The organism is Mesorhizobium kowhaii (genome assembly GCF_003253745.1).
In the GTDB taxonomy this organism is placed as follows: Bacteria; Pseudomonadota; Alphaproteobacteria; order Rhizobiales; family Rhizobiaceae; genus Mesorhizobium; species Mesorhizobium kowhaii.
On record NZ_MZXV01000050.1, the window covers coordinates 55,719 to 112,717 of the forward strand.

The 56,999-nt window shown below is 61.3% G+C and carries 51 protein-coding genes and 1 pseudogene (1 of these 52 only partly in view); 30 read left to right on the forward strand and 22 right to left on the reverse strand.

Features of this window, described 5'->3' with window-relative positions; translation table 11 throughout:
• Together B5V02_RS22125 and B5V02_RS22130 are read right to left on the reverse strand one after the other, a co-directional pair.
• Nucleotides 1-45: the beginning of a ParB/RepB/Spo0J family partition protein gene (locus tag B5V02_RS22125; protein ID WP_111546230.1), read on the reverse strand. It extends 2,040 nt beyond the left edge of the window; only the first 45 of its 2,085 coding nucleotides appear in the window; the start codon lies at nucleotides 43-45; its stop codon lies off the left edge, out of view.
• 163 nt (nucleotides 46-208) lie between these two features.
• On the reverse strand, nucleotides 209-1,405 hold the full coding sequence (locus B5V02_RS22130) for a DUF932 domain-containing protein (protein ID WP_111546231.1): 1,197 nt from the start codon (nucleotides 1,403-1,405) through the stop codon (nucleotides 209-211).
• 260 nt (nucleotides 1,406-1,665) lie between these two features.
• Between B5V02_RS22130 and B5V02_RS22135 the strand changes: the two genes are divergently transcribed.
• Nucleotides 1,666-2,259: an SOS response-associated peptidase gene (locus tag B5V02_RS22135; protein ID WP_111546232.1), complete on the forward strand. Its 594-nt coding sequence runs from the start codon at nucleotides 1,666-1,668 to the stop codon at nucleotides 2,257-2,259.
• Nucleotides 2,260-2,441: 182 nt separating this feature from the next.
• Here the strand turns inward: B5V02_RS22135 and B5V02_RS22140 are convergent, their stop codons facing one another.
• Complete coding sequence (locus B5V02_RS22140; protein WP_111546233.1) at nucleotides 2,442-3,260, reverse strand: helix-turn-helix transcriptional regulator; 819 nt, start codon at nucleotides 3,258-3,260, stop codon at nucleotides 2,442-2,444.
• A 59-nt stretch (nucleotides 3,261-3,319) separates the two neighbouring features.
• Between B5V02_RS22140 and B5V02_RS22145 the strand changes: the two genes are divergently transcribed.
• Nucleotides 3,320-3,760 carry a hypothetical protein gene (locus B5V02_RS22145; protein ID WP_111546234.1) on the forward strand — a complete coding sequence of 147 codons (441 nt, stop codon included), beginning with the start codon at nucleotides 3,320-3,322 and terminating at the stop codon, nucleotides 3,758-3,760.
• 305 nt (nucleotides 3,761-4,065) lie between these two features.
• On the opposite strand, the gene B5V02_RS22150 is transcribed toward B5V02_RS22145, so the two are convergent.
• From B5V02_RS22150 to B5V02_RS22160, 3 genes are read right to left on the reverse strand one after another with little or no spacing between them, the layout of a single operon-like run.
• Entirely contained in the window at nucleotides 4,066-7,332 is a 3,267-nt protein-coding gene (locus B5V02_RS22150; RefSeq protein WP_111546235.1) for an error-prone DNA polymerase, read from the reverse strand.
• Nucleotides 7,329-8,849 (reverse strand): Y-family DNA polymerase, encoded by a 1,521-nt coding sequence (locus B5V02_RS22155; protein ID WP_111546236.1) that lies wholly within the window; start codon nucleotides 8,847-8,849, stop codon nucleotides 7,329-7,331. Before B5V02_RS22155 ends, B5V02_RS22150 begins: the two co-directional genes overlap by 4 nt.
• On the reverse strand, nucleotides 8,764-9,525 hold the full coding sequence (locus B5V02_RS22160) for an ImuA family protein (protein ID WP_111546237.1): 762 nt from the start codon (nucleotides 9,523-9,525) through the stop codon (nucleotides 8,764-8,766). The genes B5V02_RS22155 and B5V02_RS22160 overlap by 86 nt, the downstream gene beginning before the upstream one ends.
• Before the next feature lie 267 nt (nucleotides 9,526-9,792).
• Here B5V02_RS22160 and dinB point away from each other — a divergent pair, with 267 nt between their 5' ends.
• From dinB to B5V02_RS22175, 3 genes are all read left to right on the forward strand, one after another.
• Entirely contained in the window at nucleotides 9,793-10,833 is a 1,041-nt protein-coding gene (gene dinB / locus B5V02_RS22165) for a DNA polymerase IV (RefSeq protein ID WP_111546287.1), read from the forward strand.
• Between the two features lie 92 nt (nucleotides 10,834-10,925).
• Complete coding sequence (locus tag B5V02_RS22170) at nucleotides 10,926-12,866, forward strand: ATP-dependent nuclease (RefSeq protein WP_111546288.1); 1,941 nt, start codon at nucleotides 10,926-10,928, stop codon at nucleotides 12,864-12,866.
• The gene (locus tag B5V02_RS22175; RefSeq protein WP_111546238.1) at nucleotides 12,863-14,524 is read left to right on the forward strand and encodes a UvrD-helicase domain-containing protein; all 1,662 of its coding nucleotides are present in this window, start codon (nucleotides 12,863-12,865) and stop codon (nucleotides 14,522-14,524) included. The genes B5V02_RS22170 and B5V02_RS22175 overlap by 4 nt, the downstream gene beginning before the upstream one ends.
• A gap of 45 nt (nucleotides 14,525-14,569) precedes the next feature.
• Here B5V02_RS22175 and B5V02_RS22180 read toward each other — a convergent pair whose 3' ends face one another.
• The 3 genes from B5V02_RS22180 to ligD all read right to left on the reverse strand — a co-directional run bounded on the left by B5V02_RS22180 (nucleotide 14,570) and on the right by ligD (nucleotide 22,733).
• A complete protein-coding gene (locus tag B5V02_RS22180) occupies nucleotides 14,570-17,887 on the reverse strand; it encodes a UvrD-helicase domain-containing protein (protein ID WP_111546239.1) in 3,318 nt (1,105 codons plus the stop codon).
• Nucleotides 17,884-20,550: a PD-(D/E)XK nuclease family protein gene (locus B5V02_RS22185; RefSeq protein ID WP_167458609.1), complete on the reverse strand. Its 2,667-nt coding sequence runs from the start codon at nucleotides 20,548-20,550 to the stop codon at nucleotides 17,884-17,886. Before B5V02_RS22185 ends, B5V02_RS22180 begins: the two co-directional genes overlap by 4 nt.
• A gap of 245 nt (nucleotides 20,551-20,795) precedes the next feature.
• The gene (gene ligD / locus B5V02_RS22190; protein ID WP_111546241.1) at nucleotides 20,796-22,733 is read right to left on the reverse strand and encodes a DNA ligase D; all 1,938 of its coding nucleotides are present in this window, start codon (nucleotides 22,731-22,733) and stop codon (nucleotides 20,796-20,798) included.
• Between the two features lie 131 nt (nucleotides 22,734-22,864).
• On the opposite strand from ligD, the gene B5V02_RS22195 reads away from it, so the two are divergent.
• On the forward strand, nucleotides 22,865-23,047 hold the full coding sequence (locus B5V02_RS22195) for a DUF3606 domain-containing protein (protein WP_111546289.1): 183 nt from the start codon (nucleotides 22,865-22,867) through the stop codon (nucleotides 23,045-23,047).
• Nucleotides 23,048-23,114: 67 nt separating this feature from the next.
• Here the strand turns inward: B5V02_RS22195 and B5V02_RS22200 are convergent, their stop codons facing one another.
• Entirely contained in the window at nucleotides 23,115-23,939 is an 825-nt protein-coding gene (locus tag B5V02_RS22200; protein WP_111546242.1) for an HNH endonuclease, read from the reverse strand.
• 26 nt (nucleotides 23,940-23,965) lie between these two features.
• Here B5V02_RS22200 and B5V02_RS22205 point away from each other — a divergent pair, with 26 nt between their 5' ends.
• The 7 genes from B5V02_RS22205 (at nucleotide 23,966) to B5V02_RS22235 (ending at nucleotide 33,074) form a co-directional block, all read left to right on the forward strand.
• A complete protein-coding gene (locus tag B5V02_RS22205; protein WP_146606129.1) occupies nucleotides 23,966-24,964 on the forward strand; it encodes a hypothetical protein in 999 nt (332 codons plus the stop codon).
• Nucleotides 24,965-25,266: 302 nt separating this feature from the next.
• On the forward strand, nucleotides 25,267-25,641 hold the full coding sequence (locus tag B5V02_RS22210; RefSeq protein WP_111546290.1) for a DNA mismatch endonuclease Vsr: 375 nt from the start codon (nucleotides 25,267-25,269) through the stop codon (nucleotides 25,639-25,641).
• A 68-nt stretch (nucleotides 25,642-25,709) separates the two neighbouring features.
• Nucleotides 25,710-25,913, forward strand: a complete 204-nt coding sequence (locus tag B5V02_RS22215; RefSeq protein WP_111546244.1) for a hypothetical protein — start codon at nucleotides 25,710-25,712, stop codon at nucleotides 25,911-25,913.
• Nucleotides 25,910-27,253 (forward strand): DNA cytosine methyltransferase, encoded by a 1,344-nt coding sequence (locus B5V02_RS22220; protein ID WP_111546245.1) that lies wholly within the window; start codon nucleotides 25,910-25,912, stop codon nucleotides 27,251-27,253. The genes B5V02_RS22215 and B5V02_RS22220 overlap by 4 nt, the downstream gene beginning before the upstream one ends.
• 90 nt (nucleotides 27,254-27,343) lie before the next feature.
• Nucleotides 27,344-29,158 (forward strand): DUF262 domain-containing protein, encoded by a 1,815-nt coding sequence (locus tag B5V02_RS22225; protein WP_167458610.1) that lies wholly within the window; start codon nucleotides 27,344-27,346, stop codon nucleotides 29,156-29,158.
• A 302-nt stretch (nucleotides 29,159-29,460) separates the two neighbouring features.
• Nucleotides 29,461-32,016 (forward strand): Z1 domain-containing protein, encoded by a 2,556-nt coding sequence (locus tag B5V02_RS22230; RefSeq protein ID WP_167458611.1) that lies wholly within the window; start codon nucleotides 29,461-29,463, stop codon nucleotides 32,014-32,016.
• The gene (locus B5V02_RS22235) at nucleotides 32,013-33,074 is read left to right on the forward strand and encodes a PD-(D/E)XK motif protein (RefSeq protein ID WP_111546248.1); all 1,062 of its coding nucleotides are present in this window, start codon (nucleotides 32,013-32,015) and stop codon (nucleotides 33,072-33,074) included. Before B5V02_RS22230 ends, B5V02_RS22235 begins: the two co-directional genes overlap by 4 nt.
• Before the next feature lie 67 nt (nucleotides 33,075-33,141).
• Here B5V02_RS22235 and B5V02_RS22240 read toward each other — a convergent pair whose 3' ends face one another.
• The 3 genes from B5V02_RS22240 to map all read right to left on the reverse strand — a co-directional run bounded on the left by B5V02_RS22240 (nucleotide 33,142) and on the right by map (nucleotide 36,074).
• The gene (locus tag B5V02_RS22240; RefSeq protein WP_111546249.1) at nucleotides 33,142-34,383 is read right to left on the reverse strand and encodes a site-specific integrase; all 1,242 of its coding nucleotides are present in this window, start codon (nucleotides 34,381-34,383) and stop codon (nucleotides 33,142-33,144) included.
• Nucleotides 34,384-34,530: 147 nt separating this feature from the next.
• Complete coding sequence (locus tag B5V02_RS22245) at nucleotides 34,531-35,202, reverse strand: JAB domain-containing protein (RefSeq protein ID WP_111546250.1); 672 nt, start codon at nucleotides 35,200-35,202, stop codon at nucleotides 34,531-34,533.
• Nucleotides 35,203-35,246: 44 nt separating this feature from the next.
• Nucleotides 35,247-36,074, reverse strand: a complete 828-nt coding sequence (map, locus tag B5V02_RS22250; protein WP_111546251.1) for a type I methionyl aminopeptidase — start codon at nucleotides 36,072-36,074, stop codon at nucleotides 35,247-35,249.
• Nucleotides 36,075-36,115: 41 nt separating this feature from the next.
• On the opposite strand from map, the gene B5V02_RS22255 reads away from it, so the two are divergent.
• From B5V02_RS22255 to B5V02_RS22290, 8 genes are all read left to right on the forward strand, one after another.
• Nucleotides 36,116-36,328: a hypothetical protein gene (locus B5V02_RS22255; protein ID WP_146606130.1), complete on the forward strand. Its 213-nt coding sequence runs from the start codon at nucleotides 36,116-36,118 to the stop codon at nucleotides 36,326-36,328.
• A 93-nt stretch (nucleotides 36,329-36,421) separates the two neighbouring features.
• Nucleotides 36,422-36,844, forward strand: a complete 423-nt coding sequence (locus tag B5V02_RS22260; protein WP_111546253.1) for a hypothetical protein — start codon at nucleotides 36,422-36,424, stop codon at nucleotides 36,842-36,844.
• A gap of 111 nt (nucleotides 36,845-36,955) precedes the next feature.
• Nucleotides 36,956-37,192, forward strand: coding sequence for a hypothetical protein (locus B5V02_RS22265; RefSeq protein ID WP_111546254.1), 237 nt, complete (start codon nucleotides 36,956-36,958; stop codon nucleotides 37,190-37,192).
• Between the two features lie 138 nt (nucleotides 37,193-37,330).
• A complete protein-coding gene (locus B5V02_RS22270) occupies nucleotides 37,331-37,627 on the forward strand; it encodes a DUF982 domain-containing protein (protein WP_111546255.1) in 297 nt (98 codons plus the stop codon).
• A gap of 168 nt (nucleotides 37,628-37,795) precedes the next feature.
• Nucleotides 37,796-38,110: a DUF6074 family protein gene (locus B5V02_RS22275; RefSeq protein WP_342633874.1), complete on the forward strand. Its 315-nt coding sequence runs from the start codon at nucleotides 37,796-37,798 to the stop codon at nucleotides 38,108-38,110.
• A gap of 389 nt (nucleotides 38,111-38,499) precedes the next feature.
• Complete coding sequence (locus tag B5V02_RS22280) at nucleotides 38,500-39,726, forward strand: pilus assembly protein TadG-related protein (protein WP_167458612.1); 1,227 nt, start codon at nucleotides 38,500-38,502, stop codon at nucleotides 39,724-39,726.
• A gap of 21 nt (nucleotides 39,727-39,747) precedes the next feature.
• Nucleotides 39,748-40,173: a TadE/TadG family type IV pilus assembly protein gene (locus B5V02_RS22285; RefSeq protein WP_111546292.1), complete on the forward strand. Its 426-nt coding sequence runs from the start codon at nucleotides 39,748-39,750 to the stop codon at nucleotides 40,171-40,173.
• Nucleotides 40,163-40,570 (forward strand): TadE/TadG family type IV pilus assembly protein, encoded by a 408-nt coding sequence (locus tag B5V02_RS22290; RefSeq protein WP_111546257.1) that lies wholly within the window; start codon nucleotides 40,163-40,165, stop codon nucleotides 40,568-40,570. Before B5V02_RS22285 ends, B5V02_RS22290 begins: the two co-directional genes overlap by 11 nt.
• Before the next feature lie 549 nt (nucleotides 40,571-41,119).
• Here the strand turns inward: B5V02_RS22290 and B5V02_RS22295 are convergent.
• From B5V02_RS22295 to B5V02_RS22310, 4 genes are all read right to left on the reverse strand, one after another.
• On the reverse strand, nucleotides 41,120-41,323 hold the full coding sequence (locus B5V02_RS22295) for a hypothetical protein (RefSeq protein ID WP_146606131.1): 204 nt from the start codon (nucleotides 41,321-41,323) through the stop codon (nucleotides 41,120-41,122).
• Nucleotides 41,324-41,369: 46 nt separating this feature from the next.
• Nucleotides 41,370-41,528 carry a YjiS-like domain-containing protein gene (locus B5V02_RS42300; RefSeq protein ID WP_111546259.1) on the reverse strand — a complete coding sequence of 53 codons (159 nt, stop codon included), beginning with the start codon at nucleotides 41,526-41,528 and terminating at the stop codon, nucleotides 41,370-41,372.
• A 134-nt stretch (nucleotides 41,529-41,662) separates the two neighbouring features.
• Nucleotides 41,663-41,962, reverse strand: coding sequence for a nickel-binding protein (locus B5V02_RS22305; RefSeq protein WP_111546260.1), 300 nt, complete (start codon nucleotides 41,960-41,962; stop codon nucleotides 41,663-41,665).
• Nucleotides 41,963-42,154: 192 nt separating this feature from the next.
• Nucleotides 42,155-43,954 (reverse strand): winged helix-turn-helix domain-containing protein, encoded by a 1,800-nt coding sequence (locus tag B5V02_RS22310; protein ID WP_111546261.1) that lies wholly within the window; start codon nucleotides 43,952-43,954, stop codon nucleotides 42,155-42,157.
• Nucleotides 43,955-44,178: 224 nt separating this feature from the next.
• On the opposite strand from B5V02_RS22310, the gene gloA2 reads away from it, so the two are divergent.
• From gloA2 to B5V02_RS22350, 8 genes and pseudogenes are all read left to right on the forward strand, one after another.
• Nucleotides 44,179-44,553: an SMU1112c/YaeR family gloxylase I-like metalloprotein gene (gloA2, locus tag B5V02_RS22315; protein ID WP_111546262.1), complete on the forward strand. Its 375-nt coding sequence runs from the start codon at nucleotides 44,179-44,181 to the stop codon at nucleotides 44,551-44,553.
• A 307-nt stretch (nucleotides 44,554-44,860) separates the two neighbouring features.
• Nucleotides 44,861-45,091: a hypothetical protein gene (locus B5V02_RS22320; RefSeq protein WP_111542733.1), complete on the forward strand. Its 231-nt coding sequence runs from the start codon at nucleotides 44,861-44,863 to the stop codon at nucleotides 45,089-45,091.
• 401 nt (nucleotides 45,092-45,492) lie between these two features.
• Complete coding sequence (locus B5V02_RS22325; protein ID WP_111546263.1) at nucleotides 45,493-46,380, forward strand: metal-dependent phosphohydrolase; 888 nt, start codon at nucleotides 45,493-45,495, stop codon at nucleotides 46,378-46,380.
• A gap of 214 nt (nucleotides 46,381-46,594) precedes the next feature.
• Nucleotides 46,595-46,834 (forward strand): annotated as a pseudogene (locus B5V02_RS42755) (2Fe-2S iron-sulfur cluster-binding protein); the annotation flags it as partial.
• Nucleotides 46,835-46,891: 57 nt separating this feature from the next.
• Nucleotides 46,892-47,977: an adenylate/guanylate cyclase domain-containing protein gene (locus tag B5V02_RS22330; RefSeq protein ID WP_245446105.1), complete on the forward strand. Its 1,086-nt coding sequence runs from the start codon at nucleotides 46,892-46,894 to the stop codon at nucleotides 47,975-47,977.
• 257 nt (nucleotides 47,978-48,234) lie between these two features.
• Nucleotides 48,235-49,302, forward strand: a complete 1,068-nt coding sequence (locus B5V02_RS22335) for a cyclic nucleotide-gated potassium channel (protein WP_111546265.1) — start codon at nucleotides 48,235-48,237, stop codon at nucleotides 49,300-49,302.
• A 692-nt stretch (nucleotides 49,303-49,994) separates the two neighbouring features.
• Nucleotides 49,995-50,351, forward strand: coding sequence for a hypothetical protein (locus B5V02_RS22345; protein ID WP_111546266.1), 357 nt, complete (start codon nucleotides 49,995-49,997; stop codon nucleotides 50,349-50,351).
• A gap of 512 nt (nucleotides 50,352-50,863) precedes the next feature.
• Nucleotides 50,864-51,910 carry an alpha/beta fold hydrolase gene (locus tag B5V02_RS22350; RefSeq protein WP_111546267.1) on the forward strand — a complete coding sequence of 349 codons (1,047 nt, stop codon included), beginning with the start codon at nucleotides 50,864-50,866 and terminating at the stop codon, nucleotides 51,908-51,910.
• A gap of 45 nt (nucleotides 51,911-51,955) precedes the next feature.
• Here B5V02_RS22350 and B5V02_RS22355 read toward each other — a convergent pair whose 3' ends face one another.
• The 4 genes from B5V02_RS22355 to B5V02_RS22370 form a co-directional block, all read right to left on the reverse strand.
• Complete coding sequence (locus B5V02_RS22355; protein ID WP_208647129.1) at nucleotides 51,956-52,639, reverse strand: response regulator transcription factor; 684 nt, start codon at nucleotides 52,637-52,639, stop codon at nucleotides 51,956-51,958.
• A 118-nt stretch (nucleotides 52,640-52,757) separates the two neighbouring features.
• A complete protein-coding gene (locus B5V02_RS22360) occupies nucleotides 52,758-53,243 on the reverse strand; it encodes a RidA family protein (RefSeq protein WP_111546268.1) in 486 nt (161 codons plus the stop codon).
• Entirely contained in the window at nucleotides 53,237-53,962 is a 726-nt protein-coding gene (locus tag B5V02_RS22365; RefSeq protein WP_111546294.1) for an SDR family NAD(P)-dependent oxidoreductase, read from the reverse strand. Before B5V02_RS22365 ends, B5V02_RS22360 begins: the two co-directional genes overlap by 7 nt.
• A 2-nt stretch (nucleotides 53,963-53,964) precedes the next feature.
• Nucleotides 53,965-54,534 carry a carboxymuconolactone decarboxylase family protein gene (locus B5V02_RS22370; protein ID WP_111546269.1) on the reverse strand — a complete coding sequence of 190 codons (570 nt, stop codon included), beginning with the start codon at nucleotides 54,532-54,534 and terminating at the stop codon, nucleotides 53,965-53,967.
• A 185-nt stretch (nucleotides 54,535-54,719) separates the two neighbouring features.
• On the opposite strand from B5V02_RS22370, the gene B5V02_RS22375 reads away from it, so the two are divergent.
• The gene (locus tag B5V02_RS22375; protein ID WP_111546270.1) at nucleotides 54,720-55,622 is read left to right on the forward strand and encodes a LysR family transcriptional regulator; all 903 of its coding nucleotides are present in this window, start codon (nucleotides 54,720-54,722) and stop codon (nucleotides 55,620-55,622) included.
• A gap of 113 nt (nucleotides 55,623-55,735) precedes the next feature.
• Here the strand turns inward: B5V02_RS22375 and B5V02_RS22380 are convergent, their stop codons facing one another.
• Complete coding sequence (locus B5V02_RS22380) at nucleotides 55,736-56,857, reverse strand: 1-aminocyclopropane-1-carboxylate deaminase (protein WP_111546271.1); 1,122 nt, start codon at nucleotides 56,855-56,857, stop codon at nucleotides 55,736-55,738.
• Nucleotides 56,858-56,999: the final 142 nt, after the last annotated feature.

Below are 56,999 nucleotides of genomic sequence, written 5' to 3' on the forward strand. Positions count from 1 at the left end.
CGAGGGCGACAGGGTGATGGTGGGCTTCTTCCTGGCAGTAGCCATGGGATGTACTCCGCGACGGGCGGCCGGGAACCTCTCTCGACCTCCAACCCGTCACGAAGATCGGCGCCGCCCTCTCACTCTGAGGGACGGCGCCGCAACTCCGGGTTCCCGGAAAGGCACGCAACCGGAGACACGGAAATCCGCATCGCCGGCTTTGCTGAATTCAGGCGGCCCGGTCGAGCAGCTTCTTGGCCTTGCCCTCCAGGTCGAGCCGGGCATCCTGGTGCGGCTTGTCGCGCGCGACGGCGGTGATGCCCTGCACGAAGTCGAAGACGCTCGCGGGCTTCCGACCTTCTTCCGCGAGCACGGTCTCGATGATCTTCGCTGTGTCCGCTTTGGAGAATCCGCGCTTGCGGAGAAACTCCGTGCGATCGTCGTCGCTGCGGGCGACGATCTTTTCGCGCGCCGCCCGGATGCCGTTGACGAAGGGCATGGGCGAGGAGTTGGCGAAACGGGTCAGCGTCGGCGCCGCCTGGTGCGCGAAACGCGAGGCGGCATATTTGGAGTGGCGGATGGTGATCTCCTCGAAATCCTCGACGCCCCAAAGATTGCGGTTCTGGCACACGGCGCGGAGATAGAAACTGGCGATGCCAAGCGTCTTCGCCCCGACTTCAGAGTTCCAGCAGTAGAAGCCCCGGAAATAGAGGTCGGGCGAGCCATCCGGCAGTCTGCCTGCCTCGATCGGGTTGAGGTCGTCGACCAGGAAGAGGAAGACGTCGCGATCGGAGGCGTAGAGCGTGGTGGTGTCGGACGTGATGTCGACACGGGGATTGTAGATGCCGGTGGACCAGTCGAGCACGCCGGGGATCTTCCAGCGCGTGTCGCCAGTGCCATTGCCGGCGATCTTCTGGACGGCCGCAACCAGTTCGTGATCATAGATGCGACCATAGTCCGGGCCAGTGACGGCGCGGAGTTCGACGCGACCGTTCTCAACCTCGAGCGTCTTGACCTGCTCGGCGCGATGCGCGGTCAGGCCGTATTGCAGGTTGATGCCGGCGAGCGGTGCCGGAAGCTGGCGCAGGTAGGTCGCCGGGGCGCCCACGATGCCGGCGAGTTGGCCAAAGCTCCAATGCGTCGGCGCGACCGGTCTATCCGCACCCGGAAGCACCAGGGCAAGCCGCTCGGCATCGTCGCGGCTGGCTTCGACCCGGATCGCAGCGCTCTCGACGGTGCGGGTCCGGCTGCGCTCGGACCGCCCCTGCACCGACGCCATCAACTCGGACAGGGACAGGTAGCGCTCATCGGCCGGACGGTTGAACCATTCCGAGGACACGCGGCCGATGCGTTCGCCGCGGCTCGCATCCACCTTGTAGCCACCGGGTGCGTCACGACCGGCATCGATAGTCACTGAATTGTTCATGGGAGTTCTCCATGACGGGCGCCGGAAGCCTCTCTCCCAGCCCTTCACCGTCATGGCCCTCCAAACCGCCCTTTCACTCTCGCGGTGGGCAAGACCGACACCGGAGGAGGGGGGCTAGGCGCTGTCGGCGCCGTGTCGCGTCAGGGATGGAAGCCCGAAGGGTGAAGACCCGCTGAGCGGGGCTTCAGCGCTAGCCGAGAGCCCGGCCGAAGGGACGTCCCACCTCGAATTCGTTCCCGTTTCGCGATAGAGTGCGCGGCATGTGCAACGCTTACGAACAGCATGTGAAATGGGTCGAATACGTCCAGATGATGCAAGCGCTCGAGCTTGGCATCCCGACGCAACAGACTGAACTCGATTTGCCGGAAAGCGACGATATCCGGATCAACGACATGGCGCCGGTGATGCGCGCTGCCGGCAACGGCATTGAACTGGTGCCGATGAATTTCAGCTTCCCACCATCCAATCCGAAGGGTGGCCCAGTCTTCAACTACCGCTCTGACGGCCGGCATTTCGACAAGAGCAACCGATGCCTGATCCCTGCATCGGCCTTCTTCGAATTCACGGGTAAGAAATACCCGAAAGCAAAACATCGGTTCACGCTGAACGATGCGCCATTCATGGCGATCGCCGGCATATGGCGCGAAGGCGCAGATAGCTCCATCTCGGCCTTCGCCATGCTGACCACCGAACCTGGTCCCGATATTGTTCCTTATCATGACCGCCAGGTGGTGGTTCTGCGTCCCACCGACTGGGCGCACTGGATCTACCTGACGAAGACAGAAGCCGAACTGCTACGCCCCCTACCGGAGGGCTCACTCGCGGTTGAAACCGTTCGACAGGGATCGGACTAGGGCGGCGTGGGCAGGCCAAACGGCCGGAATGGCGCTCATTCCACCGCCAGCTTTCGACCTCTTCCAAGACGTAGGAAGGCGCCGCCGTTCCGTTCGAAAGCAGACATTGCCATACACACCACTCGCACGGTCGAAACGGCATAAAATGCCATTATGAACTTGCTATGCGAGTATGGCCTTTGCTAATGCGACGAGTAAACACCCCTCATAAAGAACATCGGCTCCTGATAAGACCAATACATCTCGTTCAATAGGTCGGCGATCTGCTGACGGAGCTCGTGGGCGAGGAGCAGGCCACCTTCACGGATGGCATGTACGTGAGCCTCGTGGAGCGCATCGAAGGCTCTCTGCCAATCAGACGCTTTCTCCTGGGCTTTTTCGAGCAGCATTACGTCTTTCCCATTTTCGCCTTCGCGCAGCTTAATCCTGCCGCTGGCGATCGCGTCCAGCGTGGACCGGATAGCGCCTGCTCTGAACTCTAGGATGGTAATGAAGCCGTCGAGGTCGTAACGGTCCCGCTTGTACAATTCGTCCCGCCTGTCCTTCCCAAACGGGAAGCGTTGCATCTTCCAAAACAGCTCTCGCATCGCTGTCCGGGCTTCCTCCTCCCCGACGATATCCCCGAGTTCCTTCAGCATGTCGTGGAACAGGTAGGATAGGTCGCGGGGCTGGGCTTCGACGACGGTTTCCGAGTCCCCCACGAAAAGCTTAGCGACCGTCTCCAGCCGAACATTGTAGCAGGAGCAGACGGTGTGGGCGGTCGCAAGGGAGACGCTATGTCCAGCTTCCATCCTCTCCACTGTCGCCTTTCCAAGCTGGGACTCGGCGGCGAGATCCAGCTGGGTCCACTGCTTCTGCTTCCGCAACTCTACGATCTTCGTGGTGTCGAACCGGACCGAGACTTTCCGTTTAGGTGTATTTGTTCCCATCAGCCCGCGGTCCTGAGGCGTGATTGAGGGAGAGATGAGGGGTAGCTGAGGGGAGGCGGTGGGAACGGCCATGACAGAACGGCTGCGTGGGGAAACCCGTACGACCCGCTTCTCAAACCAAGGAGGCTACCATGATCCTCAAGTCCCTCTTCGCAAGCGCCCTCGCGGCGACGCTCGCCATCTCCGCTCCGAGCGTAGCCTACGCCGCGCCCGACACGAGCGGCATCCACGCGTTCTTCAATGACGACCGCAGCCAGTTCGTCGACTTCTGGCAGAACACGAACGGCCAAGTGACGATCAAGGTCAGCAACGGCCGGCCGTGGCGGCCAATGTGGGTTGTTCTGCACGCGAACTTCCTCTCCGGTAGCCAAGTCGTTGGCCGCAAGGATTACCATGTCTACGCACCCTCGCCGAACCCGGGCGGCGGCGGCATGGAACGCTGGTTCCATTTCGGCGACCCGGGTTTCGCGGGCGTGACGGCCATCACGGTGACCACCAATAAGGAAGCGCCCTGGGGCAGTCCACAGGATGGATGGGAGTTGGAAATCACCTACTCCGCGCCCGCGCCCTAAGCGGGCCGCTATCCCGCTTTGGAACCGCAAACATAGCAAAAAGATAGGGGGCGACCGCCGAGGCCGCCTCTTTTAGAGTATGGCGCGCAAGCGAGTAAACAAATTAAACATTTGTACGCAGATCCGCCGCTCGTTCCGTCAGCGGGTTACAGGGTTCAAAGTCAGGTGCGTAACGACAGCAGCTCGTTGCCATTGAGGGGGCTGTCTGCTCTGCTCAAGTTTTGGCTTCGAAGCTGCCGGACCGCTCTCCACCCCATCTCAGCCAGCGCTTTTGCATTTACGGCTGGGCACGGACGATGCGAGCACTATCGAAAGTCCCTTGTTTTCACCTTGATCGGCTCAACCTGCAGCGTGGGATCGACGAGGTCCCGTGGCCGGAGACCCTTCGGCATGCTTCGCGGATCGAGTCCGGGCCCACCATGATGGGCTTCGTCGCCCCGCCCATGCGGAAGCGGAAACGGCGTCTCGCGATTGCCCACACTGGCGAGTTCCCCCGAAAGGTCGGTGAGGGAATGGGCGACGAGGTGGACCACGTCGCCCTCCCGCTGAATCTTGCCCCGGACAGCAAGCATCGAAGAGGAGAGCAGGACGCGGCGGAACTTCTCGAAGACCTTGACCCAGACGACGACATTGGCGGCGCCAGTCTCGTCTTCCATTGTCAGGAACATCACGCCCTTGGCCGAGCCCGGCCGCTGGCGGACCAGGACAAGGCCCGCCGCCTCCAGCCAGTGGCCATCACGCGCCTGCATTGCGTCGCGGCAGGTGACGATGCGACGGCGGGCAAGATCAGCGCGCAGGAAGGACAGCGGGTGGTTTCGGAGGGTCAGTCCGACGTGACCGTAGTCCTCGACGACTTCCCGGCCGGCCGTCATCGGCCGCAGCACCAAGGCCGGTTCATGGATTTCCGAGATTGTCTTCTGTTCACGGGCCGAGGCCGCGGCAAAGAGGGGCAGGGGCTCGTCCCGCAGCCCCTTGAGCGCCCATAGCGCCTCGCGGCGCGCCAGGCCCAGATTGGGACGGAAGGCATCGGCCTCGGCGAGTTGGACCAGAGATGCCGCCGGCACACTCGCGCGATGCCAAAGATCGTCGATGGAAGCGCACGCCTCGTCAGCCCGGGCTGCAACGATCGCGGCAGCATCGGCATTGGCCAGCCCCTTGACCATACGCAGACCAAGCCGGACCGCGAAGCGTCCATCGTCGCCCATCGGTTCCAGCGTGCAGTCCCATCGGCTCGCATTGATGCAGACGGGTCGGATTTCGACCCCGTGGGCCTGCGCATCGCGCACGATCTGGGCCGGCAGGTAAAAGCCCATCGGCTGGGAATTGAGCAGCGCGCAGCAGAAGACATCGGGATGGTGGCATTTCATCCAGCTCGAGGCGTAGGCGATAAGGGCGAAGCTGGCGGCATGGCTCTCGGGGAAGCCGTAGCTGCCGAACCCTTCGAGCTGCTTGAAAGTGGTCGCGGCGAATTCCGGCGTGTAGCCATTGGCGATCATGCCGCCGATCAGCTTGTCGCGGAACTTGCTAACGCCGCCGGTGTGCTTGAACGTCGCCATGGCGCGGCGCAACTGGTCGGCCTCGCCGGCACTGAAGCCGGCGCAGACCATGGCTACCTGCATGGCCTGCTCCTGGAAAAGAGGGACGCCAAGGGTTTTGCCGAGTACGCGCTCGAGCTCGGGGGTCGGGAACTCGACCGGCTCCTTGCCCTCCCGGCGACGAAGATAGGGGTGGACCATGTCGCCCTGGATCGGGCCGGGGCGCACGATGGCGACCTCTACGACGAGGTCATAGAAGGTCCGCGGCTTGATGCGGGGCAGCATCGACATCTGGGCGCGGCTCTCGATCTGGAAGACCCCGATCGTGTCCGCCTTGCGGATCATGGCGTAGGTCGCCGGGTCTTCGGCAGGGATGGTGGCTAGGTCGAGGGTCATGCCCTTGTGCTCGGCCAAGAGGTCGAAGCTGCGTTTCATGCAAGTGAGCATGCCGAGCGCCAGGACGTCGACCTTCATGAATTTGAGAATGTCGATGTCGTCCTTGTCCCACTCGATGACCTGGCGGTCGACCATGCGCGCCGGCTCGATCGGCACCAGGTCGTCGAGCCGGTCATTGGTGAGAACGAAGCCGCCTGGATGCTGCGACAGGTGCCGGGGTGTGCCTTCGAGTTGCTGCGCGAGTTCGAGCGTCAGCCGCAGCCGGCGATCGGCGAGGTTGAGATTGAGATCTTGGGCGCGCTTCTCGTCGATGCCCTCGCCGTGCCCCCAGACCTGCGATGAAAGCAGCTTGGTAAGGTCCTCGGGCAGGCCGAGAGCCTTGCCGATATCGCGGACAGCGCCCTTGGTATGATAGCGCACCACCGTCGAGCACAGCGCGCTGTGGTCGCGGCCATAGGTCTCGTAAACCCACTGCATGACAATCTCGCGCCGCTCGTGCTCGAAGTCGACATCGATATCCGGGGGCTCGTTGCGCTCCTGCGATACAAAGCGCTCAAACAGCAGGTTGTTGCGCTCCGGATCGATGCTGGTGATGCCCAGGACATAGCAGACGGCCGAGTTGGCGGCCGAGCCTCGGCCTTGGCACAAGATGTCCTTGCGGCGCGCAAACTGCACGATGACGTTCACAGTCAGGAAGTACGGTGCGTATTGCAGAATCTCGATCAGGCGCAGTTCGTGCTTGATGAGCGCCACGACCTTGTCAGGCACGCCCTCGGGATAACGCCGCTCCGCACCCTCCCAGGTGAGTTGTGCGAGCGCTTGCTGCGCCGTCAGCCCCGGCAGCATCTTCTCTTCGGGATATTGGTAGGCGAGTTCGTCGAGGGAGAAGCGGCATTGCCGGGCAATCTCGACGGTACGCGCGAGGGCTTCCGGGTAGCGCGAAAACAGTCGGGCCATTTCCTCGGGCGGCTTGAGATAGCGGTCAGCATGGCGCTCGCGCCGGAATCCCAGCTCGTCGATCGTGATGTTGTGACGAATGGCGGTCACCACGTCCTGGAGGATGCGCCGGCCGGGTTCGTGAAACAGAACGTCGTTCGTCACCACCGTCGGCACGCGCATTTGGGTGGCAAGGTTGGACAGTTCGTGCAGCCGGACCTGGTCGTTGGGCCGGCGGCGCAGGGTCAACGCCAGGTAGGCGCGATCGTTGAAGGTCTCCCGCAGGCGACGCAGTTGCAGCGCACAGGTGTCATCGGCCCGATCGGGGACGAGAACGGCGATCAGGCCCTCGGCATAGTCAGCCAGATCGCTCCACTCGAGATGGCATTGCGCCTTGCCGCCGCGCTTCTTGCCCAGGGTCAGCAGCCGGCAAAGCCGGGAATAGGCGGCCCGATCGGTGGGATAGACGAGCAGGGACATGCCGTCGACCAGATCGAGGCGGCAGCCGACGATGAGCCGAACGCCCGTGTCCTTGGCAGCCTGATGGGCCCGCACGATGCCGGCCAGCGAATTGCGGTCGACGACAGCCAGGGCCTCGATGCCGAGCACGGCTGCCTGCGCGAACAGGTCGTCGCAAGAGCTGGCGCCGCGCAGAAACGAGAAGTGGCTTGTGACCTGCAATTCGGCATAGGACGGTCCGCTCATGCGAAGACCCCATGCAGGAACCACTTGTGCGAGCCGGTCTCGGGGTCTTCGCCATCGCCGGCGCGGTAGATCCAGAAGCGGTCTCCGGCCTCGTCCTCCACCTGAAAATAGTCCCGTACGGCAATCAGTTCGGCATCGCGCTGCCACCATTCGCCAAACACGCGTTCGGGACCATCGGCGCGGGCAACGCGCCGCCGGATACCGCGCCAGCTGAACCAGACAGGCGGATGGTCGGGCAGCAGGGCCATGGTCTCGATGGGTTCGGGATGCGTCAGCAGACGCGGCGGGCGAGGCCATTCGCCCGGCCAGCTTGTCCCGTCATCGGGAGCCGTCGCCGCGATGCGGCGAGCCGAGCGCTCTGGTACATCACTCTCGACTGGGGAAAAGCGATAGAGCCGCTGTTCGCCGATGCGATTGGCGAGCGTGTCGATGAGATCGGTGATGTCCGGCTCCGGCTCCTCGACCAGCGAAGAGATGATCTGCCTGCTCGCGAACGGTTCGACGAGCGTCGCGGCGAGCGTCATCACCTCGATGCCGAAGCCGGGATCGACGGTCTCGATGCGGTCGGAAAGGAGCCGGGTCAGCCGCTTGACATCGCGCACCGGCACGGCGGTGCCGGCGCGAATGGCTTCGATGCGGTTGTCAACGCGGTGAAACAGCAGGTCGAGCCGGCGAGCGCCGAGCCCCTTGGCCGCAAGCGCTTCGCAGAGCGCTGCGACGAGCTTGCCGGTGTAGCGGGCGATGGTGTCGGCGGCGCCGATTGGCTCGCCGAAGGCTCGACGCACCTCGATGAGTTCGGGAGACCGGATCGGCTCGAAGGGTTCGCTGCGCCGGCCCATGGCCTGGTCGAGACGGCGGCCGAGCTCTGCCCCGAAGCGCAGGGTGAGAGAGGCGCGCGGCGCCGCCTCGATTTCGCCCACCCGCTCGAAGCCGAGCGTGAGCAGGCCTTCGACGATATCGCGGGGAAGCCGCAGGGCGCCGATCGGAAGACCGCGCATAATCGCCGGGGCTTCCCCCACTGGCGCGACGAAGGTCGGCCGGGCGAGGAAGCGCGCGCAGGCATGAGCGGCCCCCCAGGTGTCCGCGACGGCGGCACGTGCCTCGATACCGGAGGCTGCCATGCGCGACACCAGCCCCTCGAGCATGGCCTCCTCGCCGCCATGCAGATGGTCGGCACCTGTGGTGTCGATGATGAGCCCGTCGGGCGGATCGGCCGCGACGATCGGCGCGTAGCGGAGCGACCAGAGCGCCATTCTATCGAGGGACGCGGCATCGGCGGCTGCATCCAGGTCGAAGCTCTGCAGGTTGGGCACCAGTACGTGAGCCTTGCTCGCCGGTATGCCCACGCGCAGGCCGGCCGCGCGCGCCGCTGCGTCCGCAGCGAGCACGAGTCGCCGGTTTCCCTGCCGGCCGAGCATGATGACCGGGGTTTCAGCCGATGGCGCGGACTGGCCCATTGTGCGTCGCAGGCGATCGGTCGGCCAGGTCGGAAAATAGAGCGAGACGACCCTTGTCATCGCAGGCTTCCACTCCAAAATCGGCGCTTTCTCCTGCCCGTACCCGGATCAGCTCGAGCTGCCAGCGAGCGCGGCCGATGCCGGGGACCGGCAAGGGACGGGAGGGGAGCGCGGTGACCCGCCAGCGGGTAACCGCGGCGGTTGGTTGTCCAAAATCGGTCGCTTCGGTTTGTCGTCGCCAACGGCGGATGGCGATGCCGATGGCGCCGGAAGCTTCGGCGGCGAGTTGCAGTCGGCGGGAGGCAGTCATCGAGAGGCGGGCCAGTTCGGCAACGACGGCTCCTAGACCGCCATGGCGAAGCCCTTCCTCGAAACAGGCGAGCACAGAAGCTTCGTCGCCGGCCTCGACATAGACGACGCGGCCGGGCAGCAGCCCGGCTTGGGCGAGGGCAGGGGCGAAGAGATCCTGCCGGGTGACGCACCAGAGCACCTTCCCTTTGGCGCGCGCAGCAATCCCGGCGGCAAAGAGCGCCGCCGCGGCGCCATCGATCGCTCCGTTACGGCCGCCGGCAACCTCGTGCAGCGCCCCGAGTGCCAGCCCGCCTCCCGGCAAGACCTTGTCGATCGAGGCAACGCCGAAGGGAAGCGTCGCACGGTTGCGCGCAGGCCCGCCTTCGAGGCGCGCGATTCGCTCGCGAAGCGCGGCGATAGCAGGGCTGGCGGACGGCTGACCCATGAACGAAACACTCTCAAACTGTCTTCCCAATGGATTTCGGGGCTGATATGTTCCTTATTTGTTCTATTTGGTGCCCGAGAGTCAATCGGACTCGTTGCGTCGCGGCGAGTGTTGATCCCAGGCTGCACTCCGGCGAGTTGCGGTCTAACTTGGAATGCCGACAGGCGACGCAGGGACGACGAAGTGGGCGAGCGAGTTGACAGCGGCCTAGAAGCGGATGCGCCGAGGACAGGCACGGCCATCCTTCGGAAGATCATCCATGTCGACATGGATGCCTTCTTCGCCTCGGTCGAACAGCGCGACAATCCGGACCTGCGCGGCAAGCCGGTGGCAGTCGGCGGCTCGGCGGCGCGCGGTGTGGTGGCCGCTGCGAGCTACGAGGCCAGAAAGTTCGGGGTGCGATCGGCCATGCCCTCGATCACCGCAAAACGGAAATGCCCCGAGTTGATCTTCGTGCCGCCGCGCTTTGACGCCTACCGTGCCGTCTCCCAGCAGATCCACGCGATCTTCGCCGAGCACACACCGCTGATCGAGCCGCTCTCGCTCGATGAGGCCTATCTCGACGTCACCGACAATTTGTTGGTCATACCGGTCGCCACGACGATCGCGGAGATGATCCGCGCCAAGATCAAGGCCGAGACCGGCCTGACGGCCTCTGCCGGTGTCAGCTACAACAAATTCCTCGCCAAGCTAGCCTCCGGCCAGAACAAGCCGGATGGACTGTTTGTCATCACTCCGAAGCAGGGTCCCGCCTTTGTCGAGGCCTTGCCCGTGCGGAAATTTTATGGTGTCGGCCCAGCGACTGCCGACAAAATGGCTGGGCTCGGCATCGAGACCGGCGCCGACCTGCGGGCACAGAGCCTGGCGTTCCTCGAGGAGAAGTTCGGGAAGGCGGGTCCGTACTACTACTGGATCGCTCGGGGCATCGACGAACGCCCGGTGCGGGCCGACCGCGAGCGCAAGTCCGTGGGGGCCGAGGACACCTTTGCGATCGATTTGTTTGACCTCGAAAGTGCTCGCAAGGAGTTGGCGCCATTGGTCGGTAAGGTGTGGCGCTATTGCGAGGAAAGATCGATCCAGGGTCGCACAGTGACACTGAAGGTGAAATTCGCCGATTTCCAGCAGATCACGCGCACCCGCACGGTCCTGGGCGGCATCGGGGGCGAAGCCGACCTCGCCACCGTCAGCGGCGCACTCCTCCATCAGGTATTTCCTGTCCTTAAGGGGATCCGCCTACTCGGGGTTACGCTCTCGAACTTGGGCGAAAAGCGGTCAGCGTCTGAGCGGCAAATGTCACTGACCATCTAGGGCGACGGCGCCTTTCTTCAGAAGTCCTGCGAGCCGAAGCAAAGCGTCGTATGCTTGCCTTCGTGCCGATTATGGAATCGCCAGGGGGATACATGAAGCTCGTGCGCTTGCGGCTAAGTAACTTCAGGTCGTTCTGTGCGGACTACACAGAGGTCGCACTGGACGATCTGACATTTCTGCTCGGTCCAAATGGCGCCGGCAAGACCGCGGTCCTTCAAGCGTTGGCGAGACTGTTTAGCCTCGATCCGGCGCAGCGTAAGGTTAAGAAGTCCGATTTTCACGTTCCCTATGACGAGAAGCCCGACGAAGCGCCGGCCGAACGAGAACTCTGGATAGAAGCTGATTTCGAGTTCCCCGAGTTGTTGGGCAATGGCGGCAAGGAGGCCCCCGCGGTTCCTGGGAATTTCGCCCATATGCAGTTGTTGGGGATTGAAGGGCCAGCGCAGGTACGGTTCCGGCTACATGCCAAGCTCGACCAGGATGATGACATTGAAGAGAGTTTCACCTTCGTCATGAAGGTAGATGCCGACGGAAAACCGCTGGAGGAGGGGCGGGTCGCCAAGCACGATCGGAACGCCATCCAGGTGCACTACCTGCCGGCTCGACGCGATCCGTCAGACCACATCTCCTACTCGGCCAATGCACTGCTCGGCCGCGCTTTGCGCTCAGCGGATTGGGCAGAGGAGCGCAATGAGATCTCGGAACTGACAGAGGAGATCAGCGCGACCCTCGCCGGGAACGGCGCAATCGAGGGGATGACGAAGGCGCTGTCGTCGCAGTGGGGGAACCTGCACAAGGGGGATTTTTTCACAGACCCCTCGATTTCCTTTGATCGGAGCGAACTCGAGAACCTCCTTCGCCATCTGAGCGTAGGCTTCACACCGGGCCACGGCGAGCAACTGGTCGATTTCTCTCGGCTCAGCGATGGGCAGCAGTCGATACTGTATCTGTCGATCGTGCTGTGCATGCATCAGATCGGTGCCGACGTGCTGACCGGCAAACTGGCCACAGCATTCGACATCGACAAGCTTCGGCCCGCTGTCTTTACGCTGATCGCGGTGGAGGAGCCCGAAAACAGCCTCTCGCCGCACTATCTGGGCCGTGTCGTCCGAACGCTCGAAAAATTCGCCGGAGGACAGGATGCCCAGGCACTGCTCGCTACGCACTCCCCATCGATGATGCGGCGCGTTCCCCCGGAAACCGTTCGGTATATGCGGCTCGACGAAAGGCGCACCACGCTCGTCAAGCGGATCGTGCTGCCCAAAGACGCAGAGGCACACAAATTCGTCCGCGAGGCGGTGCAGGCCTTTCCGGAACTCTATTTTTCCCGCTTTGTGGTTCTGGGCGAAGGTGACAGCGAGGAGGTGGTCCTGCCTCGGCTGTTGGCTGCGGCGGGGATCCTTGCCGACGATGCGTCAATATCGGTCGTTCCGCTGGGCGGTCGGCATGTCAACCACTTCTGGCGGCTGCTGCACGGCCTCGGCATACCACATGTCACGCTGCTGGACCTGGACCTAGCACGGTACCAGGGCGGATGGGGTCGGATAAAGTACGCGGCGAAGCAGTTGTTGTCATACGGCGACGTCGCAAAGGCGAGGTTCACCGCGCCGCAGGCGAACGCCATCCCAACGTGGGATAGCGAGCAGGGGCTAATGCTGGCCGACGGTGGCTGGTTCGAACGTCTTGAAGAGCACCGGGTGTTCTTTTCTTCGCCGCTCGATCTCGATTTCCTCTTGGTGACGGCCTATCCCGACGCATATGGCGTCGATGATGGCGAGTTCGAGGATCCGGACGAGGACGCACTCAAGGCCGTGCTCGGCAAGAAACGCGATACTGTCAAAGGTCAATACGCCGACGAGCAGCTCAAATTCTTCGACGCCTACAACACGAGATTCAAGCTCGGCAGCAAGCCCGTGTGGCACATTCAGGCGATGGCGAACCTGACAGACAAAGAGCTGACCGACGAGATGCCTGAAGTTCTAGACCGCCTGCTGGACCGCATCCGCGAAGACCTGAAGGCGTTGCCCGAATGATGCGCGTTGACCGATGGACGCCATCGGACAATCTCAAGCTCGAGCCGAATGCGCTGGTCGCGGCAACAGAGATCGATCGAAACTTGGCGCTGACCGCAGGTCCTGGAGCTGGCAAGACGGAAATGCTTGCGCAGCGGGCGGACTTCCTTCTTCGCACTGGCACGTGTCGATACCCCAAACGGATTCTAGCGATCTCGTTCAAGGTGGACGCGAGCCAGAACCTCAAGGCGAGAGTTCGGAAGCGGTGTGGTCTCGAGCTGGCAGCGCGGTTCGATAGCCATACGTTCCACGCCTTCGCCAAGCGCCTCATTGATCGCTTCCGCCTTGTGCTCACCGGCACAGATGCTCTTGATGCTGATTACAGCATCGGCCAGCGGCGCGTTCAAAGGCAGTCGATCACATTCCAGGACATGGTTCCCCTGGCGGTAACGATCGTGGAGTCCAGCGATATCGCAAGGAACGCCATCCGACAGACGTACAGCCATGTCTTTCTCGATGAGTTCCAGGATTGCACCAAAGAGCAGTACGCACTGATCACGGCCTGCTTCCTCGGCTCCGCCGCCAAGTTCGTCGCAGTGGGCGACACCAAGCAGAGGATCATGGGCTGGGCCGGCGCGCTGGAAGGCATCTTCGAGACCTACGCAGCTGATTTCGAGGCAGAAGCGCTGAACCTCTATCAGAATTTCCGGTCAGCCCCCCGGCTTCGTCGCATGCAGAATGCGATGGTGCGGGTTATGGATCCGCCCGCTGCGCTCGACGATGCGGAACTGCCCGGCGAAGATGGCGAGATCGAAGTTCTTCACTTCAAGAATGCCACCGAGGAAGCCTCGTATCTCGCAGATGCCATCGATAGCTGGATGGACAAGGAAGCCATCGAGCCGTCCGAGATCGCAGTGCTCGTCAGCAAGCAGCAGAACCTTTATTGCCAGGAACTGCGCTCCGCGCTGCAAGAGCGGAAGGTCCCGTTCCGCGAGGAGGATCAGGCGCAGGATTTCGCGTCCGAACCGGTCGTGAGGCTGGTAACGGACTTTCTCCTCGTGGTCAGCGGTAGCGCGCAGCCGGAGGCGTTTCGCCGGTTGCTGGAAGCCGTCGTTTACAGCGAAGGTCTCGATGATGAGCAGGAATACCGTGCTCGCTCCCGATGGGATCGGTTTGTTGCCGACAATCGTCAGAAGATAGCGACAGGAGAGCTCTATCCAGGCGACCGGGCGGCGCTGGCAAAGCTCGCGCAGGAGCTCATCGACGTTATCGGTCGGGACGCCGTCGTGGCATTTTCAGCAGACTACGCGCAAGGCAACAGGCTTGATCAATTGATCGAGGGCACGGTGGCTCGCATATCCGATCTAGTCGAAGATGGGACCGACCTCTCGGCGGCGCTGGCTGCCTTCTCGGCCGACCGAGCCGTCAGGATCATGTCGATCCACAAGAGCAAAGGGCTGGAGTTCCACACCGTGATAGTGATGGGCGTCGAGCAGCAGACGTTCTGGGGGAAGATCGAAGAGGAACGCGCCGCATACTTCGTCGGGATTTCCCGTGCGAAACAGCGGCTAGTTCTCACCATCTGCGATCATCGCGACAGGCCAGATGGGGCGCCGCGGTGGACTTCGCAACGCACGGCTCATGCGGAGTTCCTTGGCTATGCGGAGACCTACGCTTAATTCCCTATGGTCGACGCGCTGCCTGCTCCTTGCATACTTGGACCGCTACACGACGGAACGGTCATTGGCGCCGGATTGGCGATGCACCCATCGGACCTCGCCCGACGTCATGTAGACGACTGCCCCCTTTCCGGCGCCGATCAGTTCCAGATATTCAAGCAGTTGGCTCGCATAGGCCTCGTGATCGTCCGGCGTTGGCGCGATGTCACTCTTCCAGTCGAATGCGGCGACCGGTTCACCGGCATCGAAGGCAATCGCATCGGCGCGCGCGGAAACCAGGATCGTGTCAGACCGCGCGCCATAGATTGGTATCTCTGGGACCAGCTTGGCCAGATAGGGTTGCAGCTCCTTGTGAGCGAAGGTTCGGAGCGCCGTCCTCGCCAGCTCTGCAGGATCAGGTCTTGCCGATCCTTCCGCGATCACCTGTCGGGCGAGAGCGGACGCTCGATGCTCAAGCGCGTCCAGGTCGGATTCCAACACCCCCGTCAACAATTCCTCCATGAGTTTGTGAAGAATTATGCCGCGCAATGCGCCCGCACCTACAACAACGGGCTCGGTCTCGGTTTCTTCGTCGGTCGTGCCGACATCGAGCGTGGCGCGATCAAGCAATTCGCGATCGATATCCGTCAGACTCGGGCGACGCCACTCGATCCTCGGGTTCAGGCGTACAATGAGTTCGTGCTCTTCGGCGAAGGCCGAGGCGGATTGTTCGTTCACATCAGGCGGCGGAACTGGTTCCGGAGGCTGTGGAGACGGGTGCTCTACTTCGTCAAGCGCGGACTGACCCAGGTCGAGGAATTTAGCCCAGCCGCCCTCGGGCACCCAACTGGGAGCGGGAAGAATGAGCAGGTCGAGAGCTCGCGTGCAGGCGACGTACAGCAGTCGTTCCCGTTCGTCTGCGGCCTCGGCTCGCTCGCTGGCAACGGCCGCGTCGAGCGTGCTTGAGATAACGTCACCCAGCGTCCAGTGCACGCTATTGTCGAGCGAACGAAAGAAAAAATCATCATCGCTTTCCGGCATGGTCACGAAGTTGATTGGAATGACAATCGGCCATTCGAGACCCTTGGCCTTGTGGACGGTGACGATGTTGATGCTATTGCCCTGATAATCGGATGGGGCTTCGTCGATCGGTATCTCACCTTCCCATTCTGAACCGAGATCGACCGCAAGTTGCTTGAGCCCCCTGACGTGATAGCTGCGCGCACGTTCAAGAAGGAGACTGAGATTGCCGAGGGCGCGGGCCTGCTGGTTCGGACGCCGGCCGGCGATACTTGGAATGACCCGCAGCCGTTCCACCGCCTCGGAAAGCAGCGCGTATGGTGTCGTTCCGCGCCGTTTGCGCCAAAGCTCCTGCAGGCAGTGCATGACATCGTGTGCCACAGGATGATGGACGCCCGACAGGTCGGTGTGGAGGTCGAGGACGGCTCCCTCGTTCTGCTCGCCAAGGGCGTGAGTGACGTCCAGAAGCTCCCGTTCGGTCAGGCCTACCAGCGGCCCGCGCAGGATAGCCCCGAGGGCAAGCGTGTCGCGACTATCCGCCAACGCTCGCACCAGGGCGACGATGTCCTGGGACTCCTGGCGGCGATAGAGGTTCTTGCCCGCTTGGGATGCGACCGGCAGTCCTCGTTCCTCGAGTGCACGTTCGTACCGCCATAGCTGGGTGCGTCGGGGAGCCAACAGAGCGATGTCACCGGGTTCGGCGCGCGCGATCTTCCCGTTCGATCGGCGGACCCAGACGTTGCCGACGAGGCTGTCGCAAAGGTCCGCCACAGCCTTCGCTTCGAGATCGCGGATCGGGTTGACATAAGTTTCTGGGGGGACCTCATAGCTCAGTTTTGCGATGCTTTGGATCCGGCTAGGGTCTTCGGCGACGGTCGAGTCAAGGGCTGCATAGCCGCCTTGCTGCTTCGTCAATCGCTGGGCGAAGACCCGATCGACATGTTCAAGGATACTCTTCCCGGAACGGAAGTTCGCCGAAATCTGCAGCACATTTCCCGGGAACTGCGCCTCAATTGCCGAGCGTGCACGCAGGTAAGACTTGAGATCAGCGCGGCGGAAGCGATAGATCGCCTGCTTGGGATCGCCAACCAGAAACAGCGCTCCGGGACGGAGGCTGCGGCTTTGCCACGACCCGGCGCTTCCGGGCTCGCTTGAAATAAGGAACAGGATTTCGGACTGGAGGGGGTCTGTGTCCTGATATTCATCGACCAGGATATGGCGATAGCGCAGCGCGACAGCTTCTCGCACCTTCTCATCAGATCGCAGAAGGTCGCGGGTTCGAACGAGAATGTCGTCAAAGTCGAGCACGGCAGCATTGCGCTTGAACTTCTCGAACGCGCCGATCAGTTCGTCAGTCTCGCCGAAGAAACTGGCGAGCAACGTATCAGCGATCGCCCCGATTGAATCGGCGAAGAGCTTGGCGCAGCGCTCATGGTGCTGCTTGCCGGTGGCAGAAAACTGTGCGCCATCGACCTTTCCACCCGATCGGGACCAAAGTCCGATACGACTCTTGTATCGTGAAATCACGTGTCCGCCGCGAGGGAGCAGCGCATTGCTCGGCGGATGAACGAGCAGAAACAGGCGCGAGAAATCGAGGCCTCCTGAGCTTGCCGGTGCAAGCACATTGGCGAGTTCCTCGAAGGCCACGACGTCGGTCATGGCTTCATCGGGAGCCGCCACGCGACTGATCCAGCGCCGATACTCCGCCACTGCCTCGACTAGTTCGCGGATCGTATCTGCATAACGCGGCGGCGGGAGCGGTCGTGCCTCGGGGTGCGAGCGTCGGAACTTGGCCAGTGACTTCAGCGTCTTTACGGCCACATTCGGGTCGTGCGCCGCCATGACGACGATCGGGTCGTCGCGTAGTGCCTCGTGCCCGAGACGACGGTTGAGCCAGGTATCGAAGATTGCCTCGAAGGCGAGGTCGGTCTGATCTGCATCCATGACGGCGGCGCCTGGGTCGATGCGCGCTTCGACGGCATAGCTCTGCAGAATGGCAAGGCAGAAGCTATGAATCGTCGCTGCAGTGAGTTCGCCCAGACCAGCCCGTGAACTTGAGAGTGACTTGACTTGATCGTCGCTCAAGGGGCGCTCTCGAAACGCCGGCTCCAGATCTTTCGGTATTGTCCGGTTGATCAGAATGCTGGCGAATTTGTCGACACGCGCACGAAGTTCGGCGGCAGCGCGCTCGGTGAAGGTGATGGCGGCAATACTGGAGGGCGCATGACCGGCGGCGAGCAGCATGGCTACCCGACCGGCTAGCAGAGAAGTCTTGCCGGTGCCCGCCGATGCCTCGACCAGAAGCGTGGTGTCCAGGTCGGTGAGGGCACGCCGGCGTTGCTGGTCGTCGGGTATCGGGGTCATTTGGTCCCCCAGTAGGCTGCAAGTTCGCGGCCTGCGGCCTCGCGAATGGCGTTGCTTTTGCGTTCGAGATAATCGGGTTCCGCAGGCTGTGCGATCCTCCCGAAGCGCTCGGGCATGGTAGCAATCCCCGGATAGACAACGCCGGACTGCAGGACGCTGCGAGCCAGCTTCACCCAGGCCGAAACCAGGTCAATAAAGTGATCGGGATTCTTCAGAGGAGAAGCGACAACAGGCGGCCGAAGGTAGATCAGCCGAGCAACGAGCGGCGTCGTGTTGGGCAGCAGCTGGCGGCACGCCAGCGAGTAGAGCACGCGCTGCAGTTCCGCGCCTCTGTCGACATTCACCTGATCGGCCGCCTTCGGCCTCTTCCCGGTCTTGTAGTCTGTGACGCGTACCGCAGCGGCCAAATCGCGAAGGTCGAGCCGGTCAATATTCCCTCGAATCCGTATATCCGACCCTGGCAGGACGACGGGTAGAGCAGGATCCCACGGCGGGGGCACTGCTGTGTCGCCGTCGCGGACCTCGCCGCCGAATGGCAGTTCTGTCCAGGATCGGGTGCCAGCTTCGGTGAAGGTTTCGAATGTGAGACCAGCGAGGCTCATCTCGGCCGCCTGCCTGACCGTATTCGTCCAGAGCACCGGAGGCGGTACGTTGGTGGTCAACGGCCAGCTCTTGATCACATGGGTCGAGGCGATCGCCAGCGCCTCTTCGATTTCGTGGGGGGCAGCTACGGTGAAGCCAGGCTCCAGCTCGAGATGATCGACCGTCCGGCGCAGAAGTTCGTGAACGAGTCGGCCCAAATCGTCGGCGGGAAGAGTGAGGCCACGTTCCTTGTGAACCAAGTCCCGCCAACCCAAGCCGTAATACCAAACATAGGCCAGGGGGTCGCGCAGAAGGCGGGACAGCGACGTGGGTGACTGGGGCTTGAGAAGTAGTGCCGAGAGCAGAGGATGCTCGTTCGCGACGAGTCCATCGTGGGGTGTGAGGGCACGCAGGCTCCGGTTGTGCGAGGCTGCCATTGCGGACGAGACAATCCGATCCGAAGTCCTGTCCAGCGGCCGGGCAAGCAGACGGTCGGCTTCGGTCAGCGCATGACTGGCCGCCCTGTCGCGATGGAGGATATCGACGTCGGCGACTGTCGGCATGAGAACGCTTGGCCCGGCGCGCTTGCCTTCGCTTGTCAGTCTTCCGTGCGAGAGCACAATTTCTTCAGCCGAAGCGAGAACATTGTCGAGGCAACGCCGGTCGACATCTTCTATGGGATCGGGATCGACCAATCCGCAGGGAATGATGTACCCGGGCAGGATGGGGTCAAGCCCGCTCCTGCGTGGCCACCCGCTGGTCGTAAGGCCGACCAGCCATGCGAAGCGACGCGGAGCTGCGGCGAGTTGGTCGGCGGAGCACCACGCGATCGCTTCAGCGGGATCTCGGTCATCGGCAACGCGCACAGCCTCGAGCGAGAACATGAGCGCCGATGCGGGTGCGGCACGCAACGTTTCGTCCCAAATCCTGCGGGAGCGTCCGCGCAGCAGCAATTTACCCACCTCTTCGGCAGCCTGGGTCCCGGTTTCGATCAGCTTGAGCACGGGCAGGACGATCGAAGCGGTTTCGGGATAAGGCTGAAGGGCGCGTTCCCAGTCTGCCGCAGTGGACAGTGACGCTTCGCTGGGCACAGGTAATCCGCCTTCCGGCAAACCGTCCAGGGTCGTGCCTTGGTTTGCAAGCAGGGAGAGCAGTCGACGTACGCGGGCCTGACTCAGTCCGCCCTGCAGCGCATCGGCGAGCGCTGCGCATCGCTGGCCGTCCCGGGTAGAGAGTGCCGGGCGGCCGTGGACGAAACAAATCGGCAGGCCAGACGATGCTGCATGCGCAAGCATATAGTCGTCCCATGCGATCGGCGCCGTTGTCGCGATGGCGATGTCCGAAGCGCGAGCGCGACCGGACGAGAGGAGTTCCCGGGCCCATCGCATTGCTTCGAGGGCCTCGTGATACGGGTCGGCGCAGCTTACGCTACGCCGATTCCCATTCTGGGCGACAGCATGCCTTGGCGTACTCCGGAACCAAGTGGTGTCACAGGAGGCTGGCGCGTCCCATTCAATCTCAATGGCCGCGCGCAAATCGTTGATGAGCGGCCGCCAGAGTGGATCGATCGCGTGGGGCCCTTCGATGCGAAGCGGTCCGATCAGGCGAGGCGCCAGTTGGACCGCGGCACGCGCCAGATCGCAGAGCTCGGGGAGAAGGCATTCGCCAGGCCGCAGGTGGAAACGCACAACGTCTTCGATCCGTGCGAGGTCCTTGACACGTGGCTGCTCGGCATATGGTTCCGACCGCAGGTCGAATCCTGCGCGCCAGACGTTTCGAAGGGTGCGGAGCACGGCGCGGGTCACGCCGGGCAAATCCCTAATTGGGGCGAGGTCTTCGAGTAGGTCCGGCTGGTCCAAGGCGGCGCGAATGCCGATTTCGATACTCTCGCGGGATGCTGGGTGCAGCAGTCCACCTGCAAGGCGCGCGGCCAATAGCGGAGGCGTCATGATCTGAAGTCCGAGCTCGCGACCACGCGCCGCCGCTGCGCGACGCATCGCAAAGGCGAGCCGACCTTGAACAAGTACGCTGCGAAGAATGGTGCCACCGGTCATGCTGGCGTTGGTAGCAGAATCGAGCACGTTCGTCCGCCCTCGATGGGCCTCAAATGACCCGGGTCGAAGTTTGGGGCCGTCAGGCGACCGCCCTAGCGTGCTTCCCTCCACGCGCTCATGCTGTCCGGAGGCTGGTGGCCGCTTTGTCGGTGTGAGGAATAATTCCTGCGACATTCGGAATTTCTGCTTCCGGGCAGGGTCGGAACGCCCTGGACGGAGGTTTCTGCGCGGGTACCAGGCGTCAGATTCTCTCCACTAGGAATGCTACATCGCTATCGGACTGCTTTTCGGACGCGGTCCGTCAGCGTTTGTTCAACATCAAAATAGCCTTCCCAAGCCTCGGACTCCTGAGCCCGAGCGGCGGCAGCGAAAACGTCAAATGCGTTCGCACTTTTGAAAGTCGGCAACTCGTCCCAGGTGACGGGTACGGCGCACGACGCACCTGACCGCGCTCGGGTCGACCAGGGACATATTGCCGTGGCGCCCTGGCCGTTGCGCAGATAGTCGAGGAACATACGACCCTTGCGTCTCGCCTTGCTCATGTTCGCGACGAAGCGGGACGGGTCCGTGCGGGCGAGCAGTTCGGCGAAATCCTGGCAGAAGCTCTTGACCGCTTCCCAGTCGGCCTCGGGAACGAGTGGAACGACCACGTGGACGCCTTTGCCACCGGACAGAAGCGGCCAGGATCGAAGTCCGAGGGCCTCTAGAACGCCGCGGATGTCGATCGCGGCTTGCTTGACGTCATCAAAGCCCAGGCCCTCGTCCGGATCGATGTCGAAGATTATCCGGTGTGGAAGGTTTGGCTGCTGGCGCAAGCTTCCCCAGACGTGGAACTCAAGCACGTTCATCTGGACGCCGGCGATCAGCCCAGCCAGGTCGTCGACCCAAAGAATGCGGCTCTCCTTGCCGGACATCTTCTCCAACTGTCCGTCATGGATGGCCTTCGGCATGCCAGGCAGCTTGTGCTTCTGAAAAAAGGTCTGCTGCAAGTCGCCGTCGGTGTCCCGCACCAGCGAAAGGGGCCGATCCTGGATATGCGGCAACATCCTCTCAGCCACCGCAGCGTAGTAAGCGGCGAGAGTTGCCTTCGTCACCTCCGTGCCCGGATACATGACCTTGTCGGGATGCGTCAGGGTCACGCCAACGGCGCGGGCGATCTCCTTGCCCATATGGGGATCCAGATTGGCCGTGGCGGCGGTCGCGACGGTCCTGGGCGCTTCCATCACCACCTGGTCGGCGCGCTTGTCTTCGCGCATGCCTTCGAAGCTCGGGTGACGTAGGCTCCCGTCGGGCGTCACCTCCGAATATGTGACCTCGGCAACGAGTTCGGGCTTCACCCACTTGGCACGACGCGCGATGTCGCGCGGCACAGATGCGAAGGCGGGTTTGTCCAGAGGCCGCTTCTCCAACTGCGCGAGGATCGTTCTGCGCATGGCCTGGGTAAACCCAGTGCCAACGCGGCCTCGGTAGATCAGCTTGCCGTTCTCATAAGTGCCAAGGATCAGCGATGCCATTCCCTGGCCGCTGTCGCTCTGACGGTAGCCGCCGACCACGAACTCCTGTCGTTTCGTGCACTTGATCTTGAGCCAGTTGGCGGTGCGATCGCCGACATAGCGACTGTCCGCGCGCTTGGCGATAATGCCCTCATGGCCGCCGGCGCACATGGTATTGAAGACCTTCTTGCCATTGTCGGCGATATGGCTGGAAAACTGCAGACTGTCGTGTCGTTCGCGCTCGCCGAGAAGCTCTGCAAGCCGTTCCTTCCGCTTTAGGAGTGGCTGGTTCGAGAGATCCTCGCCGTTGAGCTCCAGAAGATCGAAGGCGTAAAACTTGAGCGGCATGCCGGCTGCAATACCAGTTTTCAGCATGGAGAAATTGGTGCGTCCCTGACTGTCGATGGCGACAATCTCGCCGTCGATCAGCGCCGAGCCCTTGGTCAATGCTTGGAGCGGCGGCAGGATGACCCTGAACTGGCGGGTCCAGTCGTGGCCATTGCGGGTGTAGACCACAACCTGCGAGCCAGAGATGGCGATTTGGGCGCGATACCCGTCGAACTTCATCTCGAAGAGCCAATTGCCGCCCACCGGTATGTCGTCGGTGAGCTTGCAGAGTTGGAAGGGGCGAAACTCGGGCAGGGGATATCTAGGGGTAGATTCTGAGTCCCGGCGCCGTGGGCGCTTTTTGCTGAGGGCGGCCTCTACGGCCGACATTGGGAACTCGAATACATGGTCCGATTCAATACCCGCGCCGGGATTCGGTTCCACATCCGTGCAGTGGATGTTGAACCGGAAGAGCCCCGCCGCGTTGTTGGGGACTGGAACGCAATTCTTGGAGGATGAAAATGGCATTTACTGGAACAACGAGTGGGCGCAACCAGGACCGCGCAAAAGTCGCTGGCGGGCAGGACCATGAAGTGAAGTACGAGGCGGGCAAGACCGGCGCCAGCAAGGCCGACGTCAAATCGGCCGTGAAGTCGGTTGGCAACAGTCGTAAGAAGGTCGAGGACAAGCTGGGCAAGAGGTGAGCCCTGGCTGCACGCGATGCCGGCGAAATTCGCGACACCAAAAAGCGAGGCGGCAGGGCAGGTGACATCACTCAGTTGCCTCCGGACGAGGAGGAAGAATGGTCCAGTTTTGATGTCCATGGACAGTTAGCCGATCCCTCATCTTGGCTGTCAGCCGTTGACCAGGGTCGAAGTCCGTGACGAAGTCAATTCCGAAAATGCGCATGCCAACAGCCAGGTAGGCGGTGTCGTCTCCCCGATACGGCGGCTCAAAGTAGTGATCCTGGCTGCCAAAGGCTCCTACAAGCACGGCGCTGAATTCACCTCGACCCTTTCGCACGAACTTCTTGACCGCGGCCATGTCCGGCGTGCTCGCAATTCCTGGACCGAGCCAGTAGACTGCGACTTCGAACGCGATCTTGTAAAGCGCCCTGACAAATTTCGGATCGTCCCCGAATCGCTGGGAGAACTTGATGGTCGCCAAGCCGCCCGCCGCCTCGAAGGACAGGTTTTCGAAATCCTTCGTCGCCTGAACAGGCTTAAGTGTCTTGCCGAATGCTTCGGCGGGCCCCGGACCACCGTTGATGTGCAGTTCCGGCCCGCCTTCAGTGTAGCGACCAACGATGGAACTCAAGCTGTCGAGCGATGGAGTTCTTCCACGCTTTCTCGGGACGTTTCCGAGAAAGGTCATCAACTCGAATTGGCGCAGCAGGGCTCGGTCTAGGTGCCCGAAGCCGTTGTTACACTTGCTGCAGATGTCGGTGGCAAGTACGAAACCGGGAGGGCACCCCAGCGCCTCCGGGAGGATGTGCTCGAGGGATGGTTCGAAAGCAGCGGCTCCGCACCAAATGCACGGTGCGGGATCGAAAGAGCGGCGCCGCGGACTAGCGGTCATTTCTTCGGCGACGTTCAACCAGACTCTCCAGGAGCACAGATTCGATGTCAGACTATACGCTGGTTGAGGCGCACAGTGGGCCGCGCTGGTGGGACAGAGACCGTGATCCCTTTGTCAGCGCTGCTCACTTCTACAAAGGCCCGCAAGCTAGTAGCCTTCGCTCGAAGCCTGATAAAGCCGCCAGGCCGAAGCCAGTTCGAAGCGGGCGACAGGAGGTGTCATTGACTGGCAAACGGTTGGTCATCGACAGCAGCAAGTTGCAGTCGGCCGAGTTGCGAGAGTTCCTCAGAGCACGCACGGGGAATCGGGCTGTGCTTCCGGATTTCGCCTGGTTCGAAGTCTACAAGCAGGAGACCGTGGATGCGGTCCTCGCTTTCCTCTCGGTCATCGGCGATTTCCCCGAGCAGATCATCGTCCTAAAGTCTGGAGGAGAGATCGCGAGACAGAACTCTAGCTTTCCCAGCGGGATCGCGGACATGGAGCAACAGGATGTCGCACACCTGATCCGCGACATGGTCGACATCATGAACGGACCTCGACGCGGCGATCCAACCGTCATGAAGCAATTGGGGGATCTGTGGAGCACTGCTGCTGTCAATCTCGTTGACATGCATGAGGGGGCGATCGACATCGTGACGTCGCTGCCGGAAATGTCTGAGCAGATGTTTTCGCGGCACGAGGTAAGGATCATCCGCACCAATGGGCGCTACACAGAGGAAATGTTCGCTAGCATTTTCGGTGCCGCTGAGCAGATTTGGGAGACGTTGGCGGAGGGGTATGGTGTGCAATGGCGATCGATGGTCCGTAACCACACCATGCGCGCCTACCTTTTCCGATACGCGCTCGGTATCGTGATCTATCTCCTTTGGTGGATAAGGACTGGCTGCCCGAAGCTAGAGCGCGTCGAGCGGATACGGAACGACCTCATCGACTTGAGTTTCGCGGTGTATGGGACATACTACGACGGGTTTCTCACCTCCGACCGTAAAGCCGAATGGATGTTTCTGAATCTGTCGCGGGCACTTGAGGCTGCAGGCAGGTGAGCCTCACATTGAATATGGCCGCGCAGGAATTACCGGCGGCAACAGCCTCTCACATGGTTGGAGAAATGAAGGCTGTCAGCCGCCGATGCTTGTTGAAGGGTTTAGGTAGATCGATCAACACCCGGAACCTGTGTTTGACGGCAGGCTGTCGAACTAGGCCGTGAAACCTGAACGCGGTTTGGCAGGTACGGGCGCAAGCCAACATGCACTCGCCTCGGGCCCTATGAGCGTAATGACAGGACTCTACATGCGATACAGGCCCAATGCCCTTTCCTGACGTCCTTGACCAGGTCCGACACCGCATGGCGAGCATCCGGAAGGTCGATACCAAACCCGAGTTGGTCGTGCGGAGGCGTGCCCACGCTCTCGGCTTTCGGTTTCGCCTTCACCGTCGCGACCTGCCAGGGACGCCGGACTTAGTTTTCCCTGGCCGTAAGAAGGCGATCTTCGTACATGGCTGCTTCTGGCATCAGCATGGATGTGGTCGCGGTCAGAAGCTTCCAAGCGTCCGAGCGGAATACTGGGGTCCCAAGCTTCGGCGTAACGTGGAGCGCGATGCCGCTGCCGAGGCAGCCTTACTCCTCCTTGGCTGGCAGCTTCTCGTAGTTTGGGAGTGCGAATGTCAAGACAGCACGGGGCTCAGCGAACGTCTGCGCCGTTTCTTAGTAAATACTTGAGCCCGCCGCGACTCCGCGCTAGACAGCACGCACCGAGTTGGTGCATTTTGGTGCAAACGGGGTGGTCAATGGCGCAATCGGTGAAGATGAGAAGGTTTACCGTCGCGATTGATGAGACCGACTATGCGGCGCTACGCGAACTCGGCGAACACCAGAAGCCGCCGGTAAATCTCCAGTACATGATGCGGTTAGCTGTTAGGGAACTGCTTGATCGTTGTGCCGACGCGCAGCTGCCGCTGAAGCTTCCTCCCTTTCCACGCTCGCCGCGATGAAGTTTATTGACCTATTTGCTGGGTTGGGGGGGTTTCACCAAGCCCTTAGCACCCTGGGCCATGAGGCAGTCTTCGCCTCTGAACTTGATCTCGAATTGGCATCTCTTTACGAAAAAAACTTCGGGTTGAAGCCGCATGGCGATATCCGAACCTCTTATGTCGACGTCCCAGCCCACGATATTCTGTGCGCGGGATTTCCCTGCCAGCCGTTCTCGAAGGCTGGGGATCAGAAGGGATTCGACTGCCCCCAGTGGGGTGACCTGTTCGACTACGTCATCAAAATCCTCGATCAGCACGAGCCCCGATTCTTGATGATCGAGAACGTGCCGAATCTTATGCGACACGACTCGGGCAAGACTTGGCTGCGCATCGAAGAGAGATTACGCCGAGCTGGGTACGCGATCGATTCGTCACGGCTCTCGCCACACCTCTTTGGGGTGCCGCAGGTGCGGGACCGAGCGATCATAGTTGGCGCGAGGGGTGGCCTCGAATCTTTCGCGTGGCCAAAGCCTACGCACACCGCCGAGCAACTCAGCATTCGCAGTGTCCTTGATGATAATCCCGCCGACGCGCGTCCGCTTACGAACAACTTCGTCAGCTATTTGACCGCGTGGCAACGATTCCTCGACGCTATCCCGGCTGATGAGGCTCTCCCGTCATTTCCGATCTGGGCAATGGAATTCGGTGCAACATATCCGTTCAAAATAGCGACGCCGACGAAGCAAGGTCTCGGGGACATCCGTTCCTTCAAAGGCGCGTTCGGGCAATCGCTGAAGGACCTATCGGATGACGCCGTGCTGCAAGCTTTGCCTGCTTATGCGCGCGATCCGGGCGACGCTTTTCCAGCGTGGAAGGTCGCTTTCATCGAGCAGAACCGAGCGTTCTACCGGCGCCACCAAGCCGTGCTTGAGCCTTGGCTGCCGAGCATCCGTAGCTTCGCTCCCAGTTTTCAAAAGCTAGAGTGGAACTGGAAGGGCGGCCCCCGCGACATTTGGAACACCATCGTTCAGTTCAGGGCGTCGGGAATTCGGGCGAAGCGACCACAAGCCTCGCCCTCACTAGTGGCGCTCACGACGAGTCAGGTCCCGGTGATCCCCTGGGAACGACGGTATATGACGACGCGCGAGTGCGCGCGGCTGCAAAGCATGGGCAAGCTAGAGCATCTGCCGACGACACAGACCGGAGCGTTCAAAGCACTTGGCAACGCTGTCAATGTGGACGTCATTATCGCCGTCGCGAGCGCGCTTCTGGGGGCATCGAATGGGGTCGAGCGGCGACCAGCCATGCTTCACAGCCGACCTAGATATGAGAAGGTCGCGGCCTTGGCAGGTGTGAGCTAAGCGATATGGGCCGGCATGGCGGGAGGGACGGCGCGAGCGTTTTGCGCGTCGTGACTCTTGCCGGGCATCGGTCGAGAACAGGAGGCGGGGGTGGAGAGCATCGTGATCGATCTAGACTACGACCAGGTGAGTTCCCTACTGAGCGAGCTGTCGCAACCAAGCCCGCTGCCGAAACTCGACGGGTCGCCCAAGGCTCCCCGTGCGTTCGACAGCGCAGACGTCTCTTTCGACTCTAGCGATTGGCTTGCCCGCGTACTCCAGGTCGGAATCTGGCTTAACCTGGACGGGAGCTTCGATGCGGAGGACGCGCCAGAGACGGTCGCTCTTCGACTCTTCGATGAATTGGCCCCAGGCAAGGCCGGCGACAGCTTCGCCGTCAACGACGGTCTTGTGCAACTGACCGAGCTGGGCGCGCAGCATCTGGAGGAGAGGCTCAGTCGCGCGGCCGGCAATCGCAGCCTCTTTCTGCAGTTGATTGAGGAGGAGCGCTCCGTTGCTGCGGCCACGGAGGCTTGGGTCGAAGCTTGGGATGAGCCCGTCGCGGTGGAGCCGCTCTCGATCAATGCAAGCGTCGACAAGTGGCGCATCTATGATCTCGCTGCGCGCGCCTCACAGCAGCAGCTTGAACTCAATCCGACCTACCAGCGTGATTTTGTCTGGTCCAACTCGGATTCGCAGATGCTGATCGAGTCCATCCTTCGCGGCATCCCGCTTCCGTCGATCATCCTCGCCAAGGTGTCAAACAGTCAGCGGTATCAGATCGTCGATGGCAAGCAACGTCTGACCGCGATCCTTCGGTTCATGGGCAGCCATCCCGAGGGGCTTGAGAACGCCAAGCTGATGAAGGACTACGACGTCTTCAAAACGAATTTCGCGCAGTTTGCGCGGCGCAACACGCTGAGAGCGACGGATATTCGGCAGAAGTATCTGCCGTTCAAGACCCGGAAGTACCCGGATGGTGATCCCCTGGCGAAGCTGGGTGGCCGCTATTACTGCGACATCCGGAACGAGCCCGTCAGAATCGCGGGAGAGACTATCACCGTCGCCGATCTATTTGAGCAGGCGTGCGATTACTTCATTCCGGTGCTCATCTACAAGGACACACAAGTTCGGGATATCCACCGCGTCTTCCGGCTCTACAATCAGCAAGGGATGAAGCTTAATGCGGAGGAGATACGCAACGCCGTCTTCAACCATCTCCTGATCTCGCGTGCGATGCTCTTCGTGAGCGGCGATCGGCCGGAGTCAACGATCGCGCCTGAACTCGTCAAGGCCGGTATCAATCCGTCCGACGCTCATGAGATCATCAACGCTTTGGGGTTTGGGGTAAGTCGCTTTCGCCGAACAAAGGTTTTGCTGTGGACGGTGGCCACGCTGATCCTGAAACCAGCGCAAGCGCCAGACAAGACTTTCCGCACCCCTTCGACGGCGAGCCATATAGATGAGTTCCTACGGTCAATTGATAACGGGCGCCTCGCGCAATTTAAATCGACCGCTACGCTCGAGAGACTCTCGAGCGACATCGTGGCCGCCCTGGCGCTACACCAAGTCGCCTCAGACGCCTGGCATCCAAAGTTCCGGCGCAAGGGCAAGAGTGAGATGGCTTCCCGTTGGGAGGAACTGCCGGTCGTGGCCAGCGTGCTGGCTTGCTTCGTGCTCGTGGTGATGGGCGAGGAAGGCCGACTAACTGATGGGTTGGAGGATATCCGCAAGAAAACCGCGAACATGGTGGGGCCAGCTAGCACTCAGAATAAGACCCAATGGGCCCATATCGCGAACTCATCCACCTTGGTACTTGAAGCGCTAGGGATCGATCTCGCAGCCGCCCATGTTGCGGTGACGGAGCGCTACGGCGACAGCGCGGTTGAAGCGCTCATCGAGATTCGTAAGATTCCGATCGGATGATTGTCGAGCCCGGCCCCGAACTTGGACCCACGTCGGTGGTTCCGGCTGAGGATCACGCCTCAAGCCGACCGGATAGAGATACCATGTCACCAAGCTCAGAAGCCTGGTGGCCGCGCTATCGGAGTGCATTGCTGAGCCGACAATCCGAAAATGCCGTCCGCGTTCTGGAGGACGACGCGCGATATATTGTCGATCGAGCGATGCCCGGCTCGCCGGCCGGCCCCGAGACCGCCGCGTGGCCCACAAGCCGCGTCCGCACGGGAATGGTTGTGGGCTCTGTGCAGTCCGGCAAGACTGCCAGCATGCTTGGCGTGGCAGCGATGGCATTGGATCGTGGGGTGAACCTAGTTGTTCTGTTGGCTGGCACGCGCGTCGGCCTTTGGCTGCAAACTTACGAACGACTGCTTGGCCAGCTTGATGGATCGACGCCTGACAACGCTTTTCGGAGACGCGCGGCGCGTCTCATTCTTCCTCAACCCGCCGACATTTTAAACGAGCAGCGCGCGGAGCCGTCCCGCTACCTGCAACGCCCGCTGGCGAGGCTAGCTTTGAAGGCCGGCACGCCGATCATCTGCGTGGTCCCAAAGGAGGATGACCATCTTTTGATGCTGCGCCGCTTCCTTCAGCATGTGATTGACGAGCCGTTCCTGAGCGCAAGGACGAATCCCTTCACGATGCTCCTCCTGGATGACGAAGCAGACGATGCGTCGGTTCTCGACAGCGAGAACTCTCTCAAGGTGACGCCGCGGCTGATCACGGCGCTGTGGAGCGGTGACTCGGACTTGGCCGCAACTCGGCATGAGAAGCTGCTGGCGAGCTACGTCGCATACACAGCGACACCCCAAGCCAATTACCTCCAGGCAACACACAATCCACTATCGCCTCGTGACTTCAATGCGGCGTTGAGGGTGCCTGGCGGCGTCGGTGCGCGCCATCCCCGATCCTTGACCTTTGCTGAGCCGGCCGGTGTCGCGAGCTACTATTGTGGAGGTGAGATTTTTTACGAACGTCTTCAAGTGACGCCGACGGCGGCTTTTGCCAAGCCTTCGCCCTTTCCTCAGATCCGGGACAACGAAAGTCAGGGTGAGTTTGAACAGCGATACCAGACGCTGCGTTGGGACATGCTGTCGGACGCTTTGCGTAGCTTTCTTGTGGGTGCCGCAATCCGATTGCACCAGAGCGGGCGGTCACTGGTCTCCGCGCGCGACATCGTTTTCGAGACCGCCGAGGCTGCGAGGGCCGCGTCCCCTAGTGCCCACACGATGCTGCACCACCCCTCGGCCCGCAAGGGTGATCACTTCAGTGCGGCAGTCGACATCGTTCGTTGGTCGCTCTCGTCTCCAGGCGAAGAGCAACGAACTCCGGTTCCCGGCGAGGACGTGGGAATGCCCGAGTTGCGGCTGTCGGCCGCGGGATTGGCAAAGCGCTTGGAAGCCGAAGAGGAGACCTGGCGGGCCTGGCTAGTTCAGTTTGAGAGCACCCGTATCGGGCTGGCGACGTTACCGAGCTCGCCTTACCCCCCAATCACATTGGCATCGTGGCCGGCGGTGCGTCGGATCCTTCTTGAGGAGATTTTCCCGAACGTCGCGATAAGGGTGCTGAACAGCGACCCCACGTCAGATGACCGACCTCGCTTCCAGCCTGAGCAGGTCGCTGGCGGCTACGCGACGGCTCCGGATCTCCTTTCGATCTTCGTGGCGGGCAACGTACTGTCTCGGGGGCTGACGTTGGAGGGCCTTGCCACGAGCCTATTCCTGCGGGGGGCCGCCGAGCCGGCGGCCGACACCCAGATGCAGATGCAGCGTTGGTTCGGTTACCGGGGGCCGCACCTGCCGTTCTGCCGCGTGCTCACGTTCGAGGATCAACTTCAGTTGTTCCGGAGCTATCACGTGAACGACAACGCGCTGAAGACCGAGATCATGAAGAAGATGGAAGGCGCTGCCGGCGACACGGCATCCTCCATCCTCGTGCTGCAGGGCGTGTCCTTCCTTGCGACAAGCAAGGTTGACAGCCGAAAGGTGCCTCTTTCTCCGGGGCCGAGGCCATCCATCAGATTGGTTGAAGCCGCAAATTCCGACTTGGCCAGCGCGAACATCGACGTGCTGAGCGACATTTGCAATGATGGCCGATGGGGGCCGTTAGCGGATGCCAACGGATTCGAACGTGGCATCATTCGCCATGAGCCGATCGGCCTTCTCCGATTAGCCGACATGTTAGACCGTCTCCTTTACGCACATCACGATCCCGATCCCAGCAATGAATTCAGCCAACGTTGGCTCCACTATGAGGCGTCGATCGGGTTGACGGCACCACTCTTCCGTCCGCCAGGCCGGCATCCCCAGCCTTATGCAGTCGAGCCCCAATCCTGCCCGTACTCGATAGCGGCCTACCTTAGGCTATGGGAGTCTCTCCGGGGCGACCGACATGCGCCAGGGTTCTATCCCACCGACCGACCCGACGTGCCATGGTCGTACGCCGACGCAAGTTCAGCGCCCGGTCCTCACTTCTACGTCGCGGTTCGCTTTGGAGACCAAAGGGCGCGGGATCCGAGACTCCTCAAGCACGGGATACGCACGATGACCCGGCAGCTGTCGTCAGGCAACATGTCGCTTCAGACACTGTGGGGTACGCGGGGGTATGGCGGGGCCTACATCGGCGACGAATTGGTCGACTACTATCATCACGGCACGCGACCCATTCCCTCGCTGGAGGGGGGCGCGACATGGCGACCGCGAGGCCATCCCGGCTTGGTACTGTTTCACGTCATTAGATGCGATACGGCCCCCAACGATTTAGTTGCAATCGGCCTTGGTTTGCCACATGGCGGCCCTGACCACGTCGCAGCATTACGTCCATGAGCCACACAACGTTCGAAGCACTTCGCGACGATCTTGAAGCGTTGCAGGCGCCGGCCGGCGAGGCGAGAAACCTACGTTGGCTATCGCCGCCCCTTGCGGTCGCGCGAAGCGCCACCGGCGACTACGAGCTCTTCATTCGGGGCGATGAACTTATGGCGACTTCACCGCTCGTCCGCCGGCATTTGCAGCACGGCGAGTGGCAGCCGCAGGACGGTGGCGCATCGTTCCCAGCGAGCCGGATTGTCCTTCCATCGGCCCCTCATTTTGCCTCGGTTGCGGCCTTGATCTCCGTTGAACTCCTGCGTGCTGGCTTGGGATCTGGCGTCGATCCACAAGTGGCCTTCGCCGACGTCGAGCCAATCATTGAGATGGCGATTCGGCGCGGTGCCTTGCCTGAGAACGTCATCATTGGTCTGATTGGAGAACTCATCGTGCTCCGGCAGTGCCTGCTTAGCCTTGGCGTTCAATCTCACTTGAGAGGAGCGATCCTCGAGGCTTGGCAGGGATGGCAAAGTGGCCGCGATTTCAGCTTTGGGTCGAACTCGGTCGAAGTGAAGACAACCCAATCCGAGGGTTCGATTCACGAGTTCAGCGGTCTCAAACAACTGGAAGAGGCGCGGCTCCCTGGTGGAGCACAAGAGCAACTCCACTTGCTGAGCATCGGGTTGATCCCATCGACGGCCATGGGGGAGAGCCTTCCTCATATCGTCGATCAGGTTCTAGGCATGCTTGGCGATGACGCGAACCAGGGGCCTCTGCAATCGGCATTTCTGGCGCGCGTTGAGACCTATGGCGCCTCCAATGGACTCGGCTATCGACACGCCACGATGAGCGATTGGAGCGCCTACGCGACGCGATACACGCCGACCTTTCCGCCGCGCCTCTATCGGGTGGCGGACCCGGCTATGCGACTTCTGAGACGGGAGCAGGTCGCGACGACCTTTGTCTCGCCTGATAGCTTGACTTTCAGTGTGCATTTTCCAGATCGCGTGTCAGCCTTCAACCCAGCGCCTAGTTGGCAAAGCGAACTCTCTCAGATGCTTATGGCACTGTGCTAGCCAACGCCAGAAGATCGAGCCGCCGCGAACCGTGTTTGAGATCTCGTTCCAGCATTTCGGGAAGGGTTCATGCGGCGGCCTTCATGCGTCTCTTGACGAGTATGGCGCGCACGAACTTGTCCCATTTCGCCATGGCGGTGCGCTTTTCGGGCATATAGTTCCAGCGGTCATAGCTCTTGGAGCTGACGTCCTGCAGCGTGTGATTCTGCAAGCGATCCCGGATTTCCTTGGACAGGCCGGCCTTTCCGGCAAGCGTTTTCCATGTCCGCCGTAGATCGCGGTTTGTCACAAGCGGGATGACCTCACGGTCTCGCTGGCGCCACATGAACGAATAGAGGGTGCCGTGGCTCACCGCCTTGGACGGGTCGGTTGCGGAAGGAAAGAACCAGCCATGGACATTGGGTTTGATTGACTCGATCAACTCGGCGGCGATCGTGGGCACGGGGATCGCGTGAGGCTTTCCGTTCTTCGTTTTCGACCAATCGATGATGCGTTCCTTCGCGTCCCACTGGTCAACGTGCAACCGTGCAATCTCTTCTACACGCTGCCCGGTTAGCATGAGAATTCTGACCGCGCGGGTGTATGGCGGATGCACCGGGGTATCGGGGCATTCGAGCCAGCGATAGAGCCGGAGGAATTCATCCTCGTCCAGCCAGCGCGTTCCGACCTTCTTTGGTTCCGTCGGTATGCCCGCGGCGGGGTTGTAGACGAGGCGAAAGCGACGGGCTGAGGCCGAGCGGTAGTCGTGCTCGGATTTCAGGCCCCAGCTATAAGCTGATCGAATGTAGCTTCGCACATGGTCTGCCATCGAGCGCTTACCGCGCTCATAGATAGGGCGGATGAGCGCAGTGATTTCATCCGGTTCAATATCACGGGCAGGACGGTTACGTCCGAGCGTGTCAGCGATCTTGTTGAGACCCTTTTCCGCCTCCTTCCAGGACGGCTTCCCTGCCTCTTTGAGATGAGCGACATACGCTTCGAAGAGATCGGCGACGGTGCCTGGGCGGGTGTCGCCGGCGATCTTGATGCTGCGGCCTCTCTGGATCATCCCCGCGAGGTCGCGGTTGAACACCTCTCGTGCCTTGCTGAGAGGCATCGAGGGATATGATCCGAGCTTCTTCTTTATGCGCTTCCGATCGCGCCATTGCTGGGCCATCCAGTCGGCGGTCACGCGGGTAGGCATAGGCTTCATGACGAGGACGAGGCGTCCAGTTCCGTGCCCTTCGCCATCAACGAGGCTGAGCTGTTTTCCAGTTTGCTCCACCTCTTTCAGGGCGCGGCGTATTTCTCCATCGGTAAGGCTTGGCACTGGGCTCTCCCATGGGCTTCCAAGTGGGGTCGCCAGACGGGTAGCAGGGGCCGGCGACTGGGGTCAAAAGGGCTTTCGATCCCCCTTAAACCGACCCCAATATGCCATAATATCCGGTAATACGACAAGTCGAAAAATATAGATGATTCAATGGGTAGTAGCGTGATCCAGCGTGATCGAACGAGGTTGAGTGGGATGGTTGTGCACCAGAATGATCGCGGTCGCCGAGAGGTCGAGCGCGCGCTTGATCACCTCGCGCGGGTAGACAGGCGTGTGGTCGACGGTGCCGACCTGTTGCACCTCGTCGGCAATCAGCGCGTTCTTCTTGTCGAGGAACAGGATGCGGAACTGCTCGCGCTCCTCGAACGCCATTGCCGAGCGGCAGTAGTCGAGAAGCTGCGTCCATGAGGAAAGGATTTCGCGGCCACGGACCTCGCCGCGCGCCATGCGCTGTGCAGTCGCCGCGACGACCTTCAGATCGAGCGCCACCGCCGGGCCGATGCCCTTGACCTCCTGCAGCAGGCCAACCGGGGCGCCAAGCACTTCAGCCAGCGTGCCGAAGCGCGCCAGCAATGCCTTGGCGACCGGTTTGGTGTCAGCGCGGGGGATCAGGCGAAAGAGCAGAAGTTCCAGAAGCTCGTAGTCGGGCAGGGCGTCCGGACCTGCCGAGGCAAAGCGTTCGCGCAAACGGTCGCGATGGCCGAGATAATGCGGCTTTTCCTCGCTCGGTTTTTCCTTGCTCGACTTGGCCTTCGCGGGAGGCCGGATCGGCACTTCGGAGAAGAAACCTCGCTCGTCGTCATCACTTCCTGTCCCCACAAGCCGCTCCGCATTTCCTGGCCGGAAGAACCGACGCAACAAGTTTAGGCCGGCAGGCCGGGGCGGTCGAGCTTGTTGGGCGACAGCGTGAAAATCTCGCAGCCGGTGTCGGTCACGGCGATCGTGTGCTCGTACTGTGCCGACAGCGAGCGGTCGCGGGTCACCGCGGTCCAGCCATCCGACAGGACTTTTACATGCGGCCGGCCGAGATTGATCATCGGCTCGACGGTGAAGATCATGCCGGGCCGCATCTCGACGCCCTCATTGGCGCTGCCATAGTGCAGGATGTTCGGCGCGTCATGGAAAAGCTGGCCGACGCCGTGGCCGCAGAAGTCGCGCACCACCGAGCAGCGCTCAGCCTCGGCATAGGTCTGGATGGCGGCACCGATGGCGCCGGTGCGGGCGCCGGGCCTGATCGCCGCAATGCCGCGCATCAGGCATTCATGGGTGACTTCGAGCAAGCGCTCGGCGGCGCGCTTGATCGTGCCGACCGGGTACATGCGCGAGGAATCGCCGTGCCAGCCGTCGAGGATGTAGGTGACGTCGATGTTGACGATGTCGCCGTCCTTGAGCGGTTTGTTGTCGGGGATGCCATGGCACACGACATGGTTGATCGAGGTGCAGGACGATTTGGTGTAGCCGCGATAGTTCAGCGTCGCCGGCAGCGCGCCGTGGTCCATGCCGAATTCGAAGACGAAGCGGTCGATGGTTTCGGTGGTGACGCCGGGCTCGACCATCGGCACCAGTTCGTCGAGGCAGCGCGCGGTGAGATCGCAGGCCTTGCGCATCCCGACAAAGCCTTCTTCGCCATAGAGGCGGATCTGGCCGGTGTTTCTGAGTGGTGCCGTGGCGGCGTCGAGGTAGGTGACCATTTTGTCCGTATAGCTAGGTAGGACCCTGCAAGAGGGCCGACGTGAAAATCTCCCCAGATTTGGCACTTGAGGGCAAAAGGTTCAAGGAAGAACTGCTCGATGCAGCCGTGCATCTCGGGATATTCGCCTTAAGGCGTATTGATATTCAGGTGATGCTGGCCGGCAAACGCTGGTTTTCTGCGCTTTCGGTGCTCACGTACTTTAAGTACGCTCCGCTCCGGTTCTCGAAAACCAGCGTTTTCAACTCGGCCTGACCTGAATCTCAACACACCTTGGTATGGGGCGAGGTCTTGCCGGCTTTTGCCCGGCTTGCTTTCCTTTCTGGCCATCGTGCGTTAGGGCGAGTGATGTTTTCGAGACCGCTTCCCTTCACGGCGGCCAAGCGCACCAGATTGCTTGAAGCGCCGCTGACGACAGCCTGCTCATGCCTGATGGGCATGGTGCTGCTGGCGATGCTGTGCCTCGGCCGCCCGGACGTGCCAGCCTTCGCGGACGCTGCATCGGGCGGCGCCAGCATCGGCCTGGAACGGTCTGGAGAGGTGGCGGCGCTGTTGCGTGTCACCGGCAAGGCGCAGGCGCTGGAGGTTCGTGCCGCGCGGCCGGCCCTGGTCAAGTTCGCCAGCGGCCATGCCGCTTTGCCGGTTCTCGACGCTGTTTTTCTTTGGCTTGAACGGTCTTCGCCGAAAGCGGTTATTTCGGGATTCGGAGCGCCCTCGGGTCCCAGGGCAAATGCCCATCAGCCGCGCGGGCCGCCGACCATCGCGGCCTGAGCGGTCGAGGACCGCAGCTTCACACCATACCTATCCCTGTTCGCGTCGTGATCGTGCGGCGGCTGTCGGCCGCGCACCGATCGTGCGGCGCGTCGTTTCCGGACTATTTCAATGCAACGCATCAAGACATTCAAAACCCTGTCGCGCGCCGCCTCGGCGGCCGCGTTCCTTTCCGTCCAGGCGCTCATCTGCATCGGAACCGTTTATTGGGCGCTTGCCGAGACGCTCGGCCTGTCGGCAATGGCGGCACTTGTTCTCGGGGGCATCTTCGCCGTGCCGACGATATTTGTGCTGATCACTGCCACCCGCATGGCTTTCGACGCGGAGACAGATCCGGCGAACCAGTAAGCTTGGCGGCTTCCGGGCGGTCGCGGTCACGCAGTGGTCGCGACCGCAGTGACGACACATTTCTGGGCCAAAAGCGGTCAAACCAACTTTTGACGACGAACCGCGCTGCATCGGTGACGCCAGTTCGGGAGATAGGAAATGGACAGACTGCAATTCGAGGTGCCGGTGCGGATCGCACCCGCGCCCGGCCTGCCAGTCGAGGAGATTTACAGCGTCGAACAGGCGCTCGATATTCTTCAGGACTGGCCTGTGCGCCGTCAGGGCCCGATCTATCAGAAGGCGTTCAACGCCTGCTTTGGTGCCACGGTGGACGTGGTCAAGACCGAAGACGCCTGCCGCGCGTTCATGGCGTTTTGTCGTACGAGCGGACTGATGGCCAGGGACATGATGACGCCGCGCAAGCGTGGCGGCGAGGCGAGAACGTTGCAGGCTTGAAGCCGTCCACCGTTTCGCTTGTCCCGATTGAACATCAACGATCGTGTTTGAACGCACACGGCGATGCCGTGGGGGGATCATTGCGTTCCTTTCGTCCCCGACGACTGCACCAGGACGCGTCAATGCCAACGCCGTTAAGCTTCCGTTTCCACCTTGGCGGCTACGCCATTGCTTGTTCAGCAATGGTTGATTCGTTGCGTCAGTTCATGGTTCGGAAAGATGTCCCCAGAAAAAGTCCGTGCGTTCCCGATCGACCGTCAGGTATTTTTGGTGAGAGAGGTTGCCGCCAAGCTCGGCAATCTGCATGGCGAGCCGGCCACCTCGTTCTGGAGAGCCAAGGCGTCGGAGTTGCTCGATCTCGTGGTCGGATCCGGCAGAGACAAAATAGCAGCCGGCGATGAAGTGCGCAGGTTCTTCCTTGCCGTACAGAGAGAGATGTCGGGCGGCACGGCCGCGGAGTCGACACCAATTCTTTCCGCTTGAAGCAAAAACTGCTCTACAAGGTTACGCTATTTCTAATTGCGCGTAGATGCTCGCCGTTGCGGTGACCATGCGACGACGCCAATAACTCCGCCAGACGGACCTTGGTCTCAGTTTGCCGGCGCATAAGTCCTGTCGCGAACGCGGGCCGTCCGATTCTGCACCATAGCGGGTCACTTGTCGCTCGTCTCCGTCGTTGCGCTGTTAGCGAATGGTAAACTATCCCGGCAATCGCTCGCGCGGGACGCAAGCTTTTTGTTCGTCCTAGCTGCCTTGCATACGCTTCGATCAGCCAACGAACCCTTTCTTTTGCAAACCAATAGCTTACAGATCAAAAATGAACTGAACTTTTTAGTCATTCGTTCATACATGCGTGCTTTCTAATCCATCTCATGACCTTCAGTTGCTTTACCCGAATTTGGCTTATAGCGAACGGCATATGCCGGGGCACGAACGCAAACGTTGCCACCATCTTCGCCCTGACCTTGCCGATCGTTATCGGCGCCGCAGGCTTCGGGGTGGAGACCTCCTACTGGTACTACAACAGCCTGAAACTACAGGCGACGGCCGATGCCGCGGCCTTTGCCGGCGCGCTCGAACAGATATCAGGTTCCGACAAGCCGGCGATCATCGCGGCCGCGACCCAGTCGGCCGCGACAAACGGGCTGGGCTCCGGCACGATCGTCGTCAATACGCCACCAGCGTCTGGACCGAATACGGCGAAGAAGGCGGTCGAGGTCATCGTTGGCCAGAACCTCGACCGGATGTTCACCGCGATCTTCACGCAGGCCCAGGTTCCCGAACATGCGAGGGCGGTAGCCCTCATCACCGATGCCTCGAAGGCCTGCATGCGCGCGCTCGATCCGACCGCCTCGCAGGCTGTGCTATTTTCCGGCAATACCACCGTGAAGGTCATCGGCTGCTCGGTGATGGCCAATTCGATCGCCCCAGACGCCATCAAGCTTCAGGGCTCGGCGGGGCTCCAGGTCGATTGCCTGATATCGGCAGGCGGCGTCTCTCTCAGCAATCCCGTCACGACCGTCTGCGCGGCCCCGATCACCCAGGCGCTGCCTGCCGCCGATCCATTTGCCGACCTGCCGGCCCCGGCGGCCTCGAACCCTTGCCAGAACGACAACAAGGCGACGCTGAGCCCAGGCACCTATTGCAGCGGCATGACGCTGAAGGGCAATGTCACCCTCTCGCCCGGCGTCTATGTCGTTCAGGGCGATTTCAAGATAAACGCCAATGCGGCCATCATCGGCAGCGGTGTGACCATCTTCATGTCGGGCAGTTCGACCGTCAGCATGAATGGCAACGCCTCCGTGAAGCTCAGCGCGCCGACCTCGGGCACCTATTCCGGTGTGCTGTTCTACGGCGACAGGACCGGCAACAGCGCATCCAGCACATTCAATGGCACAGCGGATTCGCTGCTAACCGGGGCCATCTACTTCTCCAAACAGCAAGTGAATTATCTAGGCAATTTCTCGGGCAACAGCGGCTGCACCCAGGTCGTCGCCAATACGATTCAATGGTCCGGCAGCACAACCGTCAACCAGGATTGCACGAGCCTCGGAATGCGCGACATTCCGGCGGCGCAGTCCGTGGCGCTGGTCGAGTAACCTGCCATGGAGCGCCGATCGATGCCGATGCTGCGCGATGATGCGGGGGTTGCCGCGGTCGAGTTCGCGATGGTCCTGCCCTTCCTGTGCCTGGCGCTGCTCGGCATCGTGGACGGCTGGTCTTATATGACGAGCTCGCTGTCGATGCGCGCCGGCGTGAAGACTGCCGCGAATCTGATCATGGCAGGATCGACCGATGATACGGCGACCCAGGCCGTTGCCATTTCGAGCTGGGAGAACCGGCCGGCGGATGGCCAGGTCACGCTAAGCCGGGTTTACATGTGCGGGACGACCGTGGTCGACGCTTCCACCTTGTGCAGTGGACCGAAGGTGCCATCGGTCTATGTTCAGATCCAGGCATCGGCCACCTGGGTGCCGCCTTTCACCTTCGGCGCATTTTCCGCCCCCAGTGTCATTGGCCACCTGGAGATGATCCGTGTCCGCTAGGGCAAGCGCGTTCAGGCGGGATCGATCGGGCGGGGCCGGGTTGGAATTCGCCCTGATCGCGCCCTTCGTCATCATGCTGCTGTTCGGGATCTTCGCCTTCGGCTGGTCGATGAACTCCGTGTCCAGCGTTCGCTATGTGTTGGAGACATCATCACGCTCGCTGCAGCTTCGGAACACGCTGACCCAGGCCGACATCCAATCCATCGCCACACAGAAATTGCAGGCCTTGGGTATGAGGGATGTGAACGTCACGATCGCCATCGATCCGGCGAGCGGTGGCTTCCGCATGGCGCATCTGACCGCCACCTATGCCTTCGTCATCGACTTCCCTTACTTCAGCGCCTTCCCGATCAACTACGCGACCACCGTTACCGTGCCGCTGCTGGTCGGCAGTTAGGCGCATGGTCCGTCTGGAGGTCGCAGAGCCCGCAACGCGGACACCGCTCGGCTGGCGCTGGTAACCTCCTGCACGCGCCCCCTGCGCGAGTAAGAACGCACAGGCAAGTGCCATCGTAGGCTGCCTCGGGCACCAGCCCCGCCGGGGTTAGTCGGCAGCGGGGGGTGGCTTTGTGGGGCCCCTATCAGGGGAGTCCAGCCGTTCACGTTCAGGACCCTGATAGCCGCTCTCGCTCCCCAAAAGCCCAAATCGCTCCGAAAGACGGAGTTCGACCCAACGGTGACCTTCTTCATTGTCCGCGTTGCGAATGGCGGCGATGCGCCTGATAGCGGCCGCCGAGTATCACTTAACCCTTGCCTGAAAGCAGACATCAGCTCGACAGGGTCCGCACCGCACCGCAACTCAATGCCGATGACGGCACCGAGCAGCGCGCCGGCGGTGGCGACGATCACGGTGCTTTTCGTGGTTTCGTGGCAAACCGCCTCTAGCAACTTGGAGCAGGCTGCAGCTGCATTTGACCCAACATTCAGCATGTCGGCGAGCCTTGCTTCAGTTATAGCGAGACTTCAAAATGCGGCCAATCTGGACTAGGTTCAGTAGCACAAAGAAGACATTCCAGCCGACGACGTTCATGAGCGGCGTCGGCTGGCTGTAAAAATACACGGCGAGGCAGATTGCGGCCGTTGTGGTGAGGATCCTCAACCGCAAAATATCCAAGGTGAAGTAGGCGACCACATACATGATATTCGCCATGTTTATAAGAATTTCCATGTCTTTAGTTCCATTTGATGGCGAGCACTCAGATGCGATCGTCCTTGAGATGCTCTCGAACGGCGTAGGAGATCGCAGCGCGGCGAATGCCTATGTCCTTCAGAATATGATCAGGTAGTTCGTGCAAAGCCCTTTCGGCTCTGCGCGCCCTCAGTCCGATCGAAACGCGCTTTAGGTATTGAAACATCGTTTTCTCCACTGGTCAGGAATCGCAGCGCCAAGGAATGCGGGCAGGGCCGCTCCAAGCGCCGTTCTGTTCATTGCTTACTGGTTGGATGACGCTGCCTCACGTTGACCACGCGAGGCAGCGACTGGAGGTCGTCAGGCGGCCGCTGTCGAAATCGGATCATTCCGAAGGATGACTGTGTCGGCAACCGGGTAGAATTCCTCCCCGGGCATGCCAACGCGCTTGGCGTGATCCCGGATGGCCTCACCGTCTTTGGCCTCGTAGATGCAGAAGGTGCCGATGCGCCCATCGGGTTCATGCACAGCGTAACTGCGGATCCAGCTGACCGTGCCCGACATCTGTTCCTTGGCGACCTTTGCCGATTTCGCGCCGGCGGCTTCGAGTTCCTGCAGAGATGCCCATGCGCTCGGGCGACGGATGACAAAGAGGTTCATGATTTTTCCCTTTCACTTCGCGCCGACCCTTCGCCAGCGCTGCTGATTGCCATGCGGTGTCTGCATGGCTGGGAAAAAATACGTCTTGGGGGACTGATCGTCCTTATCCAGAGCTGATCTCTTGCTGATCTTTCCCGTCGCCGGCTGACAAACGTGATCAGCAGATCATCCGAGCAAGCAGGAGGGCAAGGGTCAAGCAGTCAGCGCTTGCATAGAACCGTCGACAGGCGACTGGCTATCTTGCGAAAGGTTATGGCGAAGCATTGCAGCTTCCTCCTCCAATCGCTGCGATCCCAGGTAACGAGCCGATCTCTCTGCCGCAGTGATCTCCACCTTCGCCCCGCTATTGTCGCCCGAGTTCAGCAATGCCTTCGCTAGCTGTAGCCGAACCCTCGCCGCATGATAATCAACGCCTGCGCTGGTCCAGAGTTGCCGGGCCAGTAGCAGAAGCCGATTTCCGTTCGGGTCGCCTGGCTCGCAAAGCGCAGCCTTGGTTTCGGTTATCAAAGCCTGCGTAGCCGGCTGTCGCCAGCGTTCTGGCTGTGCATCTATTTCAGCGAGATAGATTGATGCTTGGGCTGAGCGCCCACCGCGCGCTGCTATGCAGGCCGCGTTCACCAGCAGGTTTCCGCGTCGCTGAAGATGGAACCACGACATCCCCTGTAAAGCCCGATCAAGTGCAGCCAGCGCACCGTCCAGATCGCCGGTTTCGAACAACAGCAGGGCATTGCCCGGTTCCGCATCCCAGCCGAGCGCATAGGCCTGATCGTAGTCGGCGCGCGCCGCTGCGAGATCGCCGATCATGGCGAAGATATCACCACGGACGCGAAAGCCTTCGCCAAGCGACCAGGATTCCTCCGCAGAGAGTTTGGGAAGCGCCTCGTTTATGCAGGTGAGAGCCTCAGGCAATATCTGCTGCGCTGCGACGACTTCCGCACGATGAAGGTCACAGGCTCCTGATGTTTGCGCAAAACTTGCGGTGCACCAGCTTTCAAAGCCTTCGCTCCACTGGCGAGCACGCGGCCAGTCGGCAAAAGTCCTGCAACTCCAGAGGATATTGCAGTAAACCAGGCTACCGGTGATGGGGTCGACTTGACTCGACAACGCGATCGCCGCCGCATGGTTTTGCTGCTCGCTGCCCTCATCGATCTTGCCGAGGGCCAGATTGAAAAATCCCTTGTACGTCAGGGTCAGCGCTCGCAGGCCAGGATCTTCGCAATTTTCAGCTATCGCGTGAGCGGCTGACGCCAGTTGAAGCGCTTCCTCCGGGCGACCGCCCGAGGATGCAAGGCGCGATCTCATCCAGAGCAGATATGATTGCGTACTATCGTCTGGCGACTGAGACAGAAGCGAAGCAGCACGTTCCAGCCATCCCTCCGCAACGGCACCCGATCCGCGTTCGGCCTGGATCTTGGCGAGCGTGACAGCAGATCTCGCGGCGCGCGCGAAATCACCGGCCTCGATATGAGCCGCAACAGCGCGAGCCAGCACAGGGATCGCCTCGGTTGGCCGCCCGCCACATTCGACGACCAGAGCCCAAAGGTCGATGTCCGCCGAAGAGAGAGCTTCAATATCTGCAAGATTGGCGAAGAGTTTTGCAGCCGCGCTCCAATCGCGTGCTGCTGCCAGCCTGCGAGCCTCAGCAAGATCGTCGGCCCCTTGGAACGAGGCAGGCTGCACATATCCCAGCCCCGGCTCATCGATGGCGAAGCGATAACCGTGGCGAACGTAGCTGTGTATCGCGTCCTGCAACCCGCCCGCTGCAAGCGCCTTGCGGGTGAGGCTGACCACGCGCTGAAGCGAAGCTTCAGTCACAATGACACCCGGCCAAAGAGCGTCCATCAGTTCGTCTTTGGGGACGACTCTGCCCGCGTTGCGGACCAGGTACACCAGCAAGTCAAAAACAAGCGGCTGGATTTTCTGCCCAACGCCTGTCAGCGACAGTTTGCGAGCAGCTTCATCAAGTTCGAATTGTCCAAATGAGTGGTGCATCGCCCCCTTCCGGTGCAACAATCTACCCTATCAAGCTAAAACATGGGAGAGGCTCAAGACGTGTGTGGCTCGGTTGCGCTCTGGCGGCAACATCATGTCGCCGATTAGGCGCAGATGAAAATCCGTATGGACGAGGCGACCCTCGCGAATGGCGACATCAACAAAGTGCCGCGTACCCGATGGTGACCTTGGCCTCAAATCCCAGCTTGGCTAGAGTTCGTAGCATGCTGAACGCCATTCACCACGTCGCGCTCATCTGCACCGACTACGACCGGTCGCGACGGTTCTACGTCGAACTCGATCTGATCCGGGAGGTCTATCGGGAGGAGCGGCAGTCATGGAAGGCCGATCTGCGGATCGGGTCCGCCCAGCTGGAATTGTTCTCCTTCTCTGCACCAGTGATGCGGCCGTCCCATCCAGAGGCGACAGGCCTGAGACATCTGGCATTTGCCGTGGCGAATCTTGATCCCGTAATTATGCGCCTGGAAGCCGCCGGCGTTGCCGTTGAGCCAGTCCGGATCGACCCATATACAAACCAACGGTTTACCTTTTTCAGCGACCCAGATGGATTGCCGCTGGAACTCTACGAAGCTCCATAAGGAACGGTTCGCTCTCGCGACCACGTCATCGGAGGTGGGAACGGCAGTCGGCAGATATAATCCGCTAACTCGGGTGCGTCACCGGGCTCTTTGCCACGGGCTAGGAGGCCCACCGCTTTGCGCCGCAACTTGGACGTAGAGTCCAATTTGCGGTTGCCCGAAAGCAGACATCTCCAGCGACCACCTTGGAGGTCGGGTCGCGCCAGGAACCTGCTATGCCGGAAGAGATGACGGACGGTCTCATCGGTATCGGCGGAGCCGCGAATCTGTGGTAAGCCGCCGCTCAACCAACCAAAGGACGACACCTGTGAGCGAACCGACCGTGGCCCAGGCGACCGAAAGTATCTATGCCTCGCTCCGGGCGGACAATGCCGACATCGACGCACATATCGCGACGCTTAAGGCGGCGCTGAGACGAGAAGGGATAAAACAGGCGGTGTTCGATCCGACCAAGTTGGCGCAGAACAACCGCTCGGGCCGCAAGTTGATGCAGGCTTATTTTCGGCAGCGCGGCGTGAGCGTGAGGTTTTCGGACTAGTAGAGCCGCGCGCAGGTGATCTCAAGCGCGCCGCCGGGATTTCTCGGCCGGTCCGGCGGTTCGCCATCTGGACGTCGGGACTGCGCCTGATAGCGGCCATGGGGGCGAACTTTGTCTCCGCCTGGAAGCAGACATTGCAGTTGACCACGCTGGAGGTCGTGGTCGCGCCACTAAACGACATTCAGACGAAGCCGGCGGAAGGTCTCCTATGCGCGCCCTCAGCGGCATAGCACCGACAGCTGCCACGGGCTCGTGAGTGGCGATGGCGACCGCAACAACATTCGGTAGTCGCCGCTGCCTTGGGGCCTTGGTCCTAAGATAAAATCCACGCCGGAACCGTGCTAGGATGGCCGCCGCGCGGCGCGACTTGTCGTGCTTCAAAGCGGTCAGGAACGATTGTCATGCTCAATCCAATCTCCATCATGGCCGACCGGCTCGGCGACTATCTGTCAGAACTCTATCTCCAGTATTTCTCGCATCGCAATCCGGAATATGCGAGCTACATAGGCGGGGCGGCCCGCCTTGTCCTGGAGCGCATCGGCAATTCGAACGCCCTCTATCACAACATCGAGCACACGCTGATGGTTACGCTCGCTGGCCAGCAGATCATCCGCGGCCGGCTGCTTTCGGAATCCCTGACCCCCGATGACTGGCTGCATTATACCTGCGCGCTGCTTGTCCACGACATTGGCATGGTGCACGGCGTGTGCCAGGGCGACACCGAGGACAGCTTCGTCATTAACGAGGCCGGCGACCGCTATACGCCACCGCGCGGCGCCTCCGACGCGGTGCTTGCGCCCTATCATATCGAGCGCGCCAAGATCTATGCGCTCCAACGTTTTGCTTCCTCGAAGTTCATCAACGAGGAGCGCATTGTCGAGGCGATCGAGATGACGCGTTTTCCAGTGCCGAACGATCCAGCCTATCAGGTCACCAACACCGAGCCGGCGCTGGTCAGGGCCGCGGACCTGATCGGCCAGCTCGCTGATCCCTTCTACCACCGCAAGCTGCCGGCGCTGTTTGCCGAGTTCTCTGAGATCGGGATGGTGGAAAAGCTCGGCTGCAAGACCGCCGCCGATCTCGGCGCCATCTTCACCGATTTCTTCACGCTGCAGGTCGAGCCCTATATCGGCGACGCGATCCGCTATCTGGAGCTGACGACGGAAGGCAAGCAATGGATCGCCAACCTCCACAGCAACCTCTTCCAGTCCGGGCATCGCCCGGCCAGGATCGGGCCGTTCCCCGGCGTGTTGCAGCCGACCTCGGCGAGCCTTTCGGTGGTAACTTAAGAGCCGGGGATTGTTTCCTTTTCCGCCGGTGCCAAGCCGGCAGAGGTTGCATGCGGCGGCTGTCGACGAAGATGAACGCCGGGGTCATTGTCCGGTCCCCGCAACGAAACCATTTCGGCTTCGTCGGTGCCCGAATTTTGCACGATTCTATTGCCTGAGCCGATTGGTGCTACACTGGCAAGCCAGTTAACGCGACGGACCTGTGTTCGGTGATATGACCAAAGTAACCGCTTTACCCGACAGAGTGGATTTCGACGTGGCCGCCGATGAGACCTTGCTAGAGGCGGCTCTCAGATCGGGCGTGCCATTTGCCCACGCATGCGGCGGCAGGGCGAAATGCTCGACATGCCGCGTTTGGGTTCTCGATGGCCTTGAGGCTTGCCCGGACCGGAATCCGGACGAAACCCTGATGGCGGACCGGTTGAGATTGGCCGATGAGGTTCGGCTGGCCTGTCAGCTCAGGCCGGAAGGCGAGCTTCGCGTCCGACGCCTGGTGCTGGACGAAACCGACATGATGATCACCAGCCAGCTTGGCGCTTCTGCCGCGACGCGTTGCGGCGAAGCAAGGCATGTTGCGGTCTTCTTCAGCGACATTGTAGATTTCACAGCGCTGTCGGAGCGGCTTTCGCCCTACGACGTGATGTATCTGCTCAATCGCTACTTCGCCCAGGTCGGCGACATCATCGAGCAGAATGGCGGTTTCATCGACAAACTGATCGGCGATGGGCTCATGGCAATATTCGGTATCGACGACCAGCCCGATGCTCCGCTTCGCGCCGTGAACGCCGCACTTCAGACCCTCGCCACAGTCGATCGTCTAAAGCCGTTCTTTGCCTCGATGTATGGCATCGATTTCGATATTCGTATCGGCCTCAACTATGGCGAAGCCGTCATCGGCACATTGGGTTTTGCTGGATACGAACGTCTCACGGCCATCGGCGACGTTGTAAATCTGGCCAGCCGGGTCGAGGCCGCCAATAAAGATGCCGGTACGCGATTGCTGATATCCGAGGCCCTCCGCGACCAGATCGCCGGCAAGGTGGAAATCGGCGACTTCGTCAGGGTACGCCTTCGCGGTACCGCCGAGCGTACAAGCCTGTTCGAAATAGTCAGGCTGGAGCCCGAAATTGACGCCGATCTGAATGCCAAGGGGCTTCGCGAAACCATCCGTCAAGGCGGCAGGAGGTGGGTTCGCGCTTTTGCCGAAGACGAGCTTGAGCCCCACGAACGCCGGATTCTCGATTTTGAAGATTACGACATCGTCGTCGTTCGCGGATCCGACAGCTATTGCGCCTTCAACAATGCCTGCCCGCATCTTCATCTGCCGCTCTACGAGCGCCGAAGTTCCGCTCAGGCCGAAAAGCTGAAGCTCCCACACACGGAGAGCACAATCACCGCAGATCTTGGCTTGGTCTGCCGCTGGCATCAGAGTTGTTTCGACCTGTCTACTGGCGAAATCAGGGGGTGGGCGCAGCTGCAGCAGGATGGTACTGCGCCGGGCTATGAATTCGCGGGTGACATTTCGAAAAACCGCGCAAAGCTGATCGTATACCCCTGCCGAAAGCAGGACGGCTTTGTGTGGATCGGGCTCGAGTGAAAACGGTCCAATATTTCAGTTTTTCCGTCGCGATCCCATGTCGCCTTTTCTCCGAAGCTGACCTTCGCGAACCTATTACAATTGTCCGGATCGGGTCATTCTCGTCGGTTGTGGCCTGTCTGCGCACGTCCAGTCACGAAGCAATCCCGGACATCTGAGTTCACCTGTGGTGAAGCACATCGCAGCGACAGTAAGCACCATTGCGCTTGCCTTGAAGGCATCTATTCTGGAGGGCAGTAGCCGCTCGCGGGCACAGAATGTCGGTACTGCCTTTCTTAAGAATTTACGCGCCGCTCAACGCGGTTCTGGCTGCGCCTGGGCTTTTGGCGGTGGCTGCGCTCACGATACCGGACATGTCCGGACGAAGCAGACTGGCTCTGGCTGCCGTGCTCGCAGTCATTTGGGGCGCCTATCTCCTGCAACTGGCCGCGACGCTGCTCAAGCGCCGGGCGGGAGACGTTCGGGCCAGGACGCCGGCAATCGCCATTGATGTGCTCGCGGTTTTGGTTCCACTCGCCGCATTTCTGCTTGTCGGCACGCCCGACCGGAGCCTCTACTGTGCTGTCTGGCTGCTGAAACCGCTACGCGACTCGACTTTCTTCCCGGTGCTGGGCAGGGTCCTGGCCAACGAAGCGCGCAACCTGATCGGCGTCACCACGCTCTTCGGCGTCGTTCTGTTCGCTGTCGCGCTGGCCGCCTATGTCACCGAGCGCGACATCCAACCGGAAAAGTTCGGCAGCATCCCCCAGGCAATGTGGTGGGCGGTGGTCACGCTGTCCACCACCGGCTATGGCGACGCTATTCCGCAAAGCTTCGCCGGCCGCGTCCTTGCCGGGATGGTCATGATGAGTGGCATCGGCATCTTCGGGCTCTGGGCCGGCATTCTTGCCACCGGCTTTTATCAAGAAGTCCGTCGCGGGGATTTCGTCCGCAATTGGCAATTGGTCGCCACCGTGCCGTTGTTTCAGAAGCTCGGCCCGGCCGTGCTGGTCGAGATCGTGCGCGCGTTGAGACCTCGCATGGTGCCGGCGGGCGCCGTGATCTGCCGCATTGGCGAGCCCGGTGATCGGATGTTCTTCGTCGTTGAGGGGCGCGTCAGCGTCGCGACGCCGAACCCGGTGGAGCTTGGCCCTGGCGCCTTCTTCGGCGAGATGGCGCTGATCAGCGGCGAACCGCGTTCGGCGACCGTCAGCGCCGCAACGGGGGTCTCACTCCTATCGCTGCACGCGGTGGATTTCCAGATGCTGTGCAGCAGCAGCCCGGAGATCGCGGAAATCATCCGCAAGACCGCGCTCGAGCGGCGCGGCGCGGCACCGATGACTTGACCGTACTAGGTGTGCAGTCCCGGACTGTAATGGTGCATCATCGATTCTGAGTCGTCAGGAGGAGGATGGCAAGGTTGCCAATTGCCTGCCGATGGTGGCCGGCTGGAACTACATGGTGCGGCTCTATCGGCCACGCGCGGAGGTTCTGGGCGGCACTTGGAAGTTCCCAGAGGCGCAGCCGGCGAACTAAGCGTCATTGCTAAAGGTCCGCTTGGGGGTCACGGGCGTCGTTCAGACGACGGCGAGCGAACAGCCGCTTGGGGTCAGATCGCGTCATGCGACGCTCGCAACTGAACGACCGCAATGGGTGGCGGGTTCAAGCGATCGCTGCAACACACTCAGCGAACTTCTCCGCTGGGGTCTTATAGAGCAAGGTCGGCTTTGTGGCCCAACCGTACTGAAAGCTGCCATTCCGCTCCCGGCCCGAAGCAGATATCTCTGCCCAGCCAGGTGGCCGGTTGGCCGATACCCACCCGCCGGGGTCCGTCGGCAGCAGGGTAGGGTGGCTTGTGGGGCGCCACACCAGGCAAGTTTTCAGGCGGGCTTAATCGGCGAGCATAGGCAGAGGATCAGCTTCTGGAGCGGAACCGTTTTGTCAGCAGACAATGTGATCGCGCTGCAGAGCACCTCTGCGAACCGTTGCGCTGGTGCTATCGTGTGCCGGAACTCATCAGACGGCAAGGATAACGAGCATGCCTGGAGTCACCCGCCGTACGCTACTTGCTTTCACCGCCGTTGCGTTTGTCGTTAAACCGACGTTTGCTGAAGGGGAGGGTACCTCACACGAATTGCAGGCGCTGATCGCAACCCATGAGACCGCCTATGCCGCGCTCTATCGGGTTGTTCATCAACCGGGCAGCAGCTGGCACGACCGCCAGCGGGCAGACCGGATTGAAGAGAAAGCACTGCTCGCCATCTGTTCCTGTCCTGCGATCAGCCGAGGCGACCGCCGGGCCAAGGCCGAGTACTTGTTGACTGTTGAGGCACGGGGCGAACTCGACTTGGAAGAGCACATGCAGGCCATCTTGCACTCCATGATGCAGGGCTGATTGGTGCGGATTGACCTGCGCCTGGCTACGGGCTTGTGACGCGCCGGGATCGGCGGAGCGTCACGCTGGCGCCCGAAACCCATCCCGGCTTCAAGCCGGGACCTGATACGGGCCACAGGGTCCGTTTCAGTTGGTATCCGTGGCGGGCTTCATGGCGTCGGCTTCGGGCTTCATCGCGTTCGTTGACAACGGTGGCGGCGCATCGACCAAGCTGGACCATGCGCACATACTTCGCTAGTTGGTAAACAGCAAAGTATGTGCGTTCGTAGACGAAGCGGATGGCCCGTTGAATGTTTGTCGTTCTATTGGTCTACTTCGCGGCATCCTCGATCACACGAGCGACCGCGGTCGGCTGCGAGATGAAGACCGCGTGGCGAACCGATGCCAACCTGAGCGATACCTTCGTGCAATAGCTTGTCACGCGGGAAATCCGGATCATCGGGGCCACATGCGAGTAAATCGGTAGGACCCCCAATGATTGACGTTCGCTGCCATCGAAGGAGGAGTTTCCAATGGACGCCTTGGACGAAGTCGACCAGCACCGCCGCCGTTTCGTTTCCGCCGCCGCGATCGCCCTTGCTGCCGCCCAATTCGGTTTGACGGATTCTGCGATTGCTGAAGAGAAAACAGCAACGCCCGCAATCAAACCTGGAACAAACGTGTCCTTTGGACCGCTGAAGCAGATCGATACCGAGATCCTCAATATTGGATATGTCGAGGCTGGCGCCGAGAGTGACCCCGCGGTCTTTCTCCTGCATGGCTGGCCCTATGACATCCACAGCTTTGTCGATGTCACCCCCATGTTGGTCTCGGCAGGCTATCGCGTCATCATTCCATATCTGCGCGGCTATGGCACAACGCGATTTCAGTCGAACGAAACTGTTCGCAACGGCCAGCCGTCGGCACTGGCGGTCGATCTGGTCGCCCTGATGGATGCTCTCAAGATCGACAAGCCAATTCTAGCCGGCTTTGATTGGGGCGCGCGAACCGCCGACATCGTTGCCGCACTCTGGCCCGAGCGGTGCAAAGCGTTGGTAGCCGTCAGCGGCTATCTGATCGGCAACCAGAAGGCCGGCAAGGTGCCGTTGCCGCCGAAGGCTGAGCTGCAATGGTGGTATCAGTTTTACCTCGCCACGGAACGCGGAAGCGCCGGCTACGAAAAGTACAGGCGTGACTTTACCAAGCTGATTTGGCAGCTCGCATCGCCGCAGTGGAAGTTCGACGATGCCACTTTCGAGCGAAGCGCGGCGGCCTTCGACAATCCGGACCATGTCGCGATCGTGGTCCACAATTACCGCTGGAAGCTCGGCCTCACGGAGGGCGAGGCAAAATATGACCGGCTGGAAGAGCAACTCGCCGCTGCGCCGGTCATCGGCGTTCCGACAATCACCCTCGAGGGTGATGCAAACGGCGCCCCGCATCCAGAAGCCGGCGCATATGCCAAGAAGTTCTCAGGCAAATATTCGCATCGCCTCATCACCGGAGGGATCGGTCACAACTTGCCGCAGGAAGCTCCTCAGGCCTTTGTCCAGGCGATCCTTGACGTTGGCGTTTCCTGAATCTGCGTGGCGAACCGGGCTCGTGCCCGGTTCGCCGTGCTGAGGTCATCCGATGACGCGCTGGTCGCGAAAGTTGTTTGCTTCGCCATGAGGTGACGTTAGCCCCAGTCTCGCGGCGATGTTCACCATGTCGGGGAGTGAGCGCGCATCCATCTTTCGCATCACCTGGCCTCGGTGCGCCTTCACAGTGATCTCGCTGATGCCGAGCTCGAAGGCGATCTGCTTGTTCAACAGCCCTGAAACGACCAAGACCATGACCTCTCGCTCGCGTCGGCTGAGCGTCTTGTGACGGTCCCGCAACGTGCGAACTTCGAGGTCCAATGCAAACGCAGCCCTGCTCAGTTCCAGCGCATGCTCGATCGCGGTGAGCAGAACGTCTTCGCTGAAGGGCTTCATCAGGAACTCGACCGCGCCGGCCTTCATTGCCTTGACCGTCATTGGCACGTTTCCGTAGCCGGTCACGAAGATGATAGGCATATCGGCGCGGTCGACGGAGACCAGCCTCTGCAGGTCGAGCCCGTTCAGGTCGGGAAGATGGACGTCCAGGATCAGGCAGTTGGGGACAAGCGCCCGGGAGCGAGAGAGGAACTCCCGAGCGGATTTGAATGTCTCCGGTTGCCAGCCGGCGTGGCTGATGAGCAACTCCAGCGATTCGCGGATACAGACATCATCATCGACGACGAACACAACAGGTGTTTCGTTCGAGATGGACGGCGGCTTCTCTCTCATTGCCAATGCAGCCGCCACATCCCGCCGTCACCGACATGTCGGGAAGGCTCGCCGTAAGATTTTTCGGTCAAAATGCCCCGCAACGCGCGTCGGTATTTCATCGTGACCTCCATGTGTCCTAGGCGGCGACTTCAAAAACGAGCTCGACTTCGATCGGCAGGCCGAGGGGCAGGCTGGCGACGCCGAGAACGACGCGGCCCGAGAGCATCCCGGTGCCAAAGACCTTGACGAGCAGCTCGGACGCTCCGTCGGCGACTTTGGGATGGTCCCGGAAGTCGCCTTCCGTCGCAATGTAGACGCCGAGCTTCGCCACGCCGGTTATCTTGTCCAGCGAGCCGAGATGCGCCTTGGCGGCGGACAAGGCGTTGAGGCAAGCAATCTCCGCCGCCTTTCGCCCGTCCTCCGCCGACAGCGCGCCGCCGACGCGTCCGACATATTGCGGCTCGCGCCCAACGACCGGCAGCATGCCGCTCGGATAGAGCAGGTTGCCGATCTTCACGGTCTCGACATAGGCACCGAAGGGGGTGGGCGGCGGGGGAAGCGCGATGCCGAGATCGCTCAGGCGCTGTTCCGCGCTGGCTTGCGTGCTCATCGCGGTCACCATCTTCCCAGATGTGCGCCGCCATCGACGTTCAGCACCTCTCCGGTAATGCGCGGCGCCTCTGTCAGGAACAGGACCGCATCTACGATTTCCTGAACACTGGAGATGCTATGCATCGGCGAGAGCGTGTTCAGAAAGTCCTTCGGGTTGTCCTTGTGCAGCGGCGTGTCGACAACGCCGGGGGCGACCGTGTTGGCGCGGATCTGCTGCCTCGCATATTCCATGGCGATATTCTTCGACATCGCTTCGATGCCTCCCTTGGTCAGCATGGCGACCGAGGCGTTCACGCCGGCGATCGGGCGATCCACCATAGGTGTGGTGATGCTGACGATGCTGCCACCGCGCTTCTGCGCCAGCATCTGCCGCACGACGCGCTGTGTGAGGTGCAGAAACCCTTCGAGATTCGTTGCCGCGAGGCGGCGGTAATCTTCGATCGTGTAGTCGATGAAGGGCTTGGTGAAGAAGATCCCGGCATTGTTGACCAGGGCGTCAATCGAGCCGAACCGCGCAAGCGCGGTTTCGACGACGGCCTTGGCCGTCTCCGGGTCGGCGATGTCGCCATCGACGCGGGCCAGGCGGTCGGATGCGTTGAGCTCCGCCGACTGGCTGACCTGCCGCGAGGTCGCGACGACGTTGTAGCCCCTTTCGAGAAAGCTGTTGGTGAGGCCGGCACCGATGCCTTGAGAGGCGCCGGTGATGACGGCCGTTTTCTGCGTCTGCATTTTCATCTCCAATGATAGGGCAGCGTCACTTGCTGCGTTTCGGCCTCGAAGGCCGGGTCGATCGAGATCGGGTTCAAGTGGTCGAGGCAGTTGCTCATCGTCTTCAGCGCGATGCCGGCCAGGATCTCCATCAAGGCCACGATGTCGTAGCCGGCGTCGAAGAAGGCCTTCTTCGCGGCCTCCGAGACGTAGCCGTGATCGCTGGCGAGCTCTCGTGTAACCGTCACCAGCGCGTCCTGTTTCGGATCTGCCAGCAGTGACCGGTTACGGATCGCGTCAATGGCCGCCGCCTCGAGATGCAATGCCTTCAGCGCCGTCGCATGCACGGCGACACAGTAGAGGCATCTGTTCGCCACCGACGCCGTCAGCAGGATCATCTCCCGCTCCCTGGCGCTGAATGACGATTTCTCCCAGGCAGTGTCGAGGGTCAGGTAGCCGTTCAGCATCGCCGGAGAATTGGCGAACGTCGCCATGAGGTTCGGCACGAAGCCGAACCGTTCGCGGATGGCCCGGAGGTTTTCTTTCGAACTTTCCGGGGCCGTTTCGTCTGTCTGTGGCTTGAGCGTCTTCATGATTGCGGCAGCCCCCTAGGCGACCAGGCTCGCCGTGGCTTCGCCGAAGATGATGACGATCTTGTCGGTCATATGGTTTCTCCATGGGGCTGGATTGCCCCCATGAGCCCTATATGGCGCAGCCAAGATTTCTCGATTAGGCGGAAATATCTGGAATATCTTTTGCACCCATGCAAAAGTCTGACATGGCCGATCTAAACGACATCGCCGTCTTCGTAAGGGTTGCGCAGTTCGAGAGCTTCAGCCGCGCCGCGCATGCGCTCGGCATGCCCGTCTCCACCGTCAGCCGCAAGGTGACGGCGCTGGAGGAACGGCTCGGCGTGACCCTGCTGCAGCGGACGACGCGCAAGCTCAGCCTGACGGCGCAGGGCCGCGCCTACTACAATCAATGCAGCGAGCCGTTGAGCGATCTCTTCGACGCGGAACGGGTGCTTACCCAGACCCAGAAGAAGCCGGAGGGCCTTCTGCGGATTTCCGCGCCAGTCATCCTTGGCCAGGAGGCGTTCTATGAATTCCTGTCCTCGTTTCTGAAGACCTATCCGCGCATCCAGGCCGACCTGTTCATCACCAACCTGTTCCTGGATCTGATAGCCGAGAATGTCGACGTCGCCATCCGCTTTGGCGAATTGCGGGATTCGAGCCTGATTGCCCAGCGCATCGGAAAGAGCGTGCGCTATGTCGTCGCCGCGCCGGAGTATCTGCACGGTCGGCTTCCGCCATCACGGCCCGAGGACCTGCGCCAACACCAATGCGTCCTCTTGCAGGCGCGCAACAACGAGGTGGAATGGCATCTGGTCAACGGCAAGAAATCCATCAAGCTCCATGTCTCGGGGCCGGTGGCGGCGAGAGATTTCCAGGCGGTGAGCGCTTTCACCTATCGGGGCCACGGCATCGGCCTGCTGCCATCCACCTATTGCGATGCTCAGATCGCGAGTGGCGAACTCGTCCGGCTTCTGCCTGACTGGTCTTCGCCGGAAATCTTCGTGCATGCCGTCTATCCGACCCGCCGATTTCTACCGGCGAAGCTGCAGGTATTCCTCGAGGAGCTGAAGGCCTGGAAGAGTCCCCTGTGGATTCCGCTGCGATGACCATGGCGGCCGCCTGGATTCGCGTGGCCTCAGCCGTCCATCACCTCTGGACGGGCCAAAGCCCTCGCGAGCGGCAACACACGGTTGCGTGGATCGCCTGAACGGAAGCCGGATTATGGAAAGAGCGGCGGTAGCGCGTCGCACTGCGGGCTCTCCCGGACGCGAGGTTCACCCACTGGGACCACTGCTGGTTTCGGCCGGTTCGGAAGGCTGGCGCCGTCGTCCTTGTAGTAATAGCTGTAGCCGTTGATGGCCGGGGCGCCGCCAAGATGCGCGTAGAGAACTCTGGAGCCCTCGGGGAAGAAGCCTTTCCTGGTCAGATCGATCAGGCCCTGCATCGATTTCCCCTCGTACACCGGATCGGTGATCATGGCCTCCGTGCGGGCCGCCAACCGGATCGCATCGTTCGTGGCGTCCGACGGAACGCCATAGGCCGGATAGGCATAGTCGGGATTGATCACGATTTCGTCGTCGCGCACAGCGCGGCCCAGCCCGACGAGGGCGGCGGTGTCGTCGACGATGCGGCGGACCTGCGCGCGGGTCTGGTCTGGTGTCCCGGAGGCGTCGATGCCAATCACCCGGTCGGCACGGTCTTGTGCGGAAAAGCCAACGATCATGCCGGCCTGCGTCGAACCGGTCACGACGCACACAATGATGTAGTCGAAGGCGAAGCCGAGTTCGGCCTCCTGCCTGGCGACCTCCTCGGCGAAGCCGACATAGCCCAGCCCGCCGAACTTATGCACCGAGGCGCCGGCCGGGATCGGATAGGGTTTGCCGCCTGCGTCCTTCACCGACTGGATCGCGTCCTCCCAGCTCTTGCGGATGCCGATGTCGAAGCCGTCGTCGACGAGCCGGCAGTCCGCACCCATCAGGCGCGTCATCAGGATGTTTCCGACTCGATCGTAGACCGCATCATAGTGGGGCACCCACTTCTCCTGGATCACCACGCATTTCATGCCGATCTTGGCGGCCGTCGCGGCGACCATGCGCGTGTGGTTCGACTGGACGCCGCCAATCGACACCAGCGTGTCGGCGCCGGATGCGATTGCGTCCGGCACAATGTATTCCAGCTTTCGCAGTTTGTTTCCGCCCATTGCGAGCCCGGAATTGCAATCGTCGCGCTTGGCGTAGACTTGTACTTTTCCGTCCAGTGCCGCGCTCAGCTGCGGCAGATGCTCGATTGGCGTCGGGCCGAATGTCAGCGGATAACGTTCGAAATTTCCGAGAAGTGACACCGATCTGTCTCCGCCGTGGTCGTTTTCGATTAACCGAGAATAGGCGAAATCATGCGAAAGGTGCTCTCGAATTTGCCTCCAAAATCCTCACATGCTGCATCATTTCATGATATCTATGGTCTTATCATCCGAAGAGGCTCAT

Bases quoted from the DNA above. Each gene is read 5' to 3' on its own strand.
- B5V02_RS22145 (WP_111546234.1), top strand. From the start codon at position 3,320: ATGATCCTCAAGTCCCTCTTCGCAAGCGCCCTCGCGGCGACGCTCGCC.
- B5V02_RS22215 (WP_111546244.1), top strand. From the start codon at position 25,710: ATGGCGCAATCGGTGAAGATGAGAAGGTTTACCGTCGCGATTGATGAG.
- B5V02_RS22345 (WP_111546266.1), top strand. From the start codon at position 49,995: ATGCCTGGAGTCACCCGCCGTACGCTACTTGCTTTCACCGCCGTTGCG.
- B5V02_RS22335 (WP_111546265.1), top strand. From the start codon at position 48,235: ATGTCGGTACTGCCTTTCTTAAGAATTTACGCGCCGCTCAACGCGGTT.
- B5V02_RS22305 (WP_111546260.1), bottom strand. From the start codon at position 41,962: ATGAACCTCTTTGTCATCCGTCGCCCGAGCGCATGGGCATCTCTGCAG.
- B5V02_RS22365 (WP_111546294.1), bottom strand. From the start codon at position 53,962: ATGCAGACGCAGAAAACGGCCGTCATCACCGGCGCCTCTCAAGGCATC.
- B5V02_RS22280 (WP_167458612.1), top strand. From the start codon at position 38,500: ATGACCTTCAGTTGCTTTACCCGAATTTGGCTTATAGCGAACGGCATA.
- B5V02_RS22220 (WP_111546245.1), top strand. From the start codon at position 25,910: ATGAAGTTTATTGACCTATTTGCTGGGTTGGGGGGGTTTCACCAAGCC.
- B5V02_RS22370 (WP_111546269.1), bottom strand. From the start codon at position 54,534: ATGAAGACGCTCAAGCCACAGACAGACGAAACGGCCCCGGAAAGTTCG.
- B5V02_RS22180 (WP_111546239.1), bottom strand. From the start codon at position 17,887: ATGACCCCGATACCCGACGACCAGCAACGCCGGCGTGCCCTCACCGAC.
- B5V02_RS22265 (WP_111546254.1), top strand. From the start codon at position 36,956: ATGCAACGCATCAAGACATTCAAAACCCTGTCGCGCGCCGCCTCGGCG.
- B5V02_RS22285 (WP_111546292.1), top strand. From the start codon at position 39,748: ATGCCGATGCTGCGCGATGATGCGGGGGTTGCCGCGGTCGAGTTCGCG.
- B5V02_RS22360 (WP_111546268.1), bottom strand. From the start codon at position 53,243: ATGGTGACCGCGATGAGCACGCAAGCCAGCGCGGAACAGCGCCTGAGC.
- map (WP_111546251.1), bottom strand. From the start codon at position 36,074: ATGGTCACCTACCTCGACGCCGCCACGGCACCACTCAGAAACACCGGC.
- B5V02_RS22170 (WP_111546288.1), top strand. From the start codon at position 10,926: ATGAAGCTCGTGCGCTTGCGGCTAAGTAACTTCAGGTCGTTCTGTGCG.
- gloA2 (WP_111546262.1), top strand. From the start codon at position 44,179: ATGCTGAACGCCATTCACCACGTCGCGCTCATCTGCACCGACTACGAC.
- B5V02_RS22230 (WP_167458611.1), top strand. From the start codon at position 29,461: ATGCTTGGCGTGGCAGCGATGGCATTGGATCGTGGGGTGAACCTAGTT.
- B5V02_RS42300 (WP_111546259.1), bottom strand. From the start codon at position 41,528: ATGTTTCAATACCTAAAGCGCGTTTCGATCGGACTGAGGGCGCGCAGA.
- B5V02_RS22330 (WP_245446105.1), top strand. From the start codon at position 46,892: ATGATGATCACCAGCCAGCTTGGCGCTTCTGCCGCGACGCGTTGCGGC.
- B5V02_RS22130 (WP_111546231.1), bottom strand. From the start codon at position 1,405: ATGAACAATTCAGTGACTATCGATGCCGGTCGTGACGCACCCGGTGGC.
- B5V02_RS22160 (WP_111546237.1), bottom strand. From the start codon at position 9,525: ATGGGTCAGCCGTCCGCCAGCCCTGCTATCGCCGCGCTTCGCGAGCGA.
- ligD (WP_111546241.1), bottom strand. From the start codon at position 22,733: ATGTCGGCCGTAGAGGCCGCCCTCAGCAAAAAGCGCCCACGGCGCCGG.
- B5V02_RS22260 (WP_111546253.1), top strand. From the start codon at position 36,422: ATGTTTTCGAGACCGCTTCCCTTCACGGCGGCCAAGCGCACCAGATTG.
- B5V02_RS22195 (WP_111546289.1), top strand. From the start codon at position 22,865: ATGGCATTTACTGGAACAACGAGTGGGCGCAACCAGGACCGCGCAAAA.
- B5V02_RS22205 (WP_146606129.1), top strand. From the start codon at position 23,966: ATGTCAGACTATACGCTGGTTGAGGCGCACAGTGGGCCGCGCTGGTGG.
- B5V02_RS22210 (WP_111546290.1), top strand. From the start codon at position 25,267: ATGGCGAGCATCCGGAAGGTCGATACCAAACCCGAGTTGGTCGTGCGG.
- B5V02_RS22150 (WP_111546235.1), bottom strand. From the start codon at position 7,332: ATGAGCGGACCGTCCTATGCCGAATTGCAGGTCACAAGCCACTTCTCG.
- B5V02_RS22270 (WP_111546255.1), top strand. From the start codon at position 37,331: ATGGACAGACTGCAATTCGAGGTGCCGGTGCGGATCGCACCCGCGCCC.
- B5V02_RS22350 (WP_111546267.1), top strand. From the start codon at position 50,864: ATGGACGCCTTGGACGAAGTCGACCAGCACCGCCGCCGTTTCGTTTCC.
- B5V02_RS22310 (WP_111546261.1), bottom strand. From the start codon at position 43,954: ATGCACCACTCATTTGGACAATTCGAACTTGATGAAGCTGCTCGCAAA.
- B5V02_RS22325 (WP_111546263.1), top strand. From the start codon at position 45,493: ATGCTCAATCCAATCTCCATCATGGCCGACCGGCTCGGCGACTATCTG.
- B5V02_RS22235 (WP_111546248.1), top strand. From the start codon at position 32,013: ATGAGCCACACAACGTTCGAAGCACTTCGCGACGATCTTGAAGCGTTG.
- dinB (WP_111546287.1), top strand. From the start codon at position 9,793: ATGGATGCCTTCTTCGCCTCGGTCGAACAGCGCGACAATCCGGACCTG.
- B5V02_RS22135 (WP_111546232.1), top strand. From the start codon at position 1,666: ATGTGCAACGCTTACGAACAGCATGTGAAATGGGTCGAATACGTCCAG.
- B5V02_RS22175 (WP_111546238.1), top strand. From the start codon at position 12,863: ATGATGCGCGTTGACCGATGGACGCCATCGGACAATCTCAAGCTCGAG.
- B5V02_RS22295 (WP_146606131.1), bottom strand. From the start codon at position 41,323: ATGGCGAATATCATGTATGTGGTCGCCTACTTCACCTTGGATATTTTG.
- B5V02_RS22375 (WP_111546270.1), top strand. From the start codon at position 54,720: ATGGCCGATCTAAACGACATCGCCGTCTTCGTAAGGGTTGCGCAGTTC.
- B5V02_RS22155 (WP_111546236.1), bottom strand. From the start codon at position 8,849: ATGACAAGGGTCGTCTCGCTCTATTTTCCGACCTGGCCGACCGATCGC.
- B5V02_RS22140 (WP_111546233.1), bottom strand. From the start codon at position 3,260: ATGGCCGTTCCCACCGCCTCCCCTCAGCTACCCCTCATCTCTCCCTCA.
- B5V02_RS22355 (WP_208647129.1), bottom strand. From the start codon at position 52,639: ATGAGAGAGAAGCCGCCGTCCATCTCGAACGAAACACCTGTTGTGTTC.